Source organism: Candidatus Phytoplasma prunorum, assembly GCF_036924415.2.
In the GTDB taxonomy this organism is placed as follows: Bacteria; Bacillota_I; Bacilli_A; order Acholeplasmatales; family Acholeplasmataceae; genus Phytoplasma; species Phytoplasma prunorum.
Window position 1 is genome coordinate 57672 of sequence record NZ_JAZHCY020000004.1, and the last position, 57671, is coordinate 115342.

The 57671-nt window shown below is 20.2% G+C and carries 54 protein-coding genes, 1 tRNA gene and 1 pseudogene (2 of these 56 cut by a window edge); 47 read left to right on the forward strand and 9 right to left on the reverse strand.

Annotation, left to right across the window (positions count from 1 at the left end; translation table 11 throughout):
* The 14 genes and pseudogenes from V9D86_RS00450 to V9D86_RS00515 all read left to right on the forward strand — a co-directional run.
* Window positions 1–1143, forward strand: partial view of a dihydrolipoamide acetyltransferase family protein gene (locus V9D86_RS00450; protein WP_334330840.1) — the 3' portion only. It extends 180 nt beyond the left edge of the window; the window shows 1143 of its 1323 coding nt (coding positions 181–1323); the start codon falls outside the window, past its left edge; its stop codon occupies window positions 1141–1143.
* Window positions 1144–1184: 41 nt separating this feature from the next.
* A complete protein-coding gene (gene lpdA, locus V9D86_RS00455; RefSeq protein WP_334330841.1) occupies window positions 1185–2567 on the forward strand; it encodes a dihydrolipoyl dehydrogenase in 1383 nt (460 codons plus the stop codon).
* Between the two features lie 167 nt (window positions 2568–2734).
* Window positions 2735–3487 carry a TatD family hydrolase gene (locus V9D86_RS00460; RefSeq protein WP_334330842.1) on the forward strand — a complete coding sequence of 251 codons (753 nt, stop codon included), beginning with the start codon at window positions 2735–2737 and terminating at the stop codon, window positions 3485–3487.
* Between the two features lie 918 nt (window positions 3488–4405).
* Window positions 4406–4684, forward strand: coding sequence for a hypothetical protein (locus V9D86_RS00465; protein ID WP_367951845.1), 279 nt, complete (start codon window positions 4406–4408; stop codon window positions 4682–4684).
* 162 nt (window positions 4685–4846) lie between these two features.
* On the forward strand, window positions 4847–5140 hold the full coding sequence (locus tag V9D86_RS00470; RefSeq protein WP_334330844.1) for a hypothetical protein: 294 nt from the start codon (window positions 4847–4849) through the stop codon (window positions 5138–5140).
* 315 nt (window positions 5141–5455) lie between these two features.
* A complete protein-coding gene (locus V9D86_RS00475) occupies window positions 5456–5848 on the forward strand; it encodes a hypothetical protein (protein ID WP_334330845.1) in 393 nt (130 codons plus the stop codon).
* 210 nt (window positions 5849–6058) lie between these two features.
* Window positions 6059–6187 carry a hypothetical protein gene (locus V9D86_RS00480; RefSeq protein WP_367951847.1) on the forward strand — a complete coding sequence of 43 codons (129 nt, stop codon included), beginning with the start codon at window positions 6059–6061 and terminating at the stop codon, window positions 6185–6187.
* 14 nt (window positions 6188–6201) lie between these two features.
* Window positions 6202–6393: a hypothetical protein gene (locus tag V9D86_RS00485; protein ID WP_334330846.1), complete on the forward strand. Its 192-nt coding sequence runs from the start codon at window positions 6202–6204 to the stop codon at window positions 6391–6393.
* A 209-nt stretch (window positions 6394–6602) separates the two neighbouring features.
* Window positions 6603–6935, forward strand: coding sequence for a hypothetical protein (locus V9D86_RS00490; protein ID WP_334330847.1), 333 nt, complete (start codon window positions 6603–6605; stop codon window positions 6933–6935).
* Between the two features lie 39 nt (window positions 6936–6974).
* Window positions 6975–7061, forward strand: coding sequence for an AAA family ATPase (locus V9D86_RS00495; protein ID WP_334330912.1), 87 nt, complete (start codon window positions 6975–6977; stop codon window positions 7059–7061).
* A gap of 47 nt (window positions 7062–7108) precedes the next feature.
* Window positions 7109–7366 carry an AAA family ATPase gene (locus tag V9D86_RS00500; protein WP_334330848.1) on the forward strand — a complete coding sequence of 86 codons (258 nt, stop codon included), beginning with the start codon at window positions 7109–7111 and terminating at the stop codon, window positions 7364–7366.
* Window positions 7367–7495: 129 nt separating this feature from the next.
* Window positions 7496–7987 (forward strand): annotated as a pseudogene (locus tag V9D86_RS00505) (hypothetical protein).
* 864 nt (window positions 7988–8851) lie between these two features.
* Window positions 8852–13489 (forward strand): PDDEXK-like endonuclease domain-containing protein, encoded by a 4638-nt coding sequence (locus tag V9D86_RS00510; protein ID WP_334330849.1) that lies wholly within the window; start codon window positions 8852–8854, stop codon window positions 13487–13489.
* 895 nt (window positions 13490–14384) lie between these two features.
* Window positions 14385–15794: a 2-hydroxycarboxylate transporter family protein gene (locus V9D86_RS00515; RefSeq protein ID WP_334330850.1), complete on the forward strand. Its 1410-nt coding sequence runs from the start codon at window positions 14385–14387 to the stop codon at window positions 15792–15794.
* A gap of 188 nt (window positions 15795–15982) precedes the next feature.
* On the opposite strand, the gene V9D86_RS00520 is transcribed toward V9D86_RS00515, so the two are convergent.
* Both V9D86_RS00520 and V9D86_RS00525 read right to left on the reverse strand, forming a co-directional pair.
* Complete coding sequence (locus V9D86_RS00520; protein WP_334347443.1) at window positions 15983–16330, reverse strand: hypothetical protein; 348 nt, start codon at window positions 16328–16330, stop codon at window positions 15983–15985.
* A 1-nt stretch (window position 16331) separates the two neighbouring features.
* A complete protein-coding gene (locus V9D86_RS00525; protein WP_334330852.1) occupies window positions 16332–16598 on the reverse strand; it encodes a hypothetical protein in 267 nt (88 codons plus the stop codon).
* 507 nt (window positions 16599–17105) lie between these two features.
* Between V9D86_RS00525 and V9D86_RS00530 the strand changes: the two genes are divergently transcribed.
* The 4 genes from V9D86_RS00530 to V9D86_RS00545 all read left to right on the forward strand — a co-directional run bounded on the left by V9D86_RS00530 (window position 17106) and on the right by V9D86_RS00545 (window position 21963).
* Window positions 17106–17843 carry a hypothetical protein gene (locus V9D86_RS00530; RefSeq protein ID WP_334330853.1) on the forward strand — a complete coding sequence of 246 codons (738 nt, stop codon included), beginning with the start codon at window positions 17106–17108 and terminating at the stop codon, window positions 17841–17843.
* A gap of 75 nt (window positions 17844–17918) precedes the next feature.
* On the forward strand, window positions 17919–19658 hold the full coding sequence (locus tag V9D86_RS00535) for a hypothetical protein (RefSeq protein WP_334330854.1): 1740 nt from the start codon (window positions 17919–17921) through the stop codon (window positions 19656–19658).
* A 202-nt stretch (window positions 19659–19860) separates the two neighbouring features.
* Window positions 19861–21051, forward strand: a complete 1191-nt coding sequence (locus V9D86_RS00540; RefSeq protein WP_334330855.1) for an ATP-binding protein — start codon at window positions 19861–19863, stop codon at window positions 21049–21051.
* A 48-nt stretch (window positions 21052–21099) separates the two neighbouring features.
* Window positions 21100–21963, forward strand: coding sequence for a hypothetical protein (locus V9D86_RS00545; protein WP_334330856.1), 864 nt, complete (start codon window positions 21100–21102; stop codon window positions 21961–21963).
* A gap of 326 nt (window positions 21964–22289) precedes the next feature.
* Here the strand turns inward: V9D86_RS00545 and V9D86_RS00550 are convergent, their stop codons facing one another.
* Both V9D86_RS00550 and V9D86_RS00555 read right to left on the reverse strand, forming a co-directional pair.
* Window positions 22290–22664, reverse strand: coding sequence for a hypothetical protein (locus V9D86_RS00550; RefSeq protein WP_334330857.1), 375 nt, complete (start codon window positions 22662–22664; stop codon window positions 22290–22292).
* A 517-nt stretch (window positions 22665–23181) separates the two neighbouring features.
* Entirely contained in the window at window positions 23182–24231 is a 1050-nt protein-coding gene (locus V9D86_RS00555) for a GNAT family N-acetyltransferase (RefSeq protein ID WP_334330858.1), read from the reverse strand.
* 163 nt (window positions 24232–24394) lie between these two features.
* Here V9D86_RS00555 and V9D86_RS00560 point away from each other — a divergent pair, with 163 nt between their 5' ends.
* From V9D86_RS00560 to mnmG, 7 genes are all read left to right on the forward strand, one after another.
* Entirely contained in the window at window positions 24395–24895 is a 501-nt protein-coding gene (locus tag V9D86_RS00560) for a hypothetical protein (RefSeq protein WP_334330859.1), read from the forward strand.
* Between the two features lie 799 nt (window positions 24896–25694).
* Entirely contained in the window at window positions 25695–26954 is a 1260-nt protein-coding gene (glyA, locus tag V9D86_RS00565; protein WP_334330860.1) for a serine hydroxymethyltransferase, read from the forward strand.
* A gap of 209 nt (window positions 26955–27163) precedes the next feature.
* Complete coding sequence (rpmE, locus tag V9D86_RS00570; RefSeq protein WP_334330861.1) at window positions 27164–27373, forward strand: 50S ribosomal protein L31; 210 nt, start codon at window positions 27164–27166, stop codon at window positions 27371–27373.
* A gap of 52 nt (window positions 27374–27425) precedes the next feature.
* Window positions 27426–28007 (forward strand): thymidine kinase, encoded by a 582-nt coding sequence (locus tag V9D86_RS00575; protein ID WP_334330862.1) that lies wholly within the window; start codon window positions 27426–27428, stop codon window positions 28005–28007.
* A gap of 20 nt (window positions 28008–28027) precedes the next feature.
* Window positions 28028–28483 (forward strand): nucleoside deaminase, encoded by a 456-nt coding sequence (locus V9D86_RS00580; RefSeq protein ID WP_334330863.1) that lies wholly within the window; start codon window positions 28028–28030, stop codon window positions 28481–28483.
* Between the two features lie 168 nt (window positions 28484–28651).
* A complete protein-coding gene (locus V9D86_RS00585; RefSeq protein ID WP_334330864.1) occupies window positions 28652–29284 on the forward strand; it encodes a hypothetical protein in 633 nt (210 codons plus the stop codon).
* Window positions 29285–29311: 27 nt separating this feature from the next.
* Window positions 29312–31183: a tRNA uridine-5-carboxymethylaminomethyl(34) synthesis enzyme MnmG gene (gene mnmG / locus V9D86_RS00590; protein ID WP_334330865.1), complete on the forward strand. Its 1872-nt coding sequence runs from the start codon at window positions 29312–29314 to the stop codon at window positions 31181–31183.
* An 814-nt stretch (window positions 31184–31997) separates the two neighbouring features.
* On the opposite strand, the gene recA is transcribed toward mnmG, so the two are convergent.
* Entirely contained in the window at window positions 31998–33032 is a 1035-nt protein-coding gene (gene recA, locus V9D86_RS00595) for a recombinase RecA (RefSeq protein WP_334330866.1), read from the reverse strand.
* 63 nt (window positions 33033–33095) lie between these two features.
* Window positions 33096–33755, reverse strand: a complete 660-nt coding sequence (locus V9D86_RS00600) for a CDP-alcohol phosphatidyltransferase family protein (protein WP_334330867.1) — start codon at window positions 33753–33755, stop codon at window positions 33096–33098.
* Between the two features lie 323 nt (window positions 33756–34078).
* Here V9D86_RS00600 and rpsT point away from each other — a divergent pair, with 323 nt between their 5' ends.
* Window positions 34079–34342, forward strand: a complete 264-nt coding sequence (rpsT, locus tag V9D86_RS00605) for a 30S ribosomal protein S20 (protein ID WP_334330868.1) — start codon at window positions 34079–34081, stop codon at window positions 34340–34342.
* Window positions 34343–34390: 48 nt separating this feature from the next.
* Complete coding sequence (gene serS / locus V9D86_RS00610) at window positions 34391–35662, forward strand: serine--tRNA ligase (protein WP_334330869.1); 1272 nt, start codon at window positions 34391–34393, stop codon at window positions 35660–35662.
* A 30-nt stretch (window positions 35663–35692) separates the two neighbouring features.
* Here serS and V9D86_RS00615 read toward each other — a convergent pair whose 3' ends face one another.
* The 3 genes from V9D86_RS00615 to V9D86_RS00625 form a co-directional block, all read right to left on the reverse strand.
* A complete protein-coding gene (locus V9D86_RS00615; protein WP_334330870.1) occupies window positions 35693–36112 on the reverse strand; it encodes an HIT family protein in 420 nt (139 codons plus the stop codon).
* A gap of 44 nt (window positions 36113–36156) precedes the next feature.
* Complete coding sequence (gene rnhC, locus V9D86_RS00620) at window positions 36157–37032, reverse strand: ribonuclease HIII (RefSeq protein ID WP_334330871.1); 876 nt, start codon at window positions 37030–37032, stop codon at window positions 36157–36159.
* Between the two features lie 97 nt (window positions 37033–37129).
* Entirely contained in the window at window positions 37130–37849 is a 720-nt protein-coding gene (locus V9D86_RS00625) for a hypothetical protein (protein ID WP_334330872.1), read from the reverse strand.
* Window positions 37850–39093: 1244 nt separating this feature from the next.
* Between V9D86_RS00625 and rny the strand changes: the two genes are divergently transcribed.
* From rny to tyrS, 20 genes are all read left to right on the forward strand, one after another.
* On the forward strand, window positions 39094–40704 hold the full coding sequence (gene rny / locus V9D86_RS00630; RefSeq protein WP_334330873.1) for a ribonuclease Y: 1611 nt from the start codon (window positions 39094–39096) through the stop codon (window positions 40702–40704).
* Window positions 40705–40759: 55 nt separating this feature from the next.
* Window positions 40760–41524, forward strand: coding sequence for a TIGR00282 family metallophosphoesterase (locus V9D86_RS00635; protein WP_334330874.1), 765 nt, complete (start codon window positions 40760–40762; stop codon window positions 41522–41524).
* A 25-nt stretch (window positions 41525–41549) separates the two neighbouring features.
* The gene (gene miaA / locus V9D86_RS00640) at window positions 41550–42440 is read left to right on the forward strand and encodes a tRNA (adenosine(37)-N6)-dimethylallyltransferase MiaA (RefSeq protein WP_334330875.1); all 891 of its coding nucleotides are present in this window, start codon (window positions 41550–41552) and stop codon (window positions 42438–42440) included.
* Between the two features lie 5 nt (window positions 42441–42445).
* Complete coding sequence (efp, locus tag V9D86_RS00645; protein WP_334330876.1) at window positions 42446–43012, forward strand: elongation factor P; 567 nt, start codon at window positions 42446–42448, stop codon at window positions 43010–43012.
* 37 nt (window positions 43013–43049) lie between these two features.
* Window positions 43050–43778: a pseudouridine synthase gene (locus tag V9D86_RS00650; RefSeq protein WP_334330877.1), complete on the forward strand. Its 729-nt coding sequence runs from the start codon at window positions 43050–43052 to the stop codon at window positions 43776–43778.
* 29 nt (window positions 43779–43807) lie between these two features.
* Window positions 43808–44506, forward strand: coding sequence for a (d)CMP kinase (cmk, locus tag V9D86_RS00655; RefSeq protein WP_334330878.1), 699 nt, complete (start codon window positions 43808–43810; stop codon window positions 44504–44506).
* Window positions 44496–45821, forward strand: coding sequence for a ribosome biogenesis GTPase Der (gene der, locus V9D86_RS00660; protein WP_334330879.1), 1326 nt, complete (start codon window positions 44496–44498; stop codon window positions 45819–45821). The genes cmk and der overlap by 11 nt, the downstream gene beginning before the upstream one ends.
* Window positions 45818–46813 carry an NAD(P)H-dependent glycerol-3-phosphate dehydrogenase gene (locus V9D86_RS00665; RefSeq protein ID WP_334330880.1) on the forward strand — a complete coding sequence of 332 codons (996 nt, stop codon included), beginning with the start codon at window positions 45818–45820 and terminating at the stop codon, window positions 46811–46813. Before der ends, V9D86_RS00665 begins: the two co-directional genes overlap by 4 nt.
* A gap of 108 nt (window positions 46814–46921) precedes the next feature.
* Window positions 46922–47209: an HU family DNA-binding protein gene (locus tag V9D86_RS00670; RefSeq protein WP_334330881.1), complete on the forward strand. Its 288-nt coding sequence runs from the start codon at window positions 46922–46924 to the stop codon at window positions 47207–47209.
* Between the two features lie 187 nt (window positions 47210–47396).
* Window positions 47397–47606, forward strand: a complete 210-nt coding sequence (locus V9D86_RS00675; RefSeq protein ID WP_334330882.1) for a hypothetical protein — start codon at window positions 47397–47399, stop codon at window positions 47604–47606.
* Between the two features lie 83 nt (window positions 47607–47689).
* On the forward strand, window positions 47690–48544 hold the full coding sequence (locus tag V9D86_RS00680; RefSeq protein WP_334330883.1) for a hypothetical protein: 855 nt from the start codon (window positions 47690–47692) through the stop codon (window positions 48542–48544).
* A 45-nt stretch (window positions 48545–48589) separates the two neighbouring features.
* A complete protein-coding gene (gene rpmG, locus V9D86_RS00685) occupies window positions 48590–48733 on the forward strand; it encodes a 50S ribosomal protein L33 (protein WP_334330884.1) in 144 nt (47 codons plus the stop codon).
* Between the two features lie 60 nt (window positions 48734–48793).
* A tRNA-Cys gene (locus tag V9D86_RS00690) sits at window positions 48794–48867 on the forward strand.
* A 255-nt stretch (window positions 48868–49122) separates the two neighbouring features.
* Entirely contained in the window at window positions 49123–49788 is a 666-nt protein-coding gene (locus tag V9D86_RS00695; RefSeq protein ID WP_334330885.1) for a bifunctional 4-hydroxy-2-oxoglutarate aldolase/2-dehydro-3-deoxy-phosphogluconate aldolase, read from the forward strand.
* Complete coding sequence (citD, locus tag V9D86_RS00700; RefSeq protein WP_334330886.1) at window positions 49775–50068, forward strand: citrate lyase acyl carrier protein; 294 nt, start codon at window positions 49775–49777, stop codon at window positions 50066–50068. Before V9D86_RS00695 ends, citD begins: the two co-directional genes overlap by 14 nt.
* Before the next feature lie 47 nt (window positions 50069–50115).
* On the forward strand, window positions 50116–51009 hold the full coding sequence (locus tag V9D86_RS00705) for an HpcH/HpaI aldolase/citrate lyase family protein (protein WP_334330887.1): 894 nt from the start codon (window positions 50116–50118) through the stop codon (window positions 51007–51009).
* A 15-nt stretch (window positions 51010–51024) separates the two neighbouring features.
* The gene (gene citF / locus V9D86_RS00710; RefSeq protein ID WP_334330888.1) at window positions 51025–52581 is read left to right on the forward strand and encodes a citrate lyase subunit alpha; all 1557 of its coding nucleotides are present in this window, start codon (window positions 51025–51027) and stop codon (window positions 52579–52581) included.
* Window positions 52582–52597: 16 nt separating this feature from the next.
* Window positions 52598–53182 (forward strand): citrate lyase holo-[acyl-carrier protein] synthase, encoded by a 585-nt coding sequence (citX, locus tag V9D86_RS00715; protein WP_334330889.1) that lies wholly within the window; start codon window positions 52598–52600, stop codon window positions 53180–53182.
* 1835 nt (window positions 53183–55017) lie between these two features.
* Complete coding sequence (locus tag V9D86_RS00720) at window positions 55018–56622, forward strand: DEAD/DEAH box helicase (protein WP_334330890.1); 1605 nt, start codon at window positions 55018–55020, stop codon at window positions 56620–56622.
* A gap of 329 nt (window positions 56623–56951) precedes the next feature.
* Window positions 56952–57671: the 5' portion of a tyrosine--tRNA ligase gene (gene tyrS, locus V9D86_RS00725; RefSeq protein ID WP_334330891.1), read on the forward strand. The gene runs 534 nt beyond the window's last position; only the first 720 of its 1254 coding nucleotides appear in the window; it begins with the start codon at window positions 56952–56954; its stop codon lies off the right edge, out of view.

The window sequence follows — 57671 nt, forward strand, 5'->3', positions numbered from 1 at the left end:
ACTAAATTACAAGTTAAAGAAGGTCAGATGATTTATGTTGGGGATACTATAGCTGTAATAAGTGATAAAATTAATGAAAAAACTAATTTGAATATGAAAGTATCTAATGAAAATGAATCGCAATATGAAGACAAAGAAGATGATGCAGGAGTAGTTGGAGATTTAGAAAATTCTTCTCAAATTATAGAAACATTTGATGATAATCATATTTCAAACGAAATTAATAATTTAAGTGAAAAAAAAATTTTAACTACTCCTTTAGTACGCTCTATGGCTAAGAAGTTAGGGATAGATTTAAATAATGTTAATGGTAGTGGAATTAATGGTAAAATTTTAAAAGAAGATGTTGAAAAATATCAAAATGAAAATTTAAAACATTCCACTTTATCAACAAAAACACAAAATATAAAAGAAAAAGAAGAACAAACATTATTTAAAAACTTTGATTTTAATAGTTCTTCTGATACTGAATTTATTAAAATTACTCGTTTAAGAAAAACTATTTCAGAACAAATGAAAATTTCAAAAAATGCTACTGTTCCTACTACTTTATTAAATGAAATTAATATTGATAATTTAATAGTATTTAGAGAAAAATTAAAAATTGAAGCATATTCTAAAAATATTAAATTAACTTACTTAGCTTTTATTATGAAAGCGGTTGTTATTGTTTTAAAAGAATTTCCAATTTTTAATTCTAGTTTTAATGAATTGAAAGATGAAATGATTATTCATAAAAATATTAATTTAGGAATTGCTGTTGACACTGAAAATGGTTTAATAGTTCCTAATATTAAAAATGCTGATAAAATGAATATTTTAGAATTAGCAAAAGAATTAGAAATAATAGCTAAAGAAACAAGAGAAAAAAAAGTTTCTATAGAAAAATTAAAAAATGGAACTTTTACAATTACTAATTTTGGTGCTATTGATTTAATGTATGGAACTCCTATTATAAATTATCCAGAAACAGCAATTTTAGGTATTGGTAAAATAATTAAAAAACCAATAGTTGAACAAGAAAAGATAATAATTGCTAATATGTTACCTTTATCTTTAACTATTGATCATAGAATTATTGATGGAGCAGACGGAGGAAGATTTTTAAAAAGATTTCAAGAAATTTTAAATAATCTTTCTTAATTTTATTATTATTTTATTATTTTAAAAAGGACGTTTAAAGTATGAAAAATTATGATGTTGTAGTTATTGGTGGTGGTCCTGGTGGTTATGTAGCAGCTATAAAAGCTAGCCAGTTAGGGGCGAAAGTAGCATTAGTAGAGAAACATAAAATTGGTGGCGTTTGTCTTAATTATGGTTGTATACCTACTAAAACTTATTTTAAAAGTGCTAAAGTTTTTAAAGAAATAAAAGATTCTTCTTATTATGGATTAAAAATTCAGGGTGATGTAAGTTTTAATTGGAAAGATATTTTATTACGAAAAAATCAAGTTGTTAAAAAATTAACATATGGAATAGATTTTTTGTTAAAAAAAAATAAAGTTGATTTATTTTATGATTTTGGGGAAGCTCTAACATCTAAAACAATTAAAATTGGGAATGATTTTATAATCAATACTAAAAAATTAATTATATCTACTGGAGCTAGTACTTTTATACCTCCGATTGAAGGTCTTAAAGAATCTTATGAAAAGGGTATTGTTAAAACTAGTAAAGAATTATTAGAATTAGAAGATTTACCTAAAAAAATAGTTATTATTGGTGGTGGAGTAATTGCTATTGAATTTGCAACTATTTTTAAAGCTTTTGGTTCTGAAATTATTATTTTAGAAAGACAATCTAATATTTTAAATAGTATGGATCAAGATATTATTAAAAGTTGTTATAAAAAACTAAAAAATGATGGTATAGAAATTTTCAATAACGTAGAAGTAATGTCCATAAAAGATAATAAAATTTTTTATTCATATAATAATCAAAATCAAGAATTAATATCCGATACTATTTTAATAGCTACAGGTTTTAAATCAAATTTATCAGGATTAGAAAAACTTAACTTAAATATTGAAAAAAAATCTATAGTAACTGATAATTTTTTAAGAACTTCTTTACCCGATGTTTATGCTATTGGAGATGTTAATGGTAAGTATATGTTAGCACATGTAGCAAGTCATGAAGGTATAATTGCAGTAAATCATGCTTTAGGAAAAGAAGAAAATGCAAATGGAATAAATTATAATCGTATTCCTTCTTGTGTTTATTCTTTTCCAGAAATTGCCACAATTGGATTAACAGAACAAGAAGTTAAAATAAAAGGTATAGATTATAAAATATCCAAATTACCTATAACTTCTATAGGTAAATCTTTAGCTGATGGGGAAACAGAAGGTTTTGCTAAATTGATAGTTGGCAAACAAAATTTAGATATTTTAGGCATGCATATTTATGCTTATAATGCTACTGAATTAATTAGTGAAATTTCTGTTGCTATGGAATTAGAGGGAACTGCTCATGAATTAGCAAATGCTATTCACCCTCATCCAACTTTATCTGAATTAATACTTGAAACTTATTTAGGAGCTATAGATAAACCTATACATATGTAAAAATATATTATATTTATCTATTATTTAAATATAAATAAAATAATAAAATATTATAATAATTTAAAAAAAATATTAATATTTTGTTTCTTAACTTTAAAATAATATAAAAACATTTATTTTTTTAAAAATTTATTAAAAAAATTAAATTAACAAAGGTTATAAATAATATGTTAATAGATACTCATGCTCATTTAAATCAATCAGTTTATGATAATGATTTAGAAGTTGTAATTACAAGAGCTTTAAAAAACGATGTTAAAAAAATTATTGTTGTTGGTATGGATGACAAAAGTAATCAAAAATCAATTCAAATAGCTGAAAAATTTGATAATATTAAATCAACTATAGGCATTCACCCTTGTTATTATCAAAATGAAGATCCTAATAAATTAGAAAAATATTTAAAAAATTCGAAAGTTATAGCTATAGGTGAAACTGGTTTAGATTTACACTATAGAAAAGATAACTTATTAGAACAAAAAAATATTTTTAAAATTCATATTGAATTAGCATTAAAATATAAATTACCTTTGATTTTGCATGCTCGAGATGCTTTTTTAGAAGTTTATGAAATGTTGTATCCATATAAAGAAAAAATAACAGGAGTTTTTCATTGTTTAGTATCTAATTTACAAGAATCCAAAAAAGCTTTAGAATTAGGGTTTTATGTTGGAATTGGTGGTGTTGTTACTTATAAACAATCTATAATTACACATGAAATTGTAAAATCAATTCCTTTAGAAAAAATTATATTAGAAACAGATTGTCCTTATTTAACTCCTAGTCCTTTTAATCAACAAAGAAATGAACCAGCAAATATTAAAATAATTGCTGAAAAAATTGCAAAATTAAGAAACATATCTTTACAAGAAGTATCGAAACAAACTACTAAAAATGTTCAAAAACTTTTTAATTTTTAATTTTAACAAAAAAAATATAATTTTATTAATTTTTTTTTTAAAAATTATTTTAAAATAAGTAGAAGAGATAAAATTAATTTTTATATTAGATTTTTCAAAATTTTTAATAATAATTATTGATCTAAAAATTTTTGTCTTAATAGTTTTAATATTAAATAGTAAAGATATAAAAATTCATTACTATTAATTATATTTCTTAAATATTTTATTTTAATTTAGAAATTACTGTGGTGTTCTAAAAATTTAGAGACACTTTTTACTTTTTAAAAACTCTTTAAGACTAACTATTAAGTTAGTCTTTTTTTGTTTTAAATACTTAAAAAATAATTTCCTATCTTTTATAAAAACTTTTTTATAAATTAATTGAATGTTAAGAAAAAACTTATTTAAAGATTTTTTAAAAAACAAAAATAATTTAGAACTTTGAAATTAATTAATAGGTTACAAAAAATACCAAAATTAAAAGTAAAATAATCCCTTTATAATCGTTTTGATAATACTTTTTGCTTGTTTTTTTTAGTTTTAAAGAATTAAAATATTTATAATTTTATGTATTATTACAAAATTTTATTCATTTTTTTAATTTTAAAAAACATTTAATTTGTTTTTTTTATGTCATAATAAAATAAATATAAAAAAAGAAAGGTTATATAATATATAAAAATGTTTATAAAAAATAAAAAGATTTTAATAATTTTTTTTGGAATATTATTGATTATCAGAATGATTTTTATGTATAGTTTATTAGTTTATTTTATAAGAACAACTTTTCTAAATATAAATAATAATATAAATAATAATATAAATTTACTAGAATTGGATAAATCTTATAATAAATTAATTTTTTAATTTGAATAAATTAGTGATTTAAAATTTTTTACTTATTTAATGGATTTACAAAAAGAAATGATTTCCTTAATGAAAGAAAATTTTGTTATATTAAAAACTAATTGGGTTGAATCCATAAAAGAAGGTAAAGTTGATTTTGAAGGATATTTTAGTAAAGTTTTAAAAGAAAATGATTTAAAACCTTATTTAAAGCCTCAATATAATTTAGGTTTATTAGAAAATTTTTCTCAAGATAAACATGGTAAATTATATGATATTACAAGTTATGACAATTTTTATAAGTTAAATAATATAAAATCTCGTCAATGGCGTTTTAAGTTAAGAAATAATTTACAATTTACGAATTGAACAGAAATTAATAATTCAGTAGTTAAATATTCTTTAGAAAAACATAAAGAAATAATGAAAATATTATATAGAGATGAACAACAAGATTTTTTGCCTTCAAATATTAAATTATTATTAGAAACAGAATGTTATGCTGATGTTAATTAAAAATTTGATTTTATTTTGTCTTATCAAGAACAACAAGATTTATATTCTATTATTGTTTTATTGAATAATTTAACTTTATTACCTATTGATATTTTCGAACAAACTTATCCATTTCATGAGATAGATAAAACCAATTATGGAATCATTGAATTTTCTTTTGTATCTTATGGTCCTTATTTTCTTAAAGAAAGTTATAATTTCCAAAATGATTGGATATTTGAAAAAAACGAATTTTTTGATAAAAAAGATGAATATTTTTTAAAAAATATTATTTATAAAAAAAACTGTTTCTCCAAAAGACAAATATGATTTATTTAACGAAGGTCAAATTAATGAAATCATTATTGAAAATATAAAAGATATCCAAAAAATTAATGAAGAAAAACTTAAACATTGTTTAGGTAAAACAACTACCACTAATTCTATTTATATTTTTTTTAATCAAGAAAATATTGATGATAAAGATGATGAAATTGTAAAACAACAAAAACAAAAGACTAATTTTTTCATAAATGATATGCGTTTTCGTAAAGCTTTATTTTTAGCTTTGGATCGTTCTTTATTAGAAAAAAAGATTATTTTGGTTTAATATCTAGTTTTTCTTTTGTTTCTGATGTAACACTGTTGACTTATTATTATTTTTTTAATGATCAAGAATTTCATCGAAAAAATTTAAATAATGTTTTTAATTTATATACACGAACAGATCAAAAAGAACAAGAAAAAACAACAAAAGATCAAGATATTAATTCAAGAATGTATCAACCTTTTCAAGCTTGTCAATTATTAAAAGAAGTAAATCGAGATTTTATCAGTAAATTTCCTGAAAATCAAGAACCTTTAATTATTAAGATCTTTACTGACTTTGATGAAATAACTGAATTCAGAGAAGTAAAATTAAATTCATTTTTAATCAATAGTTGGTCAAAATGTTTTAAAGAATTACTTTTCAAACCTCAATTTTATCAAATAACAGAAAGATCTTCTAATGTAGAACTTGGACAGGGTTTTTTATAATTTATTAAAAATCCTCATCAAATATTTATTTATTTGTATGATCGAATCAAAACAAAAAACTTACAAGATAGAAAATTTGTTTTAAAATAATCAGATGGTTGTACTGAAAAAAATTTCACTGCAGAAGAATTACAATTATTCCTGAAAGAACTACAAGAAAAAAATAGATAAAAAAAATAATGAAAATAAACAAAGTGATTTTGAAAAATATTGTTTTATTTTGGCACAATTAGAAAAAAAACTTTAGAAGAATTATATTGTTTGCTTTTGATTAAAGGTAAAAAATATAAAATTTATCAACATTTATATCGAGATTTTAAAAATTCTTTTGTTTTGTAGGGAATTAATGATATATGTTAAAATTTAAAAATTTCATTATGCGAGTTAAAAAAAATTTTATTTTAATTATTTTATTAACTTTATTTAGTTTATTTTTCTTTATGATTTTTTATAGTTATCAATTTAATTATTCTAACTTACCAAAAAAAGAAAAAGAATTTTTTGTATTAATGTCAGATATTGAGAAAAATAAAATAAAAAAATAATTTATCAAAAAAAATATGATTTTTTGATTGGTGATTATCTTTGTATTGAAGCAACTTATAAAGATAACTATGAAACATGTTATTGTAAAACAGAAATAATGTTTTATGATAGAATTTTTCATTTAGTAGATTCCAAATATTAAAAAAATAAATTGACAGATATAAAGTCTCGACTTGGTATAAATCATTTCAAAACATTTGTATATTTATTGCAATTAATTAATGGTTTTTCTAGTGCTATTTTTATTATATATATTATAAATATTATGAATAAAAAATCAGGTAAATTAGATTATAAATCTTTAATTTCTTCTAAACAAAATTCTCAATTTACTTTCTCAGATGTGGTTGGTAATGATGAAGAGAAAGAAGATATGAAAGAATTAATTGATTTTTTAAAACAACCTCGAAAATATAAAGACATTTGGGCTGTTATTCCTAAAGGTGTCTTATTAGAAGGTTCACCAGATACTGTTAAAATTTTATTGGCTAAAGCTTTAGCAGGGGAAGCGAAGGTTCCTTTTTATGCTGTTTCTGGTTAAGATTTTAAAGATCAATATTTTGGTGTAGGAGTTTCAAGAGTGAGACAATTGTTGAAAGAAGCGAAATATCATTCTTCTTGTGTTATTTTTATTGATGAAATTGATACTTTAGGAAGAACTCGTTGAGATATCGCGAATGATTATGGTAGTAATATTAACCAACTTTAATTGAAATGGATGGTTTTACTACATCTCAAGGTATTATTGTAATAGGCACTACTAATCGATCGGATATCTTAGATTACTCTTTATTACGTCCAGGACGATTTGATCGAATTTTGAAAGTAGGATTATCTGATATCAAGGTTCGAGAAGCTATTTTAAAAGTTCATGCTCAGAATAAAAAAATATCTTCTAATGTGGATTTTCAACAATTAGCGAAACAGACTCCAAGGGATGAGTGGTGCTCAATTAGGAGCTGTTTTAAATGAAGTTTCTATTTTAACACAATCAGAAATCAAAAATCAATAATTATTATGAATGAATTAGAAGAAGCCATTGATCGAGTGTTAATGGGTCCATCAAAAAAATCTCTTAAATATACATAAGAAGAAAGAAAAATGGTTGCTTATCATGAAGCTGGGCATGCTTTAATTTGTTTAAAATTAAAATATTCTCAAAAAGTTCAAAAAATAACTATTATTTCTAGAGGTTCATCTGGAGGATATAATTTAATGTTACCTGAAAAAGAAACTTTCTTTTCTTCCGAGAAAAGAAAGTTAGTTAATATTACTTTTTATTTAGGTGGTCGAGTAGCGGAAGAATTAGTTTTTGATGATATTTCTTCTGGAGCATTTGATGATTTTAAACAAGCGACTAAAATTTCTAGATTAATGGTTACCAAATATGGAATGATTAATTTAGGTGTCTCTCAAGATTATGAATTTTCAGATAAAAAAGCGATTGATACGTAAATTAAAAAAATAGTTGATGATTGTTATCAAGAAACTAAAAATATTATTATTCAAAATAAATCCTTATTAGATACAATTGTGGTTTTATTGTTAGAACAAGAAACGATTACTAAAGAAGAGATAGATAAATTAGTTTAAAAAAATATTTTTTATTTGATTTTTCAAAAAAATTATCTAATAACTTGTTTTGTAGGTTACATCAAATTTTTAAGTAAATTCGTTTTTAATATTGAAAAAGCTAACTATTAAGTTAGCTTTTTTTATTTTCGAAAAAATTAGGTATAAAAATTTATTTCAATTATATTAACAATAATTCTTTTAGTATTTTTTTTTAATTAAATTATGAAATTTTTTTAATACTAATAATTATGAAAATAATTTATATTTTTCTTTTATTTGTTTTATTTAATTATTATTATTATTCTAATATATGTATTTATTTATAATTTAAGATTACTAATATTTAATTAATATTTGTTTTAATATTTTTATTGTTAATTATGATATAGTAAAAATATGTCTGTAATTTATGATGTTATTATTGAATTAATATACTTAGAAAAACTTATTAAGGTTTTGGAATGTTTTAATGTTTGATTAAATCATATTGATTATAATATAATGAAATATTATATAAATATAATTCATTATTGTTAATATTAAAATATTTAATTAAATTTTTAGATTTTAATAATTTGATTATATTTTGATATTTATTTTTTGTAATTTAATTAAAAAATATATTATAAATTATAAAGTAAAATTATCATTTTATTTTTTTCTTATTTATGATTAATCAAATAATAAATTAATAAATTTTTTGTAAATTTAAAATATATGTTCTAAGATAAAATAACAATTCAGATATTGTACTAATTTTAAAAATATTTTTTTATTATGGATAACAAAATTTATAGATAATTTAAAAAATTTTAATTATTTTCGATAATAAATAAATATTGAAATATAATTTTTAACCTAGAAAGGAACTATAACTGTTGTATGACAATTAAACATCAAAGATTATCATCTTTAATAGAGTTTGTCAAAAAAGTTCAAAAAACATCAGAAACTTATTTATCAGATGTTACTGATCATGAGTTTCATTATTTTGAACATATGTTAAATGACTTACCAGGAGTTTATGTGAAATCTCAAGATTTTGACAAAGATCTTTGGATAATTGTTGAAAGATCATTACCAAATCCTGCACCATTAGAAGAATGTGGCAAAATTTTAAAAACATGGTTAGAAATTTCTAATGATTATAACCATGAACCTTCATTAAAACCAAAGATTCCTATATCTCAAATTATTAAGAAAAAATTATTATTAAATATTAATTTGAATGGATATTCTGATAATGATTTTATGACTTTAAATGATTTTTTAAAACAAAAACCTAATCTTAAAGAAGAATTTGATCATTATTTACATACTATTTGGTATCCTTGGACTTTAATAGAAAAAAAACGTTCCCAAACACGTGTTTTATATAAAAATTTATATGAGTTAGAACAAGAATTTAAAAATTCAGAAGAAGATTGTGAAAAAGAATTAGTTTTAGGTTTCGGAATAGTAATTTGGCAAATGGACAACGGAAAAGAAATTCAAAATGTTCGTTATCCTTTAATTACACATGCACTGGATATTAACATGAATGAACAAACCGAAGCTATAGAAATAAAATTAAAAGGTAAACCTCAGATTTGTTTAGATTTATATACTTATAATTCAGGAGCGCAAAAATTAGAAGATGAATGGAAAAAATTGAAACAAATATTAGTTAAAAATGATAATCATTTTGTTTATTTTTATAATTCTCAAACTTTCAGCAATATTTTTCAATTAGCTGCGAGTTATTTAGATCCTCAAGGAAAATATTTATTAAAAGAAATCAATGAAAAACGTACTTTACCTTCGTTTTCTAATAATATGCAAATTACTGATACTTGGGTTATTTTTCTTCGTCCTCGAAGTAATGAAAGTTTATTCCATGATCTAGAACAATTTCAAGATCAATTGCAAAAATCTTTAGAACATGCTGATGGTGAACCTTTGTCTTTACCTGAAGGAATTTCAGCTTTATTAACTGAACCTGCTAAAGTACGCCCACAATTAAATTTAACTAAATTTCGAGGAGTTTATTGTCAATCTGATCTTACAAATTCAGACAATGATGATATTGAAAAAAAACAACCAATAGCTGATTTATATTTTACTATGCCTTCTAATGAGGAACAATTAAAAATTATTCAAAAATTAGAATCTTATGAAGGTTTAGTAATTCAAGGTCCTCCTGGAACTGGTAAAACTCATACTATTGCTAATATTTTGTCTCATTATCTGACTTTAGGGAAAAGAGTATTAATTACCTCGACCAAAAAAACAGCTTTAAGTGTTTTACGAAATAAATTATTATCTTCTATTCGGCCTTTGGCAGTTAGTTTATTATCTAATGATCAAGAAGATCGTAAAAAATTGGAGCATACAATTACTATTATTGAAAATACAATTAATTCTATTAATGAAGATGTTTATCGTCAAGAAATTCAGGATTTAACAAAAAAACTAGATTATTTGCATAGCGAAATTAATTCTATTGAAAGAAAAATTGATGAATTAATGCGAAAACAGTTTGAACCTATTATTTTAAATATTGATAATTGTTTAAAAAAATTTACTCCAACTGAAGCTGCTCTTTTTCTTTCAGAAAACAAATCCCAACAATCTAATGAATGGTTATTAGATCGTATTGAACTGAATAATAAACCTTTATTTTCATCAGAAAATATTCATCAATTAAAATTAGCACGTATAAATGTAGCTAATTATTTAAATTATTGTCAAATTAAATTATTAGAAATTCCCAAAAATATTATAAATATTTTAGAAGATACTCATAAAAATTTAATTATTTATAATCAAATTCAAGATAAAATTAATATAGGAGTTATACATCCTTTAGTTAATACTAATTTTGATACTTATAAAATGGTAACTACTCTTTCTGTAGAAATTGAACAATATATTAATTTAAGCAAAATTATTAATCAAAATAGTATAAATTTTAAGTGGCATGACAAAATAAGCGAATTATTAAACAAATCGTTAACGAAATTACAAATAGAAAAATTTAATGATTTTTATCAAGAATCACAAATATTAGCTGAAAAACTAGATAAATTTATTTTAAAACCAGTAACTAGTGATATAGATTTAGCTTTCGATGTTGAAATAATGAATGTTATTGATAGAAAAATTAAAGGTAAATCTGCTTTTGGTTTTTGGCAAACATCTCGTACCAAAATACTTCAAGAAAAAATATCAACTATTAAAATTATTAATAATCTGCCTAAAACAAAAAATGATTGGGAACATGTATATGAATATTTTCAATTAAAAAGACAAGTTGAGAAATTAGTTATTATTTGGAATAATAGTTTAAGAAATTATTTATCATTACAACCTATCTCTCATACATCTAATGAAGCATTATTCTTTGAAATTAAAAAAAATTGTGATCATTATTATATGTTGATTCAAAAAATTCAACAAAAACAACGTATTATAACTTTATTTGTTGAATTATTTCCTAAATATAACTTGATAAATCAAATTCCTGATAATTTAGAAATTTTACAAGAAATTTCTCAAATGTTAGAACAACATCAAAAATTAAATAATTTAACCAAATATTTGAATCAAAAAACAGAAATAATGAATTTTTTCAATACCTCTTCGAGTGATATATTTTGGCGAATATATCAATTTATAGAAGAAAAATGTGGCAATACTTTAGTTTCATTGTCTGATTTTAAAAATCAATTTGATATTTTAAATCAAGAATTAATTCATATACAAGAGTTACGAAAACAATTCGATGTTATTTTAGAAGTATGTCAAAAAATTGAAAATTCTGGAGCAATTTTATGGGCTCAAGCTTTACGTTCTCAACCTGTAATAAATGGCGAAGATGATCCTTTAATTCCTTCTGATTGGGTTAATGGTTGGTTGTTTCGTCAGTTAGAGGTTTATTTAGCACAATTAAGCACTGGAAATACTTTACAACAAATAGAAATGGAACGTTTAGAAAAAATTAATGATCTAAAAATAACTTATGAAAAAGTTGTTGAACGACGAACTTGGTTACAAGTTTTTCAAAAAATGAATCCTAATATTGAATCAGCACTTCAATCTCTTGTTCTTTGTATCAATAAAATAGGAAAAGGAACAGGAAAAAGATCAGCATCATATCGTCATCAAGCTAACAAAGCTTTAAAACAAATAATTGATTCAAAAGCAATTCCTTGTTTTATTATGCCTCATAACAAAATTTCTGAAATATTACCTTCTCAATTCGGTACATTTGATTTAGTTATTATTGACGAAGCTTCTCAATCAGATATATCTGCTTTACCATCTTTATTAAGAGCAGAAAAAATTTTAATTGTAGGTGATGATAAACAAGTTGGTCCTAATGATATTTTCTATAATATTGATAAAATAAATGATTTAACTAAACATTTGTTAAATTCTCAAGTGAAACGTTATAGAGGTCATATGAATACAGGAACATCTATTTATGAACTTTTTCAAGTAGTATTCGCTCATGAAAAAATTATGTTAAAAGAACATTTTCGATCTGTAGCTCCTATTATTGAATATTCTAATCGCGAATTTTATCATCACCAAATCAAACCAATGCGTTATCCTACAATATCTGAACGCTTAGATCCTCCATTAATTGATGTTTTAATTACTGATGGTTATTGCGATAATAAAAATATGGATATTAATAAAGCTGAAGCACATTTTATTTTGGATGAAATCAAAAAAATATGTGATAATCCTCGAATGAAAGATAAAACCATTGGTGTTGTTACTTTAAAAGGTGATCAACAAGCGAATTATATTACTGAACTTATTTATCAAGATTTATCAGTAGTTAATATCAAAAAACATAAAATTAAATGCGGCAATGCAAGAGTATTTCAAGGTGAAGAACGAAATATTATGTTCATATCTTTAGTAGTATCTTTCTATCCTCAACGAAAAAAACCGTATCCATTAACTAAAGAAGATGCTAAACAACGTTTTAATGTAGCAGCATCAAGAGCTCGCGATCGTATGTATTTAGTACGTAGTATCGAGTTAAATAATGAACAATTAAGTTCGCATGATATTTTAAGACGGAAACTTATAACTCATTTTAAAACACCTTTTTTACAAGATGATAAAAAAGTTATTGATTCAAGATTATTATGTGAAACTGATTTTGAAAAAGAAATGTATGATATTTTAATAGAACGAGGTTATCGAGTAATTCCACAACTTAAAGTAGGTAATTACAGAATTGATTTAGTGGTGGAAGGTGATTATGATTTAAGGGTTGCTATTGAATGTGATGGCGATCAATATCATAGTTATGATTTAAATAGACAAAGAACTTTAGAACGTAATGGTTGGCAATTCTGGCGTGTTTTTGCTTCTAATTTTTTTCAAAATAAAAATAAGGTTATTGAAGAATTGATTCAATATTTAGATAAAAAAGGAATTAAACCAATCGGTTCTCAAGATTTACCAAGAAGTAATTATACTTTGTATCGTGAAGTCCAAGTTTTCGACAAGAAAGAATAATAATTTTTTATTTTTTATCTTTTTAAAATAAGTTTTTTAATAAAATAATGAACTTTTACAAAACTAAAATTTAAAATTTTTTGATTATTGAATGTAATATTAAAATTTATATTTTTTAAAAAAAAGAACCTATTAAAAGGTTCTTTTTTGTTTTAAAAATCAAGATAATCATAATAATTTTATATCTTTATTTTTTTATAATTAATCATATTCTAATTTTAATTCTTTTAGTATGTCTTTAATTTTACTATATTTCAAAATATTTAGTTAATCATATTCATTTTGAAAAATTCATTTTAAAAAAATAGATTTTATCTATTTTTTAATTAATTAAAAAAAATTTAACTTGTTTTTTATGTCATAATAAAAAAATATAAAAATCACTTAAATTAGCACAATTTAAAGAAAATATTTCAAAATTGTTAAATTTACAAATCAACACAATAATATAATAACAAAATAAATATTATACCAAATAAATAAATATGCTAAAATTGATAATTTTCTATCAAAATATTTATAAAATAAACATAAATTTAAATAAAAAAAGATTTCTAATTTATCTGTTTTTTTAATAAATAATTTAGATTAATAGGATAAAAAAAGGATTTAATTTTTATTTTTTTTCTTTAATTTTACTAAAAAACTGGTTTGATTTTATATATTTTATTTTTTTATTATAATTTTATAAAAATAATAATATTAATAGAAATCATTTTATATTATTTTATTATTTTAATTTTTCTAATTTACAAAATTTTAAGTTCAAGACTAAATAATGAAAAATTAAATAGGTTTTAAATTAATAAAAAAATCAATATTTTTTTTATAATAATTTGTTATTATAGTATTATATTATTAAAATGAAAATTTTTTTTAAGGTGGTTTTTATAATATGCATGAAAAGAAAAACATAAAAATTTTTGGTATTAATATTTTTATGTTTCTGATTTTTGTTATAACAATGATTATTAATATTTTTTATATTTATAAAAAACCTGATTTAATATTTAAATTATGGCATCCTTTATTAACTCCTTTATTTATTTGCATGGTAATAGGATTTTCTTTAAATTTTATTGGAAAAAATGTACCAGTTTTAAATAAATTAGGATTAAGTTTTTTACTTTGTATTATAGTGCCATCTTTTTTGGTACATCAAGAAATTATACCAGAAACAGTGGCTATTTTTTTTGATAAACTTTTTTTTAATAAATTAACTAATAATCTATCAGTTGAAGAATTACCTAATGTTGGTATTAATTTTTCTCAGTTTTTTATAACTATTGTAATTTCAGGGAGTATTTTAAGTGTTAATAGAGAATTATTAAAAAAATCTCTTTTTAAATTTATTCCTTTGACTTTAATTGTTATTTTTTCTTCTATTATTTTAACATCTTTTATAGGTTATTTGTTGAATTATAGATGTCCTCCAATATTTGCCAAATATTCTAAAAATTCTTTATTAGATTCTGTTTTTTATATTTGTCTTCCTTTAACTAATGGAGGTACAAATTTAGGGATTAATGGTTTTTCAAATGGAATTTTTAAGGAAGCTTTTCCTTCGATAACGGCAAGCGAAATAAGAAGTTATTTATTGCCGCCCTTACTTTTAATTAGAATTTTAAGTATTATATTTGCTGGATTTTTATATTTTTTATTTGATAAAACTAAATTTAGTGGTAAAGGGAATTTAACAAAAGATACATTTTCTATAGATAATAATTTAAAATCAATTCCTCATTTAGATTATCAAAATATAGGCACAGGATTATTCATTATTCTTGGGTTTTATTCTTTAGGTATTATAATTAATCAATTAATTAGTAGTCAAATAATAATTTTACAATTAGATGCAATGGTTTATGTGATTATTTTGTTATTAATTGTTAAAATATTTAATTTAATATCTATTAAACATCAAATTTATGTTGAACAAACTGGTAAATTAATTAGTACGATTTTTACTGTTCCTGTTTTAACTGGTTTAGGACTTACAACTAATTTTAAAAAATTATTAGAATGTATAACAGATTATAGAATGTTATTTATGGTTAATTTTGCTTTATTAATGAGTATTTTTATAACATTTATAATTGCTAAAAGATTTGGTTTTTATGAATTAGAAGCATCTTTGACATCCGGAATTTCTGGATATAGTATTGGGGGTACTGGTAATTTTGGAATAATGTCAGTAAGTCATAGAGAATATTTATTGCCGTTTTCTATGATTGCAACTAGAGTTGTTGGTCCTATTATGTTTGTTATTTATAGTATTAGTTTTAGAATTATATATATGTCATAATTATTTTAATTTTTTTTTATTTTTTATAATTTATTAATATAGAAAAAAATATTTAATTTATAAAAATTTCAATATTTTTATTTAAATAATAATATAATTATTAATTAATCAATAAACAAAAATATAATTGAAATCAAAAAAAACTGTACTATTTATTTTTATAATAAATAGTGCAGTTTTTTTTATTATTATTTTTTGTTTTTGTTTATTAATAATAAGGTTTCTTTTTGTTGTAAATTTTTTAAATTTTCATATAATTTTTGTTTTTGAATTTCTAGTTGCATAATTGAATATTTATTTTTTTGAAATATTTCATTACCATTGTAAGCAGTTTCCCATAAATAAATCCATAAACTTTCTAATATTAAACTTATGTAATTATAAATAAAAGGATAATCGGATATTTCATTCTCTGTTTTTAAAAATAACTTTAATGTTACTCTTAAAATTATATATATACATAAAATAATTATTTGTATTATATTTAATGAAAAAATATTTTTTTTATCTTCTTTGTTTTCTTTATATATCATCATTTTATGTTGTTCTTTCTATAAAATCAATATTTTCTTCTATTTTTTTAATTTGATTTTGTAAATTATTTATTTCTTCCGAAAATTGTTTTTGTATTAAAAATTGTAAATTAATACCACTATTAAAAGCTATAGTTTTACATAAAGGATAAATCATAAACCATCCTATACCTAAAGTACAAATACTTATCAAAATAACTAAAGTTAATTGTATTGGACTTAATTTACAATTATAAAAATTTTCACTATTTATATATTGATTCTGATACATTTATATTTTTTCTCCTATTTATTTTTTTTATTTATTACTAAAAAACATTTTTTTATAATATTTAAATTTTTATAATATGTAAAGATAAATCAAATAAAAATTTATAAAAAATAAATTTAATTTTATTAAAAATTTTACAAAAAATTGTTTTATTTTATTATATTATTTAAATTATAACATTTTTTGAAAAAAATAATTTCATTATTGTTAAAACTTTAATATTTAGTGTTTCGTTTGTAATTAATTTTTTTTATGTTAATATTAAAATGTAAATAATAATTATGTATTAATATAAATATTCTTATATTTTTCATTCTTTTTGTATTAAATAATTTTTTTATTGGGGAAATATTTTTTAAATTAATATTTTGTTTTGATTTTTTTTGATGTATTTTTTTGTTTATTTAAATATTAAGAATATAATTTAAAATTTTTTATTTTTTAAAAAATAATTTAAATTTACAAAAAATTTCTATCTTTTAAATATCATTCAAAAATATTATTAAATTGATATTATTTATAAAGAAAGAAGAAGGTAAATATAAATTTGAAATTAAAAAATTTTTACCACAAGTAAATAACAAAAAGCCTGAAAAAAACAAAAAAAATAATAATTCTTTTATATTTTTAATATTTAAAATAGTTAAAATTATATTAGTTTTATTTCATATTATTTTGTTTATTTTTTTTAATTTATATCTTTTATATAAAATGCCTAGTAGTATTTTTTTAAAAGAACTTCCAATTCCTTTTATACAAAAAATTGATACAATATTAGATACAGTCGGAAACGAATCGTTAAAAAATCAAAAAAAAGAACTTTATACATCGATACTTTCATTAGAAAATGAAAAAATATCTTTACAATTAGAAAATGATAAATTAGAAAAAAGACAAAAAGATAAAACAAAAGAATATGAAAAATTAAAACAAGAAGTAAAACAAGAAAGACAAGAAATAAAAAAACAAAAATCTAACGAAAAAATAATTGAATCAGAACAAACATCAAAAAAAGAAAAAAATCATGAAACATCAAAACCACGAGATATTAATTATGAACAAATGAAAGAAAAATTAGATAAAAATACAATAAAATTAAAAAAAATCAAAGAAGAATTAAAATTAAAAGAAAAAACAAACCAATATTTTTTATTAATTATGACTGTTTCTTTCACTTTCATTTTTTCTATTTCTTTACTTATTTATTTGAATAAAATTAAAATCTTGGGTTATGAAAAAAATTAATTATTTAAAAATAAATTAAAAATCTAAATAAAAATTAAAATAAAAAAATTTATGAAATATAGAGTATTTTTATATATGAATAAAATTAAAAATATATATATTATTTGTTTATTTTTATTTTCTTTTTTGTTTCTATACTCATTATCTGTTTTTTCAATAAATAATTATGATGAAAAATATCAAAAAGATTATAAAAAAAATATAATAGTAGATTTTTTGATTCCAACTTCTGAATTTAATTATGAAATAATTTATAAAGCCTACTGGGAAGCAATTTTTAGTGTGTTTTATGGTTTGAAACGAGTACCTAAATATCGCTATACAATGCAAACAATAAATAAAGCAGGTCAAACTTCGAATAAACGTTTAGAATTGATGGAAAATGAATTTTTTACAAAAATTTTTGAAAAAGATCAACCATATTCTTCTTCGGATATGTTAGAAATAATAAAACATAAAAACAAAAGATTTTATGATAATTATATTATGAATAACGATACTCTAGGACAACAAAGGTTTTTGATATCACAGTTTTTATATATAAAAAATATAGACAATAATACATTTGAAAAGAAAATTGATCAATGTATTATTGATGTATCAGAATCTATTAAAAATTTTGAAAATATAATTATTCATGACGAAATTGAAGAAGAATTGATAAATACTGATTTAGGAACGATAAAAAAAGATGATGATATTGAAAAAGTGATTAAACAAAAATTATGTGATTTAAATAGTAATTTAAACAATGATTTTGTATCAAAACTATTAATAACAAATATTACAGATACAACAGCAAAAATTCAACATCCAGATTATTCTAATGAAATAGAAGTAAAATTTGTTCTTGAACTTCCTCATATATATAAAGATAATAATTATATAAAAACAAATATAGATAATTTTTTAAAAAACTTTAAATCCAAGGTATTTTGTGCTAACAATGAAGAACTTGAAAACTTTATAAAAGAAAACATTTTGAAATTAGACAACACAAAGATTAAAATTGATGATTTTTTAACAAAAAGTAACGATAAACAAGAAAAATTTAGCAAAAAAATTAAAAATAAAAATTATTGCGGTGAAATAATAGTAGATTATGTTGTTAGAGCACAAGTATCAACAGGTAAATGGTTTTATAGGACAACTTGGGAAGAATTCGATAGTCAAACAGACTCACTATTAAAATTACCACCAGAGACAAGTAAACAAATTGTTATTAAAGATGTTAGACACGACGCATCAACATTAGAAAATAAACAACCAGTAATATCAACAAAGCAATCATTAACAAAGCAATCATTTAAAAAAATTAAAAGAATATTTAAATTAATAGAAAGATTAATTGATCAACATAATTTAGATAAAGTAAAATTATTTCCATTTGATTATATTAAATTTACAAATGATATTTATATTATAAATAATGATGAATGTGGAAATGAACAACAAATAGAAATAATAAAAATTATAGAAAAAGAAGTTTTTTTCGAATGGGAAAAAGAAAATGACATTAATAATAAGTTATCGCCACCACAAATAGATTATGATAAAAATAATAAAACAGCTAAAGGCACATTAATAAATCAAAATTCATTATTTTTAAAAAAAGAAATATCATCAATCGATTTTTTATTTGACACACAAAAGATACAAAAAATACCAATAATAGAAGAAGAGTATGATTCAAATATAAAAGATTCAAAAATATTAAAATACACAGAAATAAGAGAATCTTTAAACAATTTAACAATTTCAGAAGAACAAAAAGAAGAAGAATTTAAAAAAAAAATAATTGAATTTTTGACATAAAAATTTTAATAATAATCAAACCTCATTTAAATAAAAATTGAATGAATAAAATTTCCAATAAAGTTAAAAAACTATAAAAAATTTTAAATAATAATTTATTGAAAGTTGGTATTTCTTGAAAAAAAAATTAAAATTCAATTTATACAACATTTTTGTATTTTTATTATTAATCGTTATTTTCTTTTGTTTCTTATTTTATATATTGTATATATTAGGATTTTTAAATTTTAATAAAAAAAAATTAAAAATAGAACTATCAAATAGAACAATAATAATAGATGATGATACATTAGAAGAAATCAAAAATTATTTAACAGAAAATTTTCAAAATTTTAAATTATTACAACAAGAAACAAATCAAAATTCTAAATTATTACAACAAGAAACAAATCAAAATTCTAAATTATTACAACAAGAAACAAATCAAAATTTTAATAACCAAATGGCAAAAATTGTAAAACAACTCGGAGGAGAAAATATTAATGAAGATTTAACAGAATATGAAGCAGAAATAGATAAATTGATATACAGGTTTAATACTCCTAAATATAATAATTTAATGAGTTTAGAACAATTAATTGGTTTACAAAGAGAAAAATTAGCTCTAAGTGATTTGCAAACTTGCATGTCTTTTTCACTTTCTTTAAAAGACTTTAAACAAAAATCTCCAACTGGAGTTATTTTTCATGGAGTTCCAGGTACAGGAAAAACAACACTTGCGAGAGCTCTTGCGAAAACAACAAGTTTTCATTATATTGAAATTGATGGAACTAATTTCCAAAAATATAATTCTAAAGAAGGCATCAAAATGGTAGATGCTTTATTTAAAAAAACACAAAACACGGATAGAGGAATTATTATTTGTATTGATGAATGTGAAAATACTTGGGGTAGTTTAAAAAAAGCCGAAAATCAATCTACTAAAAATATTGTTACAAAATTTAAAAATTCTTTGACTTCTATTGAAAATCAAAATAATCAAAAACAAGTTTTTTGGATTGGGACAACAAATCATTTAGAAGATATAGATGATGCTATTTTATCTCGTTTTGATTATAAAATAGAAGTAAAACCTTTAGATTTAGAAGGTCGCAAAAAGTATTTTAATCAAGTATTTATTGAAAAATTAAAAAGAGATAACTTAATATCAGAAGAAGCGATTGATTATTTAATTAATACAATAGCAGTTGAAATTGAAAAATTTCCTGAATTACAAACATTTCGTGATATGGAAAAATTTATAAGAATATCAAGTATTAAAGCAATTAAAAGATATAATTCAAATTCACAACAAGAACAAAAAACATCAAAACAAATTATTAAAGAAGATTTACAAAATGTTTTTGATAACCAAAAGAAAGATATACTAGATCAAAGAAATATTTATAAGTAAAAAAACATAAAATAATTTAAAAAAAATAAAAAAATAAAGGGATGTAAAATGATAAAAAATAATAAACAAATTATTAAACAAGTTATAAATTTATTATTATTGGTTCTTCCTTTAATAATGGTTATAACTGTTTTTGGACAAGCATTTCAACTTTATAAAAAAGTTACAATTAATTTTGATGTAGACAAAAGACCTGAAGTAGTTATGAAGGATGAAACAGCAATACAAAACGATTTTGAATGTACAGAATTAGTACAAGAAAGTGATTCTTTAATACAATGGGAAAAAACAGGTTTTCATACAAAAGATTTAGTAACTTCAAAAACTTTTGAAATAGTTAATGATTATCCAAAACTTCAAAATGATGGAATAGTAACAAAATGTTATTTAATAAAATTCAAAGATAATGTTCTTGCTGAAAAAAATTTATATGTTGCTTTAAATCAAATACACGAATATGTAATTCATAAAACATCACTAAACGATGATTCTGTTGAACAAAAACAATATTTTGAGCAAAATGGACCAATACAATTTTTTGTGAAAAAGGATAATGTAACGAATAACGATTCACCCGATGCATTTACTTTAATACAAAACACTCATGAGTTACCAAATAATAGCGGAAATAATGTTAATTCATTAGGTAATATATTATTACAAGAAGGTCCTCATCCACTAAATGGTAAAAACAATAAATTAATTACTAGAAAAGAAGCTGAAAACGACTCATCATTACAGGACCAATTTAAACAACAATATGCAAAAAGTAAAGTAATAAAATTAAAAATTCAATTTAAAATAAAACAGCAAGCAATGGAAGAAGCTGGACTTTGGGATGCACAAAAAAGATACTTAACAAATGAAGGTAAAATAAAATTATCAGCAGTTATGGATTTATCAGTTATTTAATTATTAAAATAAAATAATCAATATATAAAAAATTAATGTAAATCCAGAAAAATTAAACCATTAGAGAATACAAAATAAAATTAAATACAATTTAAATCAAGTTAAACTGTTAATTCAAAAATAAACAGTTTAACTTTTTTGTTATATAAATTGTAAAAATATGTTGATTTTTATTTATAATTCATTAAAAATAAATTATTTTTGTATTAGAATATAATAGGTTTTGTTTTTTTCTGAATTTATTGATTAATTTTTTTTTAATAAAAAATTTATATAAAAAACAATAAAAAAAGATCATTTATATTTAAATGATCTTTATAGTATCTTTATAGTATATTGTTATTTTTTCGAAATTGATTGCTTTCAACTTCATTAACATGTCTAAATTCATGTATTAAAATTAAAGGTTTTTGTTTTTCTTCGTTATTAATTAAAATTTCATATTCTAAAACTTTAATAATTTGTTTTGGTTGTAAAAAGAACTCAGGATTATCTTCATCTATATGAGTAAATTTAACTATTAGTTCTTTTTTTAAATTGTTATTCATTGATTTTAAAGAAGAATAACAAGATTCAGGAATGTTATTAGTGAACCATTCTTTTTTTGGCATTTGATTATAATTATAATATCTTGCTTGAATTTCTAAAAGAAAATTTTTAATTTTTGGGTGTTGAATTTTTTTTACTTCATTAGAAAACATTATTTTAATTAATTCTCCTTATTTTTATTATTTATTTTATTATAAAATATAAATATTTATATTTTTAAATTATTATGTGTTTTGTTATTACTTATTTTTTAATTAATTTTAAATATATTTTATTATTAACGCTTGTATTTAAAGCTCTTTTATTAAAATTTAAACATATTTTATTCGGTACATCTAAAAAACTATAAAATAAATAATTAATATAATTGAAATAATGATGTAAATAATAATAAAAAATATAATTTATGATTATACATAAAACTGATATAATAATAATTATTTTCTGTAATTTATATTCTAAATATTTATATATAAAGCTATATATATACATATTGCTCCTTTTATTTCGTTTCGTAAAGTCAAAATATATTTAATTATGATTATTTTGATTATTGTTACAACTATCTTTGATTTTTTATTATAAATTTTTTTAAAAATAATTGACTTAATATGATTTTAACATATAAGGTTTAAAATTGATATTAATTTGATTAAATTTTTTATTTTATTAATATTGTTTGTCGACTAATTTTATTAAATAAATATTATTTTGATATTCTAAATAATCTAATTTTTTTAAATAATTTAAAGTTGTTTTGGGGATTAAAGATGATAATTTATTAAATTGACCCAAAACAAATAATTTTCTAACTTGAGTAGCTGAAATATATTTATTTTCGAATTTAAGTCTAGGAAATATAATTAATTCTAAATTATTATTTTTTAAAATATTTTTCATAGTATTGTTGTATTGATTAGTAGTCATAGAATAAGGTTCTTCCCCAACAAATCTTTTTTTAACTTTTAAAACTTTAGCAATGTAATTAACAAAAATATACGTATCTAGTATAGTTTGTTGTTCAATAACTTCTTTTGTAGAAGGTAAAAAATAAGAAGGGAAAACGTTTTTGGATATTAAGTAATTACTACCTTCTAAAACAATTACATTTTTTATTTTTTTTACACCTAATTTAACCATTTCTAAACGTTTTTGATAATCAAAAAAAGAACCTTCTTCTTTAACTACGATAAGATAAATTATGTCACTTATTTGTAAAGATTTTTTAATTAAATATTCGTGTCCTTTTGTAAAAGGATTAGCATTAAGGACAATAACTCCGCTATTATGAGATATTTTAGTTTTACTTCGAAGATAATTAATATATTTTAAAAATAAATCATTTCTATTAGTAAAAAAACCAAAATTGTCATTACCATAAAGTAATTCAAAACCTAAATTTTGAAAAATAAAAAAATAATCATTTTTAGTAAAAACAAAAACTTCATTAAAACCTTTTTGATAAATTTTTTCTATCATATAAGTAATTAATTGATTAGAGATATTTTGTTTTTGATATTCTTTTTTAATAGCTAAACATTTTAAATTATTGCGGTATCTACCGACTGTACCAATAATTTCTTGATTTTCGGAAAAAATTACTCCAAAATCATCAATAATATCTTTTTTAAAACCTTGTTTTTTTAAAAAATTATTAATTTTAGATAAGTTTTTTTTATCACTTTTTAAAATAGATTTAATTTTTAAATAAATTTCCATTTTATTTAATTTACTCCATTTAACTAATTTATTTTAAACTTTTAAATAAATTATAACATTTTTTAAAATAAAATTTAAATTAAATAATTTAATTTTGTTATAATATAATTGTTAAAATCAAATTATAAAATTCCAAAATAGAAAGTGGGGTGTTATAAAAAAATTGAAAAATATTTTTACTAAAAAATTTTATTTTTTAAGTAAATTTTTTATAATTTTAATTTTATTTTTGGTTAATTATAATCAAAATATAAAGATTTATGCTGCAAGAGAAGAAAAAGAAATAACAAAAAACATTGATTTATCTATAAATAAAAATTTAGAACAAGAAGAAATAAAATCTAAACAAGAAAAAATAAATCCAAATAATAATAAAAAAATGTATGCTTTTTTTGAAGTTATTAGTAGTAAAAATAAAACCATTCCTAGCGTAAATTTTTTATCAATGTCTGAATTGCCTGAAGCATCTAATTCACAAAATACAAATAATTCTTTATGCAATGAAGTAAATTTATCTTCTTTTGAAAATAATAATCCAGAAATTATTGTTGCAACATCTAATAATAATTTTAAACATAAAAAGGTTTTAAAGTATTTTTTATTAAGTACAATAAATATATTATTTTGTTCCACTATTATTTTTTTTACAACTTATTTTATATAGAAAATAATTAATTATTAATCTTGATAGTATTCAATCGCTTTTTTGTTTTTGAGCTATTTTATGCTCTGGACTTTATACCACTTCCATCGTACAATCAAGTTTACAAGTATACGGGGGTGGTTATAATTTTTTATTTTATTTTGTGAAGTTGCTTTAATTTTCTCGAAAGTTTATAATCGTTGATTAATTAAATTGTAGAGATATTACATTATTCTCCACCCTTTTTTGTAACTTTCAAATTAATTTAAAGTTTGAAATTTAGTTCCTTTTTTACCTTGTAAAGGTTGTTAACACCTCTTCTTTAATCCCTCCTGGGCACCTTTGTAGGGGGTAAAGAGCATAATTTACCTAATTTAATCTTAAGATTATGTTTGAATTTTCTACGGCTAATATAATTTTTCTTCTTTTTCTTTGAATTTATTATTGACATAATTTTTTAACTATCAAAAAGTAGTTATTTTTAGGAAGATCAAAGTTACTTTAAATTACGACTTTATATTTTTATGTGAGCTGAAGCTTGCTTAGTTAAATACTTTTTAGTTTTTTGAAGTTGGGTTTTTGTTATCTTAATGATTAATTAAGTTGATAATTTTAAATATCCAATAATTAAATATTTAAATACCCTAATTAAATATTTTATCTATATTATCTTTAATTTCTAATATTACATAATATTAGAAAAAAATAACTTAATATAAAATTTATAATTTTAAAATTAAATAAAATATATCAGATTTTAAATATTTTAAATAGTTTTTTATTTATTTTGAATTTTATTAAAAAAAGAGGTTTTTTAATCATGAAACAAGAAATAAACAATTTTTATATAAAAGACCAAGAAATATTAGAACAAATTAAATTAGAAGAAAAACGTCAAAAAGAAAGTATAAATTTAATTGCTTCAGAAAATTTTGTTTCACAAGATGTTTTAAAAACTCAAGGAACAATATTAACTAATAAATATGCCGAAGGTTATCCTGAAGAAAGATTTTACAATGGTTGTGAGTATATTGATCAAATAGAAAAAATAGCTATTCAAAGAGTTAATAATCTTTTTAAATCTAAATATGCTAATGTTCAACCTCATTCTGGTTCGCAAGCCAACATGGCTGTTTTTCAAGCCTTATTAAAACCTAATGATAAAATTTTAGGTTTGTCTTTGTCAGATGGTGGACATTTAACACACGGTAGTAAAATAAATTTCTCTGGAAAATATTATAAATCTTATTTTTATGGATTAAATCCTAAAACAGAAACAATTGATTATGAAGAAGTTGAAAGAATAGCTTTAGTTGTAAGACCAAAATTAATTATTACAGGATATTCTTCATATTCAAAAATTATTGATTTTAAAGCTTTTCGTAAAATTGCTAACAAAGTTAATGCTTATTTAATGGCAGATATAGCACACATTTCAGGTTTAGTAGCAAGTGGTTTGCATCCTTGTCCTTTGGAGGCTGAAGCCGATGTAGTAACATCCACTACACACAAAACTTTAAGAGGACCAAGAGGAGGATTAATTTTAACTAATAATGAAGAAATAATACAAAAAATCAATAAAGCTGTTTTTCCTGGTGGACAAGGTGGGCCTTTAATGCATATAATAGCAGCTAAAGCTGTAGCTTTTAAAGAAGCTTTACATTCTGATTTTTTTAAATATCAAAAACAAATATTAAAAAATGCTTGCTTTTTTGCTGAAAATTTACAAAAAAAAGGTTATCGAATAATTAGCAAAAGTACTGAAAACCACTTATTTTTAGTAGATGTAAAAAGTAAAAATCCAAATTTTACTGGTCAAAAAATATCTAATATTTTAAATAAAGTTAATATTATAGTAAACAAAAATGTTATTCCTTTTGATAAAGAATCCCCTCTTGTTTCAAGTGGTATTAGATTAGGCACACCTGCAATGACAACTAGAGGTTTTAAAGAAAATGAATTTTCACAAGTATCTGATTTTATTGATGAAGCAATAAAAAATCATAATGATTTAAATTATTTGAATAATTTAAAACAAAAAGTTATTTCATTATCTAAAAATTTTCCTTTAAAAATATAAAAAAATATTATTTATTATGTTATAATAAATTTTGATATATAAAATTTAGTTATCATGTTTATATTATTTATTTTTATTTTAAATTATTACATTAATAAACATAAAAAATTAACTTTTTTAATTTTTAATATAATATATAAAATGTAATTATTTATTATTAATAATAAATTTTAATAAGAATTTAACTAACATAATAGGAGTTATTTGAAATGAAAAAAAAATTACACCCAATATTAAAAAAAATTTCATTAGTTTGTGCTACTTGTAAAAAACAACATGTTATTGATACTACAGTAGAAAATATTCATATTGAGATTTGTGCTAATTGTCATCCTTTTTATGCAGGTAAACAAAACTTTACTACAGTTGCAGGTCGAGTAGATAAATTTAATAAACGTTATCAAAATAAAATTAAATAAAAATTATTATTAAAAATAAATAATTATTTAATAAAAAATAGGATTTTAAACAATGTTATATGATAAAAATAATTTAGTTGAAATAATTTGTGGTCCGATGTTTGCAGGTAAAACAGAAAAATTAATAGAAATTGTTAAAAAATTAAAAAAGTTAAATAAAAAATTATTAGTTTTTAAGTCTCACTTAGATACACGTTTTTCAAAAAAACAACAATTAGTATCACATAATCTAAATACTATAAATTCTTTTGTTATTAAAAAAAGTAAAGAAATTTTAGATTTCATTAAAATTGATACAGAAGTAATCATTATTGACGAAGCACAATTTTTAGATAATCAAATAGTTGATATTGTAGATGACTTAGCTAATAAAAATATAAAATTTATTATAGCAGGTTTAGATTTAGATTTTAGAGGTAAACCATTTGGTCCCATGCCTGCTTTATTAGCTATTGCAGATAAAGTAACAAAATTAAGAAGTGTTTGTTCTATAAGTGGTGAACCAGCAAACAGGACACAAAGATTAATAAATCAAAAACCTTCTAAAAATAATGAACCTATAATAATGACAGAAGAAAATACAATTGTAAAATATGAACCAAGAACTAGAAAATATCATAAATTTCAAAAATAAATATAATATTAAATAAAATTATGTTAAATAAAGATTTATTTTTTATGCAAGAAGCATTTAAAGAAGCTAAAAAAGCTTATTATAAAAATGAAGTTCCTGTTGGAGCTGTTGCTGTTTTAGATAATCAAATTATCGAAAGAACACATAATGATTGTGAAAAAAAACAAATTTTTTTTGGACACGCTGAATTTTTATTAATGATAAAATTAAATAAAAAATTTAAAAATCGTCGTTTAAATAAAATTAATATTTATGTTACTTTAGAACCTTGTCTTATGTGTGCTGGAGCATTAATTCAAACTCAAATAAACAAAGTTTATTATAGTGTTAATAATTATAAATCAGGTTCTATTGATAGTGTAATTTCTTTATTAAAATTTAAATTTCCACATAAGATAATTACTGAATCAGGCCTTTTAGCTAAGGAAAATAAAATACTTTTAAAAAACTTTTTTAAAAATTTAAGAAATTATTAATCAAAATATTAAACATAATAATAAATAATTTCTTGACATCTTGTATTTAAATAAATAAATAATGAATTTGGTCAGAGCTTAATTGAAGCAGCCATAAGTTATAAATTTATGTTAAAGACAAGATGTCAAGAAATTATTTATTATTAAAAAAAATAAGAGGTTTTTTATATGAAATTATTTAATTTTAAAAAACATAATAAAATAAAAATGTTAGATATTATATTTAATTCTGTTGAAGGAGAGCCTTTCAAAATTGAAGAATTTGAGAATGAAAAAGGGAAACATCAAATAGAGTTTTATTATATAGAACAAAGTAAATATAAAAATCCTTTAATAAATTCACGTCAATTTGTTGTTTATACAGCAGATAAAGGATTTTTTCGAATATTAGTAGATCAAGAATATTATAAAAAATTTAAAATTTTATATCAAAAAAAAATAAATATTATTTGGATTAATTTTATGTTTTCTTTATTTGAAAAACAATTACAATTTCAAAAAAAATATTCTTTTTATATTTTTGTTAGTTTTATAATAAGTGTTTTATTTTTGATTTTAAATTGGCAATTAAATACATTGGAACATTATCCTTTTATAATAATAATAATATCAATTTTATTTCCTATTTTAGGTACTGTTTTTATAACTAAAAAACAACAAAAATATTTTATATTGTTAAAAAATGATAATTTAACTGAAACAATTAACAAAATAAAAAAAATTATAGGTTCTAAAGAATATGAAGAAATTTTAGAACAACAAAAAAATTATCAACCTAAATCTTTTGATAATGTAAAATAATAAATAAAAGGAGAAGATTTTATAGAAATGAATTATGATAGTATTGTTGTAGGCGGAGGACATGCAGGAATAGAAGCAGTATTAATTTTAGCGAAAAAAAACAAAAAAACTTTGTTAATTACTGGAAGTTTAGGACAAATAGGTTGTTTACCGTGTAATCCTGCAATCGGAGGGCCAGCTAAAGGTGTAGTTGTAAGAGAAATTGATGCTTTGGGTGGTATTATGGGTAAAGCAGCAGATTTATCTCAAATTCAAATGAAAATGTTAAATAGTTCTAAAGGGCCAGCTGTTAGAGCTTTAAGAGCACAAATTGATAAATTAAAGTATCCTAAAGTTATTTTGACAATATTAAAAAAAACTAATAATTTAACTTTATTAGAAGGATTAGTAGAAGAATTAATCATTAATAATAATCAAATTGAAGGGGTTAAATTAAATAATAAAAGTATTATTTTTGCAAAAACAGTAATTATCACGACTGGAACATATTTATCTAGTAAAATTTTTATAGGTGAAGATAAAATATTATCAGGTCCTAATAATAATCCTACTAATTATGGTATTAGTAAACAGTTAAAACAAAATAATTTTGAAATAATTCGTTTAAAAACTGGCACTCCACCTAGAGTTAAAAAAAATACTATTGATTATTCTAAAACTAAAATACAATATGGTGATGATATTTTTCAAACTTTTAGCTTTGATTCTCCTATTAAAACAATAGGAAAACAAGAATCTTGTTTTTTAACATATACTAATCAAAAAACTAATGATATTATAAATAAATATTTAAAACAATCATCTATGTATGGTGGTTATATCGAAGGTAAAGGCCCACGTTATTGTCCTTCGATAGAAGATAAAGTAGTTAGATTTTATAATAAAAACCAACATCAAATTTTTATAGAGCCAGAAAGTTTAAAATTAGATGAAATGTATCTACAAGGTCTTTCAACAAGTATGCCTAAACATGTACAACATAAAATTTTAGAAACAATTCCTGGGTTAGAAAATTCAGAAATTGTTAAATATGGTTATGCAATTGAATACGATGCTTTAAATCCTAATCAACTTTATCACAGTTTAGAAACTAAAAAAATAAAAAATCTTTTTTTTGCTGGTCAAATTAACGGAACTAGCGGTTATGAAGAAGCTGCTTGTCAAGGATTGATAGCTGGAATAAATGCTAGTTTAAAAATTGAAAACAAACCACCTTTTATTCTAAAAAGAAATGAATCTTATATTGGTGTTTTAATTGATGATCTTATTAATAAAGGAACTAACGAACCCTATCGTTTATTAACATCAAGAGCTGAATTTCGTTTATTATTAAGACATGATAATGCAGATTTAAGATTAAAAGAACATGCTTACAAAATGAATTTAATTAGTGAAGAAAATTATAAAAAATTTAAAATAAAAAAAAATAAAATTCAAGATGTTTTACAACAAATAGAAAATTTACAAATAGAACCCAATAAAGAAAATTTAAAACATTTATCAAATTTCAAATCTTCTTTAATTTGTGGAAAAACTAGTTTGTCACAATTATTAAAAAGACCAGAAATAAATGCTAATTTTTTAAAATATTTTTTTGAAGAAAATATTGAACATAGTATTTTTGAACAAGTAGAAATTCAAATAAAATATCAAGGATATATTAAAAAAGCGCAAAAAGAAGTCAACAAATTATTAAAATTAGAAGGCAAAATTATTTCTAATGATATTGAATATCATAAAATTAATAACTTATCTAAAGAAGCGCAAGAAAAATTAGATTTAATTAAACCTTATAATTTAGGCCAAGCATCAAGAATTTCAGGTATTAATCCTACTGATATTTCTATTTTAATGATTTATTTAGAAAATTATAAAAATAAACTATCTTCTTTTAAATAAATTTTAAATTATATTAATTAAAAATAAATATAAAATATTAATTATAACTAAGTTAATACTTTTTTATTATTATTTTCAAGTTTGAACTTAATGTTTTTATATAATAGGGAAATAACTATTAAATAAATTGAGGAAAGATTTAAAAATGTTTTAAAAAAATTGTTATAATCTAATGATAATTATTGTTTTTAAAATTTCCTCATAATAAATCTTTAAGATTTAACAATTATCAAAGATTAGATTTTTTTTATATTTTTTCAAAAAGATATCTAATATAATTTCTTATAATTTAATAAAAATCATTTAAATTTATAATGAACTGTTAGAAATTTTTTCGTACTAATTTTAAAATTAAAACTTAAAAATATGATTTAAAAGTAATTTAAAATAAATACAAGGGAAACAAAAAAATATTCTTTATTGTGATATTGAATTTAAAATATAATAAAAATTTTTATAATTTTAAACTTCATCCTTAATTTAATTAAGGATATTTTTTTGTATTTTTATTTTTAAAAAAAAATTTAATTATTTTAGTTTATATTTACTACTTTTATTTGACATTATTTTGATGGATTAAAAAAATTATAGTATTTTTATTTATTAATTAAAATAATCTTTTTTTTAATATAAAATAATTCAAATATTTTACATTTTAGAACATAAAAAATTCTAAACTGTTTATTTTTTAATAAACGATTTAGAATTTTTTTAAAAAGTTATATTTAATTTTTTTTTGTTTTTTGATGATCTTAAAAAATTAAATATTATTTTAAAAATTTTTTATAATTATTTATATTTTAAAAACAATTTTTTATATTTTATAATTTTTTCTAATTTGTTCTTCTAAAAAATTATAAATTTCTAAATTATTTTGTAAAAAAATTTTAGCATTTTCTTTTCCTTGAGCAATATTTTCATTTTTATAGTTATACCAAGCGCCATTTTTTTTAATTAAATTTAAATTTACAGCTAAATCTAATATTTCTCCTATTTTTGAAATACCTTTACCATAAATAATATCAATTGTTGCTGTTTTAAAAGGTGTTGAAACTTTAGATTTAACTATTTTAATATTACTTTTAACACCAATAATTTCATCATCATTATTTTTAATTTTCTCTGATGTTTTTCTAATATCTAAACGTAAAGAACAAAAGAATTTTAATGCTTTTCCTCCTGTAGTAACTTCGGGGTTTCCATAAAAACTTCCTACTTTTTCTCTTAATTGATTAATATAAATTACAACAGTGTTAGTTTTAGAAATTATACCTGATTGTATTCTCATTGCTTTTCCCATCATTCTTGCTTGTAATCCTACATTAATATCTTTCATTTCTCCCATTAATTCTGATTCTGGCGTTAGTGCTGCTACTGAATCAATAACTAATAAACTTATACTACCACTTTTAATTAAAGATGTAGCTATATCCAAAGCTTTTTCACCGCTATCTGGTTGTGATAAAACAAGTTCATCAATATTAACGCCAATAGTTTGAGCATACTTAGGATCTAAAGCATGTTCGGCATCGATAAAGGCTACATTGCCTCCTAATTTTTGAGCTTCGGCGATAGCGTGTAATGTTAAAGTAGTTTTACCTGAACTTTCAGGTCCAAAAATTTCAATAATTCTACCTTTAGGATAACCACCAATTCCTAATGCAATATCTAATGATATTGAACCTGTTGGAATAGTTTCTATATTTTGATTATTATTAGAATTTAATTTAAAAATACTACCTTTACCAAATTGTTTTTCTACTTCTTTTATAGTTTCTTCTAAAATTTTTAAATTATTTTCTTTTTTATTATTTTCTTTTTTATTATTTTCTTTTTTATTATTTTCCATAATGTTTTTCCTAATATTATTTTATATTTTTTTATTTTATTATATTAATTATAATAGTATATTTTAAAAATTATTTTTAATAATATAAAAATTTTTTATTAAATAATTTATTCCAGAAATTAAAGTTAAAAAAACTATAATTAATAGTAAAATTATTATTATTGCTGATTTTAAACTGTTATTAAAATAAATTGATTCAAATAATAAAAATCCAATAATTACAAAAGTAAAAGCAGTTTTAAATTTCCCTAATAAAGAAGCTTCGATAATATAATTTTTTTCAGAAGCTAATAATCTTATTCCTGTTACTAAAAAATCTCTAATAATTATGACCATTATAACCATTATTAATATTGATTTTACTTTTATATTATTGATATTTATAAAGTGAAAAAAATTAGGTAATAATAAATTTGATTCATTTCTATTATTATCAGTATCGTATATTTTATATAAAAAAAAGAGAGAGTTTATAACTAATAATTTATCCGCTATAGGATCAAAAAATTTACCAAAATGAGTTTTTTGTTTAAATTTTCTAGCAAAATATCCATCTAAAAAATCTGTTATTATTGCTATAATAAAAAAAATTTGAAATATTATAAGTATAATTGGTGGTTGTCTATTGTCTTTTAATTTTAAAAATTCATCATTTAGACCAAGAAAAAAAGACATAATAATAATCAAAATTATTCTCAAAGTAGTGATTGAATTTGCAATCATTTATATAAGTACTCCGTTTATTAAAATTTTTTTAAAAATTATATTATAAAATTATTTTGATAAATTATAAGTAATATGTTAATATATTTTATTAATATAATTTTAACATAATAGAATAATTTTGTGTTATATTAAATTAAATAATTTTTAAAATATTTATTATTAAATTTAACATTTTGAATATATTTGATTTTTTTTTTGTTATTTGTTAAAATTAAATGTAAAATAAAATACATCTTTATATATAATATTTTTTTATATATAATTTTTATGACAATATGAAAAATTTTTAAAAATTAAAAATTATAGAAAGTGTGAATTTTGTGGCAAATATTAAGCAACAAGTTAAACGTAATAAAACTAATGAAAAACGTAGATTAAAAAATATTTCTTTTAAATCATCTGTAAAAACAGCTTTTAAAAAATTAAATAAAGCAATTGAAAATAAAAATAAAACAGAAGCTTTATTATTATTAAATTTATCATATAAAAAATTAGATAAAGGTATTTCAAAAAAGGTATATTCTAAAAATTTTGTTTCTAGACATAAATCTAATTTATCTAAGTTAGTTAATAATATAAATTAAGTACATTATTTTTTACAAATTTTTTCAAATATAATTCAAAGGTCAATTATGTTAAATTTAAAATTTATTATTGAAAATATGGAAGAAGTAATAAAAAAACTTAATACTAGAAAAAGTGATTTTTCATATTTAAATAAATTATTTATTTTAAATATTAAAAAAAAAAAATTAATAGTTAATATTGAAACATTGAGATATCAACAAAATAAAATTTCTAAAGAAATATCTATTTTAAAGCAAAATAAAAAAAATACTAATGATATTTTTGAAAGAAGTATATTTTTAAAAAATGAAATTCATATTTTGGAAGATGATTTTAAAAAAACAAATTCTGAAATTTTAGAAATTTTAAATAATATTCCGAATTTACCTCATGAATCAGTAATTTTATTTTCAAAAGATGATAATAAAATAAATTTTAAAAGATATTTATCTCCTAAAAAATTTAATTTTAATGTTAAAGATCATGTTATTTTAGGAAGAAATTTAAATATTTTAGATTTTGATAGAGCTTCTAAAATTACAGGGAGTCGTTTTATTGTATATAAAGGATTAGGAGCGCGTTTAGAACGTTCTTTAATACAATTTATGATGGATTTACATAGTGAAAAAGGTTATATAGAAATTATTCCGCCTTTTATTATTAATGATATATCTATGTTTAATACAGGACAATTGCCAAAATTTAAAAATGATAGTTATCGATTAGAAAATAGTAATAATTGGTATTTGAATCCTACTGGAGAAGTCCCAGCTATTAATTTGCATCGTAATGAAGTTTTATCACAAAAAAATTTACCATTAAATTATGTTGTTTTTACAACTTGTTTTAGACAAGAAGCGGGAACTGCTGGAAAAGATACGAGAGGTATATTAAGACAACATCAGTTTAATAAGGTAGAATTAATTAAATTTACTGAACCTCAATATTCTTATTTAGAATTAGAAAATATGTTGCAAGATGCCGAAACAGTATTAAAAAAATTAGAATTACCTTATCGAGTTGTTATGTTACCATCACATGAATTAGGTTTTAGTTCTGCTAAAACTTATGATATAGAGGTTTGGTTACCTGGCGATAATAATTATCGTGAAATTTCTTCAATTAGCAATACAGAAGCTTTTCAATCTTTAAGGGCTAATATTAAGTTTTATTCTGAGAATGAAGAAAAAAACCAGTACGTACATACTTTAAATGGTTCTGGTTTGGCTATAGGTAGAACATTAATTGCTATTTTAGAAAATTATCAAAATAAAGATGGTACAATTACTGTACCTAAGGTTTTACGTTCTTATATGAAAACTGATATAATTAAATAAAAAAATTATGCTATGGAAAAATATATTTTTTTATTTAATATTTTTTATAATATTTTTTTGTATTTTTTTAAAATATTCTTCATTTAATTTATTATTTTTATTAAAATTAAAAACAATTTCTTTTTCATTAAAACGTGGTAATAAATGTATGTGAAAATGAAAAATTGTTTGTCCAGCAATAACGCCATTGTTATTGATTATATTCAAACCTTTAGGTTGAAAAGTTTTAATTAAAGTTTTGCTTATTTTTTGTACTATTTTAAATAAATGTAAAAATGTATTTTCAGGAACTTCGGTAATATTGGCGTATTCTTTTTTGGTTACAATTAAAGTATGTCCTTTGGTGAATTGATTTATATCTAAAAAAGAAATTACTTTATTATCTTCATAAATAATATAACTAAGGATTTTTCTATTAATTATTTGACTAAAAATAGTATTATTATTCATTTTATAATTATCTATCCTTTTTTTATTTAAAATTTTTATTATATTTAATTTTTAATAAATTGTTTTGTTATGTTTTTAAAATTACATTTTGCAATTTTTTTTAAAATATTCATTCCGTATTTTTTATATATAAAGTTGATTTGTTTATCTACTTCTTTTGAAGCACCTAATTTTAACTTTATTCCTATTTTTTCACTTAAAACAAATATATTTTTTAAGAAAGCGTAACGTGCAATTATAGACGATACAGCTACACTAATATGAATTTTCTCTGCCTTATTACAAAAAAAAATTTTTTTATATACTTTTTTTTCATTTTTTAAGTAATTAAAATAATTTTTAGAACTAGTAAATTTGTCTAAAATTACGTTAACATTTTTTTTTATTTTTATTAAATTTTTTAAAATCATATCATTATGTAATATGGCTTTAATTTTATTTAAATTAAATCCTTTATTAGTTAAAATATTATATTTATAAGGATTTATAGAAATTAAAGAATAAGTTATTTTATTTATTATTTGTGGAACTAATTGAATAATTTTTTCATCTGTTAATTTTTTAGAATCTTTTATATTAAGATTTTCTAAAAATTGAATATTTTCTTTTGTTACATAAGAAGAACAAACCACAATAGAACCAAAAACATCTCCAGTTCCTACTTCATCTGAACCAATTGCGCTATAATCTTTTATATTTAATACTTCCTTAATATTTAAAATTTCTTTTTGAATATTTTCTCCTTTTATAAAAAAAGTTCCATTATTGTAAGCTATCATTTGTATATTATCTTTTTGCAAAAAAAAATAAATATTCTTGTTATTGATTTCTTTTTCTATTAAAAAAGATTTATAAATCTTTTTTAATTTTCTTAATTGTGGTATTTCAAATGTAAAAGAATAATTTTTAATATTTTTCATATTTAACTTTTACCTCTTTTTTATATTTTATTGTAGAATCAATATTTAAAATATAAGAATTTTATTATTCAAATAGTATTAAAAAAATATTAAATATTTAATTTTTTAAACATATTTTATTTTTATCTTCATCTGAATTAAATAAATCATATGGATTAATATATAAAATTTGTTCTTCAACGTTATAATAAGTTTTTGTTTTTTTATCATTTATAAGAGAAAAATGAATATCTTTTATATCTTTTTTCATATCTTTTAAATGTTTTATAATTTCTTCATTTAATCTGAAGTTAATTTTATCTTTATTTATTTGATTATTTTTAATATTTTTATTTTTTTGATTTGATGTTAAATCATTAATTTTTTGTTTTATTTCCATTTCAAATAATCTTTGTTGTAATTTATTTTCCATATCTTTTATCATTAATTGATGTTCGATTTTTTGAAAATTTAATTTTTGTTCTATTTCTAAATTACGATAATTACTATTATTATTTTCTTTTGATAATAATTCTAAGGTTTTTATTTCTATTAATGATAAATTATTATTAAAGTTATTGTGATCGTTTTTATTTTCTGAATATTGTGAAATTAAATCTTTGTCTTTTTCTTTTTTATTTTTTGATTTCCATTGCATAATAAATAATTTCCATATCATATTAAAAAAAATATTTACAATTTTACATAAAATTTCTAAAAAATTATATAAAGTTCCTAAAAAAATTAGAATTATAATTAAAATTATTAAAGAAATTAAAGTATGTTCTTGTATCCAAAACGATATATGTTGTAATTTGTTTAAAATTATATCAATCATATTAATTTTTACCTACTTTCTATTTTTAAAATTAATATTAATTTTAAACTATAATATTTTTATTTTTAATTTTTAAAAGAAAAATATTTTCAAATTTAACTAAACAAGAACTATATTATATTATTATTATAATAAATTAAACTATATGATTTTAAGAAATTAAATTTTTATAATAAAATTAAATACTTATAATTTTATTATAACATTATTTTTAATTGATTATTGTGTATTTAATTTAAATTTTTTAAAATTTTAAACTTAATAAAATATTTTATTTTATAATTATACTTAAATATTTTTTTAATTTTTCTTATTTACAACATTTTTACTGGATTCTTTTTTTATTTTTTCGCAAACTTAAATTATTTTATTTTGAAAACAAATAAAATTTAATGTAAATATTTGTTTAATTTATTTTTATTTTTTATGAATTTTTAAAAGTTTTATAATTTTAGATATGTTAAAAATAATAAATAAATAAATAATTTCTTTAATTTGAAATCTTATAAATAAGTATGTATTTTATAGAGTTTAAATAAATTTATGATATAATATTTTATAATATTAAAATTATTAATTTTTTATTATTTATATTTTATATTTAATGATTAATTTAACTGTATTAGTATTAATATTGTGATAGTAATATAAAAGGTTTATAAATAAAATTTATATATATATATATTACTTAAATAAAATTTTTTTGATTTTTATTTCGGTATTTCTTATTATTCTTTTATTTATTTTTTATAAACAAATAAAAACAATTTTATTCAAATCAAATATTATTTAAGTAATTTAATTTATAATTATTAATTTGTGTTAATAATGTGATATACAATTGTTTCACAATTTTAAAAAGATATTTCACAAAAAATAAAGAAATTTTTGATTTATCTATTATTTATATTATATTTTATATAAAAAAATTATTAAATAGAAAAAATAATTTTTCAGTTAATAAAGAAAAATATAATTTAAAAAATTAAAATTCAAATATTTAAAAAAATTATAATATTATAGAATTAAAAAAAAAATAAAAAATATATAAATTGCAATAAATATTTTTTAAAAGCTAGAAATTTTATTATTTCTGGCTTTTATCATTTTTTATTTTTTAATAAATATTTTTTAAGTTTTAAATTTTTATATTATTTATTTAATATTTTTAGTCAAATAATATTTATTTTTACACTATAATTTATTTAAATTATTAATTATCGAGAGGTTTAAGAAAAATATATATGTCACCAGATAACTCGTGTTCTTTGGCAAGTACATGGACAAAAGATAATAATACATTTTTTTCTTTAATTCTTTTTTTTATGTTTTTTATAGGAATTTTTATAGGAATTTTTTTATATATTATTTTTAATAAAAAAAAAATTAGCAAAATTTTAAAAGACATAAAATATTATAAAGAAAATCAAATGTTAGAAATTCAAAAACAAAGAAAAGAAATGTTAATAGAAGCAAAAAGAGAAATTTCTTTTTTAAAAAAAGAATCAGATTTTGATTTGCTTGAAAAAAGAAGGGTTGTTATTGATTTAGAAAATAAAATTACTTTTAGAGAAGAATTGTTGAATAATAGAATAGAATATTTAAATAGAAAAGAAAAAGAAATATATATTCAAGAACAAAAAATTATTGATATTAAAGAAAATTTAGAAAAATTAGAAAAAAATATTCAAGATATCATTTTAAAACAAAAAATGAAATTAGAATCTATTGCTTTATTAACAGAAAAAGAAGCATATAAAATTATTATTGAAAAAACTAAAATTTCTGTTAATAAAGACATAAAAATTTATTTTAAAGATAAATATCAACAAATTCAACATAATTTTCAACAAAAAACTAAAATGTTATTATGTTCCGTTATGCAAAAATATGCATATAATGTCACTAATGAATATAATGTAAATATTATTAATATTGCGGATGATAAAATTAAAGGTCATATTATTGGAAAAGATGGTAGGAATATTAAAGTTTTAGAATCTTTAACAGGTGTAGATTTTATTATTAATGAAGTTCCTAATATAATATTGCTTAGTTGTTTTAATCCTATTAGAAGAGAAATTGCTAAAAGAACTTTAGAAGTTTTAATATCTGATGGACGTATACATCCTAATAGAATTGAAAAAATTATAGATAATGTTACTTCGGAATTAAATAATTTTATTATAGAACAAGGAGAATCTGCTGTTTTTGCTACTAATATAGGCGAATTGGAACCAGAATTATTGTTTTTATTAGGAAAACTTTATTTTCGTAATAGTTATGGACAAAATGTTTTACAACATTCTATAGAAGTAGCTTTTTTAGCTGGTAAATTAGCATCTGAAATTGGTGAGGATGAATTATTAGCTAGAAGAGCTGGACTTTTACATGATATTGGTAAATCTTTAGATCATGAAAATGAAGGTAGTCATGTTGAAATTGGTATTAATTTGGCTAATAAATATAACCAAAGTTCAGAAGTAATTGATTCTATTGCTTCACATCATGAAGATAAAAAACCTGATACTATAATTGCAGTTTTAGTAATGATAGCTGATACTTTAAGTGCTGCTAGACCAGGAGCTAGAAAAGAATCTGTAGAAAAATATTTTAAAAGATTAAAACAGTTAGAAAATATAGCTAATAATGTTGAAGGTGTAGATAAATCTTATGCTATTCAAGCAGGTCGAGAAATTAGAGTTATTGTTAAATCTGAACAAGTGGATGATTTTAATACTTTTATGATTGCTAAATTGATTAAAGAAAAAATTCGAGAAAATCTAGTTTATAAAGGTATGATTAAAATTACAGTAATTAGAGAAATAAAAGTTATTGAAAAATTTAAATTATAAAAAATTTCATTTATTTTATTTAAAAATGAATTTAGAAAAGAGAAGTTTTTTTAAAATGAAAATAATGTTTATCGGAGATATTTATGGACAACCAGGCATAGATTATTTAAAAGAAAAAATGAGTTTTTTAAAAAATAATTATAAACCTAATTTAATTGTTGCTAATGCTGAAAATGCTTATAAAGGTCGTGGTCTTAGTTATAAAAATTATAAAAATTTAACTAAAAGTGGCGTTAATGCAATAACTATGGGTAATCATATTTGGGATAATTCTGAATTAACAAATTTTATTGATAATACTAATATTGTTAAACCAATAAATGATTTACTAAATATTGGTATTGGTTATAAGATTATTAATTTTCAAGAAAAAAAAGTTTTAATTATTAATGCATTAGGAAGAGTATTTATTGATGATAAACTACCTTGTCCTTTTAAAAAAATTGAAAATATTTTATATAAATGTAATTTGCAATATAATTTTTCTTTTTTAGATTTTCATGCTGAAGCAACTAGTGAAAAAATATCTTTAGCCCATTATTTTGATGGTAAAATTGATGCTATAGTTGGTACTCACACCCATGTACAAACTAATGATGATAGGATATTACCTAAAAAAACTTTATATATTACTGATGTTGGTATGACTGGTTGTTCTGAAGGCGTGATAGGTAAACAAAAAGAATCTATGATTAGATCTTTTTTAGATAGAAATATTAAAATACCAAAACCTAATGCTGTCGGTAAAAGACAATTAAATGGAGTTTTATTAACTTTAGATAATATTAAAAAAATTGAAAAAATAAATTTACAAGAATAATAAAATTATTTTGAGGAATTTAAATTTGAAAAAAGTAATAGTGATAACTGGTCCTACCTCTTCTGGTAAAACTGATCTTTCTATTTATTTAGCGCAAAAATTTAATGGTGAAATTATTAATTCTGATTCTGTACAAATTTATAAAAAATATAATATTGGTTCTGCTAAAATTACTTTTGCAGAACAAAAAGGTATTAAACATTATTTATTGGATTTAAAAGAACCAGACGAAATTTATACTATTTATGATTTTCAAAGAGATTGTAGAAAAGTAATATCAAAAGTTAATTTACCGTTTTTAGTTGGCGGAAGTGGATTATATATTAAATCTGCTTTATTTAATTATGAATTTTCGAGCAAAAAAAATAATTCTATTGTTTACAACAACGATAAAAAAGTTTATGATAATTATGATATAGAATTTATGATAAAAGAAATAAAAAAAAAAGATCCAAGATTAATTTTTGATAAATATAATTCACGTAGGGTAATAAGTGCTTATTTTGATTTGCATTCTGATAAATTAAGATCTCAAAAAAAAAATAAAAATGATTATATTTATGACATTTTAACTATTTATTTAGATATTGATAGAAATATTTTACAAACTCGTATTATTGAAAGATTAGATAAAATGTTTAAAATGGGTTTTATTTACGAAACTATACAAATTTTAAAAGAATATCCTTTTGCTAATTTTAATATTATTGGATATCGTGAAATAAAACTTTTTTTAGAAAAAAAAATTAATTTAGAAGAAGCTAAAAAATTAATCATTTCTAAAACAATGCATTATGCAAAAAAACAAAAAACTTGGTTTAAAAATCAAATGAAAATTAATTTAATTAATGTTTTAGACCCTCAATTAAAAATTAAAACTTGTCAAATAATTAAAAATTTTTTAAAAGGATATTAGAGTATATGATTAGTACTAATGATTTTAAAACAGGTCAAACAATTAAATTTAATAATAATTTGTTTCAAATTATTTCTTTTTTACATGTTAAACCTGGTAAAGGTTCTGCTTTTGTAAGATGTAAATTAAAAAATTTAAGAACTGGCAGTATAATCGATAATACATTTAGTTCTGGAATTAAAGTAGAATTAGCTTTTATTAATAAAAATAAAATGAAATTTCTTTATATAGATGGCAATAAATATATATTTATTAATATAGAAAATTATGAACAAATTGAAATTGAAAAACAAAAAATTAAAGATAAAATTAAATATTTATATGAAGGAATTATAGTTGATATTGTTATTTATAATTATTATGAAATTTTAGATATTAATTTGCCAGAAAAATTAAATTTAACAGTTATAAAAACTGAATTTATTGAAAAAAAAGATGTTAAAACTAATTATTATAAAGATGCAACTTTAGAAACAGGTTTGGTTATTAAAGTCCCTTTGTTTATTCAACAAGGGGAAAAAATTATAGTAAATACACAAACGGGACTTTATGTTTCTCGTAGTAATAAATAGTTTATTAATAAAAAAACTTTAAATATAAAGGTACTTAATGGAAAGATTACATAAAATTTTATCTTATTCTAATGTTGCTTCTAGAAGAAAATCTGAAACATTAATTTTAGAAAAAAAAGTTAAAGTTAATGGTAAATTAGTTACTAAATTAGGAACAAAAGTTTCTAAAAAAGACATTATTTTGGTAGATGATAAAATTATCAAAAATTCCGATAATTGTTATTATTTAATGAATAAACCAAGTGGTTTTATTTCTACAGTTAAAGATGAAAAAAATAGACCAACAGTTATTGATTTAATTAATGATACCGAAAAAAATAGAATTTATCCTATTGGTCGATTGGATTTCAATACTACAGGTTTGTTATTAATTACTAATGATGGACAATTGACTCAAAAATTAACACACCCTTCTTCTTTAATTGAAAAAGAATATCATGTAAAAATTAATTATTGTTTGAGTAGTTTAGAATTAAAAAGAATTCAAAAAGGAGTTGTGATTGATAAAAATTATTTATCAATACCAAAAAAAATTAAAATTTTAAAAAAACGTTTTTTACCAAAACCTTCTACTTGGCTTCAAATTATTATTACAGAAGGAAAGAATCATCAAATAAGAAAAATGATTGAAAAATTAGGATTTCGTATATTAAAATTAGTTCGTTATCGATATGCTTTTTTAACAATTGAAGGAATAAAAAAAGGGCAATATCGTACTTTAAAAATTCATGAAATTAAAAAACTTAAAATTTTAAAATATTTTTAAAAAATTAAATAATAAATTAAGGAGTTTTCATGAAGGGATTTAAAATAGCTATTGATGGGCCTGCAGCATCAGGTAAAAGTACAATTTGTAAATTAATTTCTGAAAAATTAAATTTTATTCATATTGATACTGGTTTAATGTTTCGTGTTATTACATTATATTTAATTAAAAATAAAGTAGATTGGTCAAAAATAACTGAAGAAAATTATTTAAAACCTTTATTAAATGATTGTAATATTTATTATGAAAAAAATCATATTTATTGTAATTATCAAAAAATGTGTTTAGATGTAAAATTAAAAAGAATAGAAATCGATAATAAAGTATCTTTAGTATCTTCTTTATTTCTTGTCAGAAAAAAACTTTTATTATTACAACAAGAAATTATAAAAAATAATTCTTATTTGATTATGGATGGTAGAGATATTGGAACTATAGTAATGCCAAATGCAGATTTAAAAATTTTTTTAACAGCTAATATTGAAAAAAGAATTTTTCGTAGACTAAACGAATATAAAAGTAATACTAGTGTTGATCAATTACAAAAAATAGCTGATAATATTAAATTACGTGATCAAAAAGATATTAACCGATTTATTTCTCCTTTAAAAAAAGCCGAAGATGCTGTTTTATTAGATACAACTGACATTAATATTATTGAAACAGTAAATCGAATTCATAATTTAATTTTACAAAAAAATAAATTATTAAATAAAAATGAATTTTAAAGTTGCTATTGTAGGAAGACCTAATGTTGGTAAATCTAGTATATTTAACCGTATTTTAAAAAAACGTTTATCTATTGTTCATGATAAACCTGGTATTACTAGAGATAGAATTTATGCTCAAGCAGAATGGTTAACGAAAAGTTTTGATATCATTGATACAGGTGGTATAGAAATTAAAAATACTCCTTTTTTAAAAAAAATTAAATATCAAGTTCAATTAGCGATTGATGAAGCTAATTTAATTTTATTTGTTGTTGATGGACGTATTTTTGTACATCAAGGAGATATGTATATTGCTAAAATTTTACTTAAAACAAAAAAACCTGTTATTTTAGTAATTAATAAAATTGATAATAAAGATTTATTATCTAATACTTATGATTTTTATTCTTTAGGTTTTAAAAATGTTAATGTCGTTAGTGCTAATCATGGAATTGGTATAGGTGATTTATTAGATAAAATAATTTTTTTTCATCATAAAAAAAAATATTTTTCAAAAGATTCAGTTATTAAATTTTGCTTTTTAGGTCGTCCTAATGTAGGTAAATCTACTTTAACTAATATGATTTTATCACAAGAAAGAATGGTTGTATCTGATATTTCTGGAACTACAACTGATTCTGTTGATACTTTTTTTCAAAAAGGGGAAAAAATTTATCAAGTAATTGATACTGCTGGTATAAAAAAAAGAGGAAAAATTTATGAACAAGAAGATAAGTATAGTGTTTTAAGAGCTTTAAGTGCTTTAGGACGTTCTGATATTGCTTGTTTAGTTTTAGATGCTGATAGAGGTATAACTGAACAAGATAAAAATATAGCAGGTTTGATTTTGGAATATAATAAAGCTTGTATTATTATTGTTAATAAATGGGATTTAATAAAAACAGAAGATTCTAATCAAATGAAATATTTTATAAATAAAATTAGAGATGAATTTCAATTTTTAAATTATGTTCCTATTGTTTTTTTATCTGCTAAAAATGAAAATAAACATAAAAAAGAAAAATTATTGAATCTTTTAAATCAAATTTTTTTAAATTATACACAAAAATTTTCTAATTATATTTTAAATAATATTTTACAAGAGTCTATTTTAATACATTCAATATCTTCTTTTCATAAAGGTAAAGCGAAATTTAATTATATTACTCAAACTAAAAATAAATTTCCAGAATTTGTTTGTTTTGTGAACAATCCGAAATTCATTCATTTTTCTTATGAAAGATTTTTAAAAAATCAATTTAGAAAAAATTTAAATTTAGAAGGAGTTCCTTTAAAGATTATATTTAAACCAAAGGAAATAAAAGATTTATGAAAATATCTATTATTGGCGGAGGAGCTTGGGGTTCTACTCTAGCTCAACTTTTAACTGATAATGATCATCAAATATTAATTAATGATATAAATTTAGAATATGTTAATAAAATTAATAATGGCCAACATCCTATTTTTAATCATATTTTGAAAGATATAAAAGCTACTGTTTCTTTAAGTGAAACTTTAGAACATTCAGATTTTATTATTTTGTCTTTACCAACTAGAGTTATGCGTTTAACTTTAAAAAAAATTAATAAAATTATATCATATCCTAAATATTTTATTAATGTTTCTAAAGGTATGGAAATAGAAAATTATAAAATTATTTATCAAATTGTTCAAGAAGAAATAACAATTCAAAACATTAAAAATTATGCTTGCGTTATGGGACCATCACATGCTGAAGAACTTATTTTAAGAAAATTAACTTTATTAGTGGCGGCATCTTTTGATTATTCATTTGCTTCTAAAGTACAAAAAATTTTTTACAATCCTAAGTATTTAAGAGTTTATTCTTCTAATGATTTATATGGAGTAGAAATTTGTAGTGCTTTTAAGAATGTTTTAGCTTTAATTAGTGGTGTTTTAGATAATTTTGATTTTGGTTATAATTTTAAAGCTGGTTTTCTTTCTAGAGGTTTATTAGAAATGACAAAAGTAGTTGATTTTTTTAAAGGCGATAAAAAAACTGTTTTTGGATTAACAGGATTAGGAGATTTAATGGTTACTGCTTTTAATGAGAATTCAAGGAATTATCAAGCGGGTAAAAAAATTGGATTAGGTGAGGATGTAAAAGACATTATTAAAAATTCTTCCCAAACAATTGAAGGAATTAATAATTTAAAAGCTTTTTATTTTTTATCTTTAGAAAAAAAAATAGATTTACCAATAGTAAAAGAAGCTTATCAAATGATTTTTAATTATAAATCTATTGAAATAATATTGAATAATTTATTTAAAAGACCTTTAAAATTAGAAAAAATATTTTAAAATTTCTTTATTTTATTAATAATTTTTGAATTTCAATATTTTTTATGTTATAATTTATTTTGATAGTTTTGTATATAAAAAAATATAAATAAAGGAGAATTTTATTTAATGAATAAAACTGAACTTATAAAACAATTATCTAAGAAATTAGAAACTACTGAAAAAGAAGGAAAAAAAATTATAAACACTTTTATTGATGTTGTCAGAACAACTTTATTACAAGATGAAAAAATTTTGATTACTGGTTTTGGTACTTTTGAAGCTAAAATAAGCAAAGAACGTGAATCAAAACATCCAAGAACAGGAATGCCAATTACCATTTCTTCTAAAAAAAATCCTTGTTTTAAAATGAGTAAAAAATTTAAATATTTGTTTAATCAAGTTAAAAAGAATTAAAAATATTTATATTATTGTAAATTTGATTTATTTTAATTTGATTTTTGATTTTAATTTTTTTTAAAAAAATTTATTTTATTACAGAAAAATTGATCTTCTATTTTTATTTAAATATTATTTATTGTATTTATAATTATTTTTTAATGATGATTTAAAAAATTTTTTAATAGAAAGGTTTTATTAATTAGTGTTAAGTAATAAAAAAACTTTTTTAATAGGTGAAAAAGTAAAAGTTGATAATGAAAAAGAAATAGGAGTAGTTACTCGTATTGATTTTGAATCTGGTGTTATTTATGTTTTATTTAAAAAAATGAGAGAACAATCTTATCCTTATCCAGAATCTTTACATCAAAATGTTATTAAACCTGTTTTTTCAAAAAACAAAAATAATTATTAATTTATATTAATTTTTACTTTTAATTATTAATAATTTAATATATAAATGATTAAATTTATATTAATATTAAAGGAAATTGCTAAATGATTTTTAAAAAGTTTTTATATTTAAAATCTAAATACAAGAGTTATATATTATTTTTTTTTGTTTTAGTTGCTTTGATTAGTTTTTTTTTAAATATTTATGTTTTAGAATTTGATAATAAAATTATTGAAGAATGTGTTAAAAAAATTAACAATAGTAGATTTTATAACCCAAAAGATTGTACAACTCAATTTGAATATAAAAAAGGTTTTTATCCTTTTAATACTCCTATTTCGTTAATTTGGTTTTTTACTAAACAAAGTAATATACTAATTTTTATCATTTATTTGTTATATTTTTTTAAAAAAAAAAAATATGATTGGTATAGTTATTTAGTTTTTATTGGTTTAATTGATATTATGATGACTGGTATGATTTATCATTTTATTATTAATAAAAGAAGCATTATAAATTTTTTTTACAAGTTAAATTTAAAAAATTTATTATCTCAATTAGAACATACTATTAATCCAATATTTTTTTTATTTTTTTATTTTTTTTTATATAAAAAAACAATATCTTATAAAAATATTTGGATTGCTCTGATTCATCCTAGTATTTATGCTTTATTTTTTTTATTTTATGGTTATTTTAATTTTATTGAATATAACTCTTTTACGAAAAAAGAAATTGAAAAAGATCCTATTCAATATTATCCTTATTTTTTTTTCTCACCCTTCGAAGGAAAAGAAAAAAAAATTTCATCTTCTGATGATAAAACAAAAATAGTTAAATTTAAATATGTGGGATATAAAAAAACTTTTAAATATATAGGAAGTTTATTTAGTTTAACTACTTTTTTTACTTATATTTTTTTATTTGTTAAAAAGCATTGTTTAAATGAATATGATTAAAATAAAATATTTATAAAATTTTTTGAAAAAGGAAAATATTTTAATATGCGAGTTTTAGTTAAATTAATATGTACTGAATGTGGTAGAGAAAATTATCATACTGATAAAAAGAAAACTACACCCTTTTTAAAATTTAAAAAGTATTGTCCTTTTTTACGTAAATATACTATTCATAAAGAAAAAAAATAAAAAAATTACTATATTTATAATTATTTTTTTATTTTATATTTATGAATGTTATAAATATCAGGCCCTGTAGCCAAGCGGTAAGGCATGGCTCTGCAAAAGCTTGATCATCGGTTCGAATCCGTTCAGGGCCTCCATTTAATATTTTTTATTTTAATAAATTTATATTTTTTGCAATTATGAGTATTTTGTTTTAACAAAATTTTAGAATTTTTTAAATAAAATTAAATAATTTATTTAATTAGAACTCTTTTGTAGGGTTTTTTTGTTTTAGAAAATGAAATAAAAATTAAAAAAATTTCAAGAATTTTTGTTAAATTTTAAAAAAATATTATAAAATAAAATTGTAATAATTTATTTTAAGAATAATATCATGAAGGAAATTTAATAAAATGAAGAATATAAAAAAACATTTACGTCTTTTCAATGAGAATCCTTTGTCTGTAATAATTAGAACTAATGATTCTAATAATGCTAAAAGAATAATTCAAAATACCATTAAAAGTGGTTTTAAATTTATAGAAATAACTTTAACTACTCCTAATGTTTATCAAATTATTACTGAAACTAGGAAAGAATATCCAGAAGTAATTGTTGGAGCAGGAACAGTTTTAATTTTAGAAGAAGCAAAAAAAGCTGTACAAGCAGGAGCTCAATATTTAGTATCACCAGTTTTCACAAAAGAGATTTTAAAATGGTCTTTAGAAAATGATATTTTATATGCCCCTGGTGTAATGACTGTTAATGAGATGTATCAAGCATATCAAAAAGGTGCACAATTATTAAAGTTTTACCCTGCTATTTCTTTATCGACAGAAGCTTTAAAATTAATTTCAAATCCTTTTCCTAATAATTTTAAAATTTTAGCTACTGGTGGTATTTATTTAGACAATATTAATGATTATTTTGATTCTGGTGTTTATGCAGTTGGTATAACTGGTAAATTAGGAGGAGCTGATATTCAAACTACAGATCAAGAAATTTCTGATTTAGCTAAAAAATATGTTGAAAAAGTAAAAAAAATATCTTATAAAAGAGGTTTGTGTGATTGCATATAAAAAAAATAATACTCCTATTTTAATTAAAAAAATGGCTTTTTGTGGTTCTTTAGAATCAAGTGATGTTTTAGTTACTATTGAACCTAATACAGAAAAAAAAATTAATATTTTTATAAAATCTCCTTTTATTAGACAATTTGGAAAAAGAATTAAAAAAGTAGCTTTAGAAACTTTAGATAATTTTAATATAGAACAATGTAATTTAATTATTCAAGATCAAGGAGCTATAGATGCTGTTTTAGTTGCGAGATTAATAACAGCATTTAATCGAGCGTCTTAAATATAATTTTAATTAAAAAATATAAAATTTTTAAAGGAGAATAAAAATTGAATAATATTAGGAGAACAATGTTGTTTGTTCCTGGCAATAATGCTTCTTTTTTTAAAGATGTCATTACTTATTGTCCAGATACTGTAATGTTTGATTTAGAAGATTCTATACATATTGATCAAAAAGATGCCGCAAGGCAATTAACTCAAAAAATGATTAATTTTTTTGAATATAATAAATATGGGATTGAAACTGCTGTACGTATAAATAGTTGGGACACGGATTTTTATCAAGAAGATTTAGAATTTATTTTAAATTCAAAAGTTGATATGATTCGTTTACCTAAAGTAGAAACTAAGAAAGATGTTTTCAAAGTAATTTCTGATATTGAAAAAATAGAAAAGAAAATTAATCGTTCAAAAAAAATTATTTTATTTTGTGCTTTAGAAAGTGCAAAAGGTATTTTAAATGCTTATGAAATAGCTACCTCTAGCGAGCGTGTAGTTGGTATTGCTCTTGGTGGAGTTGATTATTTATTTGATTTAAAAGCTACTAAAACTAAAGATCGTCATGAATTATTATTTGCTCGTAATATGATTGTTCACGCAGCTAGAGCAGCTAAAATTGATGCTTTTGATTGTATTTATGGTAATGTCAATGATTTAGAAGGTTTAGAAAAAGAAACAAGATTTGCTAAAGAATTGGGCTTTAGTGGTAAATCAGTTATTCATCCAACACAATTACGTGTTATAAAAAAAATTTTTTCACCCACAAATGAAGAAATTCAAAATGCTTTAGATATATTAAATGCTTATCAAAAACATTTAAAATTTGGAAAAGGTGTTTTTTCTTTTAATGGTCAAATGATTGATAAACCTTTTTTAGAACACTCTCGTAAATTATTAATTGAAGCTAATATCCAAATTTATAATTTAGAAAAAATTTTTTAATTTAAGAGGAAAAAAATGAATAATTATTTAGATGAAAAAATTTTAAAAAAAATTAAAACAAAGGTTAATTATCAAATATATGAACCTAATAGAAAAGTAATTTCTAAAAAAATAAAACTAATAAAAGATTTACCAACTTATGGTAAAAGAGTAACTAAAATTCTTGATTCTTTAGAAGAAGCTATTATTAAAACTGGTTTAAAAGATAATATGACTATTTCTTTTCATCATCATTTTAGACATGGTGATAAAACTGTAGAACAAGTTATGCGAGCTATAGAAAAATTAAAAATAAAAAATTTAACTATTTCCGCTTCTTCTTTTACTAAATCTCATGATTGTTTAGTAGATTATATTAAAAAAGGAATTGTTATTGGTTTAGAGGGTTCTGCTTTAAGAGGAAAATTAGGAAATGCTGTTTCTGAAGGTTTTTTATCTAATCCAGTTATAATTCGTTCTCATGGTGGTAGAGCAAGATCTATTACAAGTGGCGATACTTATATTGATGTTGCTTTTTTAGCTGCTTCTACAAGTGATGTAATGGGGAATGCTAACGGATCGACTGGTAATTCCAAAGTGGGTTCTTTAGGTTATGCACAAATTGATGCTCAATATGCTAATAAAGTAGTTATTATTACTGATACTTTAGTTGATTACCCTAATAATCCTATTTCTATACCTCAAATATATGTTGATTTTGTAGTTAAAGTTGATAAAATTGGTGATTCTACAAAAATTTCTTCAGGAGAAATTCATACAGTATTTAGTCCTAAAGAAATTCAAATAGCAGAAAATATTTTAAATATTATTAAAAATACTCCTAATTTTAAAAATGGTTTTTCTTTTCAAACAGGTACAGGTGGAGCTAGCCAAGCTTCTTTAATTATGTTAAAACAAGAAATGTTAAAAAAAAATATTAAAGCTTCTTTTTTTTTAGGTGGAATTATTGGGCTACAAGTAGATTTATTAAAAGAATGTTTAGTAGATAAATTATTAGATGTACAATCTTTTGATACTAATGCAATAGAATCTATGCAAAAAAATAATAATCATTTAGAAATGTCTGCTTCTTTTTATGCTAATCATTGTGCGAAAAATTGTGCAACTCATAAATTAGATTATGGTGTTTTAAGTGCTTTAGAAGTAGACATTGATTTTAATGTTAATGTTTTAACTGGAGCTGATGGTTATATTAGAGGTGCTTCTGGTGGTCATTCAGATGTGGCTTTCGGTAGTGATATTTCTATAGTTGCTATTCCTTTGATAAGGGGTCGTATTCCTTCTATAACTAATAGAGTACAAACCATAGTTACTCCTGGTAATAGTGTTGATGTAGTAGTTACTGATGTTGGTATTGCTGTTAATCCTTTAAGACAAGATTTAATTAAAATTTTAAATAAAAATAAATTATCTTTGACCACAATAGAAAAATTAAGAGATTTTGCATATGGTATAGTAGGAGAACCAGAAGCTATCGAATACGATAAAAATCATATAGTAGCTTTGATAGAATATATTGATGGTAGTTTGATTGATGTTATTTATAAAGTTAAACCTTATTTTTTGGAATAATTTTTGATTTATAATAATGTCAAATATTAATCAAAAAAATATTATTAAATCATATTTATTATTTGATTTTTCTTTTAGTAAAATTTTAAAATTTAAAGAGAAACGTTTTTTAATGCAAAAAAAAATTTTAAAAAAATATCAAACTAGTTTAATTACTGTTTCTTTGAATATTCCTGGATTTAATAAAAATAAATATTTATATAGTTTTTTTTTTCAATATATAGTTAAAAATAAAATTTTTATTTTTTTTCAAAAAAAAAAAATTAACATAAATATTATAAAAACTTATCAAATTAAAGATGTAATAGGAGATTATTTAATTATTGTTTTAGACATTATTCAACGTAAACAATTAATTGAATTAAAACAACAAATATTATTTTTAGAAAACAAAGAACCTATTTTAATTTTAGTTGATATAGATGTTATTGATAATAAACATCAAAAAATTGAACGTACATTTTTAAAACAAAAACCTCGTATTTGTTATTTATGTAGTAAGCCTGCGAAATTATGTGCAAAAAATAAAACACATATTTTAATAGATTTAATAGATTTTATAGATAGTAAAATAATAAATTTTTTATTTTATAATTATTAAAAATATTTTTTTATTTTAAAATAATATTATTGAAAAAATTTTTAATAAATATGTATTCTGAATTAAATTTATTAAGTTAGAAATTTGAAACTTGTTATTATTAATGGCTTTAATTGGTTTTTTCATAAATCAACAATATTCTTTCTTTTTAAACTTAATTTGTAAATAGTGATAGTTTAAATTGTGGATATCAAATCTTCCTCTTATTTTGTTAATTTAAATTGTAAATTTAGTTTCATCTTTCACCTTATAAAAGGACGCGTTAACCTTTACCTTGATATGGGGGCTCATTTGCCTAATTTATTCTAAAATTAAGTTTGAATTTTCTACGACTACTATAATAATGATACTTTTTTTCTTGAATCCGTTATTGTTATAATGTTTTAACTACAAAAATGTAGTGATTTTTAGGAAGATAAAAGTTACTCAAAATTATGACTTAGTTTAGTGAAATCGGGGTTTTTGAGCATTAATAGTTAATTAAGTTAATCATTTTAAATATATCTAATAATTAAATATTTAAATACCACCAATTAAAGATTTTATTTTTCGTATCTTTAAGTAAGATATTACATTTTTTTTTTTTCTTATGTTCTTTACCGAACTTATCCCTTGATATCTTTATTTGGTGGGGTATCGTCTTGGTTAAATATTTTTTTCCCTCAAAACCCCACTTTAATTCTCTACTTTAATTTTAAATTCTTGTGTTTCTAAGACTGAGAATTTGATGTATTTTATTATATTATCTCAAAAAAATTGTAAGGGGGATTAGTTTACTTGTATTTTAAGCATCTTTTATGTTTGATTTAATATGATTTTAATTGTTCGAGTAACTTAAAAATTAGTTTTATTTTTTAAAAAAAGTAAAAATAATCTTTTTCTGTTTATTAGTTCTCTTTCTAAAAATATTTTTATAAAAGTTTAATTTAACTTTTTATTTTTTTTAAAAAATAAAAATATCAATTGATAAAGTTGATCTTCAATATTATTAATAGATTATTTAGTTGTCATATTTTTTAGTATGCAGTGTGGAATAACCAGAACTTAGTTGAATACTTTTTAGTTTGGTGAATTCTGGGATTTTTTTACTTAATTTTTAAATAAGTTTATAATTTTATATATTAGGGTTAAAAATATATAAATACCTCAAATTAAATATTTTAACTATTATATCTTTAATTTTTATATATTACTTATTTTTTTTATTAGGTTAGTTTTTGAACTTTTCCATTAATATCTTCATCTTAGAAAATCATCTTGTTTTAATAGTGTCCTCTTAATTTGCTTTAATTTTTGTGCTGTAATCCAAAATCCTTTCTTTTTTTGAGACCGAGAATTTTATGTATTGTATTATCACAATAATTATCAGTGTTTAGTTTACTGGTCATTTCGGCATATTTCACATCTAAATTTTATTTATTGATATATATTAATTGTGCTTAATATTATTGTTTAAATAGTTTTTTTAATCTGCTTTAATTCTCTAACTATAATTCTAAATTTTTTCATTTTTAGAATGAAAAATTTTATGTATCTTATTATCAAAACAATTTTAAGTGGTTAGTTTGTTAGTAATTTAGTCATTTTTTACCATTTTTATTATTATTTCAAGTTTTATTATTGGAAAAGTGTGTGATTTTATCTATTTATTTTTAAAATATTTAACGAATTATTAATTTATAGTTACTAATGAATAATATGAATGGAAATTAGCTTTTTTTAAAATTACTTCATTTTTTTATTTTAATTTGTTATAATGAATAAAGGTATGAACTAGATTTATCTTATTTAAAGATAAAAAAATACATTTTATAAATATCAAAAAAGAGGTAACAATGGATATTTTATTCGAAAATTTTAATATTTTACCACAAACAAAAAAAGCTTTAAAAGAATTAAATTTTTTAAAACCTACTGCTATTCAAAATTTAGTAATTAGTGAAATGATTAAAGGTTATGATATAATTGGTCAAGCTCAAACTGGTACGGGTAAAACTTTTGCTTTTGGAATACCTATTATTGAAAAAATCGATCTTAATATAAAACAAACGCAAAGTTTGATTTTGTGTCCAACAAGAGAATTGGCACTTCAAGTTTTTCAAGAATTTAAAAAATTAATTAAATTTTATAAAGAAATTAAAATTGCTGTTATTTATGGAGGAGAATCATATATTAAACAATTTAAAGTATTAGATGTTAAACCTCATATAATTATTGCAACTCCTGGGAGAGTTATTGATCTTTTAGAAAGAAAAAAAATTGATTTTTCAGGATTAAAAATTTTAACTTTAGATGAAGCTGATGAAATGTTAAATATGGGTTTTCAAGAGGCATTAGAAACTATTTTACAAAAAATACCTAAAAAAAGACAAACAGTTTTATTTTCTGCTACTGTACCATATACTATTCAAAAAATAGCTAATAAATATCAAAATAATCCTAAAGTTTTAAAAGTTTATCAAAAAAATATTGCTGTTAGTTCTGTACAACAATTTTATTTTTTAGTTAAAGAATTTGATAAATTAAAATTATTAGTTCGTTTATTAGATTTAGAAAATCCTAATTCAGTTATTATTTTTGCAAATACAAAAAAAGATGTTGATGAAATTAACGCTTATTTACAAGAAAATAGTTTTTCTGTTGATTTTATTCACGGTGATTTAAAACAAAATCAAAGACAACAAGTTATGAATAGTTTTCGTAATCAAAAAATTAAAATTTTAATAGCTACCGATGTTGCAGCTAGAGGTATTGATATTTCTTCTATTACTATGGTTATTAATTATGATTTATCACGTCAAAATGAAATTTATGTTCATCGTATAGGTAGAACTGGTAGAGCAGGTTTAAAAGGTTTAGCTTATAGTTTTGTTACTCCAAGTAAATTATCACAATTGAAAAGTTTAGAAAATTATTTAAAAGAAAAATTGATTTTTAAAACTTTGCCTAAAGTAAAAGATATTCAAGAAAAAAAAATAAAAAATTTTCAAGAAAAAATTTTTGAACTTATTAAAAATAATTCACAAGAAGATATTAATGATGAATTAATAAAAAATTTATTAGATAATTTTGACAATAAACAAATTATAAAAGCATTAATAAATCTTATAATGCCAATAAAAAGAAATTATCCAGAAATTTCTGAAATTAATAATTTTAAAAATAATTTTGTTAGTAAAAATTTAAAAAATTTTGCTCCTTCTCGTAATATGTTGAAGTTAAGTATTAATTTGGGTAAAAAAGATATGATTAATCCTGCTTTATTATTAAAAATATTACATGAAAAATTTAATATTTATAGTAAATATGTTGGTAATATAAAACATTTATCTAATGAAAGTATTTTTGAAATTCCTAATCATTTTTTTACGAAAATCAAAAATAAAAAAAATATATTTTTTAATAATAAGATATTAAAAATTAACCAAACATATATTTAATTTATATATTAAATAAAAAAATTTGTTAGTTAAATATTTAACTAACAAATTTTTATTTTTATTAAATTGTTTATTTTTTAATTAATTATTTTTATATTAAAAAAATAAAATTTTTATTTTTTTGTGTTACAATTAAAATAATTTAGCAATTAGCTTTATAAATTTTAATATTTTTATTATTTTTTTTATTTTTTTTATTTTATAATTTATGAGTTGATTTTGTTTGTTATATTTTTTATTTATATTTTATAAAAGCGAGTCAAAAAACTCACTTTTAATTTTTATTGATATTCGTGTAATTTATTCATTAAATTATTAGGAGAATTTATGTGTCTTTATTTGAAGAATTAAAATGGCGTAATTTGATTACTGAATGTAGTGATGAAAAAAGAGTTAAATCATTATTAGATGGTAATAAAAAAATTAAATTTTATTGTGGTTTTGATACTACAGCTGGTTCTTTAACTGTAGGTCATTTAGTTCAAATTATTACTTTTTTATTGATACAAAAAAAAGGTCATTTCCCTATTGTTTTATTGGGGGGGGCAACTAGTTTTATTGGTGATCCAAAAAAAATAGAAGAAAGAAAATTATTAGACTCTAACCAAATTTTAGATAATTTTAATAAAATTAGTTTGCAATTTAAAAAAATTTTATCTTTTATATCTTTTGAAATTGTTAATAATTATGATTGGATTTCAAAAATAGATATTATTAATTTTTTAAGAAAATATGGTAAACTTTTTAATATTAATTATATGCTTTCTAAGGAAGTAGTTTCAAATAGATTGAAAAAAGGACTTTCATATGCTGAATTTTCTTATATGATTTTACAATCTTTAGATTTTCAATATTTATTTGAACATAAAAATGTTATAATGCAATTTGGTGGTTCTGATCAATGGGGTAATATTACTAGTGGATTGGAATTAATTAGAAAAATAAATAAAATTCAAGATAATAATAAACCTGTTGGTATGACAAATGCATTATTATTAAAATCTGATGGTAATAAATTTGGTAAAAGTGAAGATGGTGTTTTATGGTTA

Excerpts from the sequence above, each read along its gene's own strand:
- V9D86_RS00535 (WP_334330854.1), top strand. The coding sequence starts at position 17,919 with ATGAATAAAATTAAAAATATATATATTATTTGTTTATTTTTATTTTCT.
- V9D86_RS00545 (WP_334330856.1), top strand. The coding sequence starts at position 21,100 with ATGATAAAAAATAATAAACAAATTATTAAACAAGTTATAAATTTATTA.
- rny (WP_334330873.1), top strand. The coding sequence starts at position 39,094 with ATGTCACCAGATAACTCGTGTTCTTTGGCAAGTACATGGACAAAAGAT.
- V9D86_RS00695 (WP_334330885.1), top strand. The coding sequence starts at position 49,123 with ATGAAGAATATAAAAAAACATTTACGTCTTTTCAATGAGAATCCTTTG.
- efp (WP_334330876.1), top strand. The coding sequence starts at position 42,446 with ATGATTAGTACTAATGATTTTAAAACAGGTCAAACAATTAAATTTAAT.
- V9D86_RS00625 (WP_334330872.1), bottom strand. The coding sequence starts at position 37,849 with ATGATTGATATAATTTTAAACAAATTACAACATATATCGTTTTGGATA.
- V9D86_RS00635 (WP_334330874.1), top strand. The coding sequence starts at position 40,760 with ATGAAAATAATGTTTATCGGAGATATTTATGGACAACCAGGCATAGAT.
- recA (WP_334330866.1), bottom strand. The coding sequence starts at position 33,032 with ATGGAAAATAATAAAAAAGAAAATAATAAAAAAGAAAATAATAAAAAA.
- V9D86_RS00665 (WP_334330880.1), top strand. The coding sequence starts at position 45,818 with ATGAAAATATCTATTATTGGCGGAGGAGCTTGGGGTTCTACTCTAGCT.
- V9D86_RS00465 (WP_367951845.1), top strand. The coding sequence starts at position 4,406 with ATGAAAGAAAATTTTGTTATATTAAAAACTAATTGGGTTGAATCCATA.
- V9D86_RS00525 (WP_334330852.1), bottom strand. The coding sequence starts at position 16,598 with ATGTATCAGAATCAATATATAAATAGTGAAAATTTTTATAATTGTAAA.
- mnmG (WP_334330865.1), top strand. The coding sequence starts at position 29,312 with ATGAATTATGATAGTATTGTTGTAGGCGGAGGACATGCAGGAATAGAA.
- V9D86_RS00575 (WP_334330862.1), top strand. The coding sequence starts at position 27,426 with ATGTTATATGATAAAAATAATTTAGTTGAAATAATTTGTGGTCCGATG.
- V9D86_RS00650 (WP_334330877.1), top strand. The coding sequence starts at position 43,050 with ATGGAAAGATTACATAAAATTTTATCTTATTCTAATGTTGCTTCTAGA.
- glyA (WP_334330860.1), top strand. The coding sequence starts at position 25,695 with ATGAAACAAGAAATAAACAATTTTTATATAAAAGACCAAGAAATATTA.
- rpmG (WP_334330884.1), top strand. The coding sequence starts at position 48,590 with ATGCGAGTTTTAGTTAAATTAATATGTACTGAATGTGGTAGAGAAAAT.
- V9D86_RS00485 (WP_334330846.1), top strand. The coding sequence starts at position 6,202 with ATGTTAAAATTTAAAAATTTCATTATGCGAGTTAAAAAAAATTTTATT.
- lpdA (WP_334330841.1), top strand. The coding sequence starts at position 1,185 with ATGAAAAATTATGATGTTGTAGTTATTGGTGGTGGTCCTGGTGGTTAT.
- V9D86_RS00500 (WP_334330848.1), top strand. The coding sequence starts at position 7,109 with ATGGATGGTTTTACTACATCTCAAGGTATTATTGTAATAGGCACTACT.
- V9D86_RS00585 (WP_334330864.1), top strand. The coding sequence starts at position 28,652 with ATGAAATTATTTAATTTTAAAAAACATAATAAAATAAAAATGTTAGAT.
- V9D86_RS00670 (WP_334330881.1), top strand. The coding sequence starts at position 46,922 with ATGAATAAAACTGAACTTATAAAACAATTATCTAAGAAATTAGAAACT.
- V9D86_RS00510 (WP_334330849.1), top strand. The coding sequence starts at position 8,852 with ATGACAATTAAACATCAAAGATTATCATCTTTAATAGAGTTTGTCAAA.
- V9D86_RS00550 (WP_334330857.1), bottom strand. The coding sequence starts at position 22,664 with ATGTTTTCTAATGAAGTAAAAAAAATTCAACACCCAAAAATTAAAAAT.
- cmk (WP_334330878.1), top strand. The coding sequence starts at position 43,808 with ATGAAGGGATTTAAAATAGCTATTGATGGGCCTGCAGCATCAGGTAAA.
- citX (WP_334330889.1), top strand. The coding sequence starts at position 52,598 with ATGTCAAATATTAATCAAAAAAATATTATTAAATCATATTTATTATTT.
- V9D86_RS00580 (WP_334330863.1), top strand. The coding sequence starts at position 28,028 with ATGTTAAATAAAGATTTATTTTTTATGCAAGAAGCATTTAAAGAAGCT.
- V9D86_RS00615 (WP_334330870.1), bottom strand. The coding sequence starts at position 36,112 with ATGAATAATAATACTATTTTTAGTCAAATAATTAATAGAAAAATCCTT.
- V9D86_RS00515 (WP_334330850.1), top strand. The coding sequence starts at position 14,385 with ATGCATGAAAAGAAAAACATAAAAATTTTTGGTATTAATATTTTTATG.
- citF (WP_334330888.1), top strand. The coding sequence starts at position 51,025 with ATGAATAATTATTTAGATGAAAAAATTTTAAAAAAAATTAAAACAAAG.
- rnhC (WP_334330871.1), bottom strand. The coding sequence starts at position 37,032 with ATGAAAAATATTAAAAATTATTCTTTTACATTTGAAATACCACAATTA.
- V9D86_RS00555 (WP_334330858.1), bottom strand. The coding sequence starts at position 24,231 with ATGGAAATTTATTTAAAAATTAAATCTATTTTAAAAAGTGATAAAAAA.
- V9D86_RS00680 (WP_334330883.1), top strand. The coding sequence starts at position 47,690 with ATGATTTTTAAAAAGTTTTTATATTTAAAATCTAAATACAAGAGTTAT.
- der (WP_334330879.1), top strand. The coding sequence starts at position 44,496 with ATGAATTTTAAAGTTGCTATTGTAGGAAGACCTAATGTTGGTAAATCT.
- V9D86_RS00600 (WP_334330867.1), bottom strand. The coding sequence starts at position 33,755 with ATGATTGCAAATTCAATCACTACTTTGAGAATAATTTTGATTATTATT.
- rpmE (WP_334330861.1), top strand. The coding sequence starts at position 27,164 with ATGAAAAAAAAATTACACCCAATATTAAAAAAAATTTCATTAGTTTGT.
- serS (WP_334330869.1), top strand. The coding sequence starts at position 34,391 with ATGTTAAATTTAAAATTTATTATTGAAAATATGGAAGAAGTAATAAAA.
- V9D86_RS00720 (WP_334330890.1), top strand. The coding sequence starts at position 55,018 with ATGGATATTTTATTCGAAAATTTTAATATTTTACCACAAACAAAAAAA.
- V9D86_RS00520 (WP_334347443.1), bottom strand. The coding sequence starts at position 16,330 with ATGATGATATATAAAGAAAACAAAGAAGATAAAAAAAATATTTTTTCA.
- V9D86_RS00460 (WP_334330842.1), top strand. The coding sequence starts at position 2,735 with ATGTTAATAGATACTCATGCTCATTTAAATCAATCAGTTTATGATAAT.